This is a genomic window from Lapidilactobacillus wuchangensis (assembly GCF_003946645.1).
Lineage (GTDB): Bacteria > Bacillota > Bacilli > Lactobacillales > Lactobacillaceae > Lapidilactobacillus > Lapidilactobacillus wuchangensis.
This window is the reverse complement of the sequence record NZ_RHOU01000008.1, coordinates 57672-115342: the sequence shown is the minus strand read 5'-3', so window position 1 is coordinate 115342 and position 57671 is coordinate 57672. Positions and strand designations below refer to the sequence as shown.

The window sequence follows — 57671 nt, the reverse complement described above, 5'->3', positions numbered from 1 at the left end:
GTATCGCCGACTTGATAATATTTTTTAATATTTTTTAATTCGAGCACACTGAATCCTCCCCGATTTTGGTTACAAAGTGTTACTAATCATCCGATTAATTATATCACACACAACTTAATTGCCATCAGCCTTGGGTCCTAAATACAAGCAAAAGTTCGCAGCCGGCACTGATTTGAACCAAATTAAAGACCAAAGTTCAAAACCATTAAAATCTAATGATAGTTTTGAAACAGAATTGTGTCTGACTGCATTCCGGGCTTGCTGGTTGTGGAACGCTGCCGGCATCGATTGATGCCAATTTTTCAAATTGTCATCAATACGAGCCTTTGTCTAACCGCTAAAGCGGTAAGACAAATTTGGCGGCTGACAACCACGCCCTCCATTCCGTCTGGAGTTGAGTTACTTCACTTCATCTTTGTTAGTGTTTAAGGCAGTGATAGCAGGATTCAGTGACTCAATTTAATCAGTAATAATAGTTGAACAGCAACCAAAAAACGGTGTGACAACCTCCTTCTGATTAGAGATTGTCACACCGATTTGGCATCACCACAATCTGGTTTGGCTAAATAGTGATGATCAGTTTTGTTAGTTTAATCCAGGCAGGGGCCCAGCGATTGGCGTCAATGGTGAAATTATTCTTGCCGCTTTAGCGGCTAGAATAAGGCTTGTATTTGAGATTGTTGCGCTAGCAATAAGCTCAAATCAACGCCCACCATGTTCCACGCCCTCTTAATCGCTGGGCCCCTGCCGTTCTCGACTAGGGAGTGACCAATTGGCACATCAGCTAACCGCCAACCACAAACCCTGATTCAACCAACCTTAATTTTGTGGCTAGGTCCTGAATCAAGGGTTCCATTTGTTCGATGCGCGTCATTTCCGGATGGGCGGCTAAATACTGCTGGATTTTTTGGACATAGCCATTGGTGATGTAGCCAATTACTTCCAGAAAATCGGCCGCCGTTACGCCGGGCTTGAATTTCAAGCGGGCAACGACTGGGGCCATCAATTCGCTGGTCAAGTCATGATTGGCAACAAACATTTTCTGGACGTAGGCTTGGCTACTGGCCGGCAATTGTTGTTGATGGACAAAAGCGGTCATTAATAGCTTGAACTCCGCAGGAAATTGCAGCTGTAACTGAATTTTGTAACGAGTGGCATTGATGACCATCGCGCTTAAATCAGGACTGTCTTGCCAAACAGTCCGATCAATTACGGTCATGAATTGTTGATTAGCAGCAGTCAGTGCCGCCAAATAAAGTTGCTCTTTGTTCACAAAGTATTTAAAAACCAACCCCTTCGAAACAGCGGCTTGCTGGGCAATTTGATCAACATGGGTCACTTCATAACCTTGGGCCGCGAATAACTGGATTGCCGCCGCTAACATCCGAGCTTTTTTCTGGGGATCTTCTGGCAAACGTTTCGTCATGTGCTTAACTCATTTCTAATTAAAATTCTGGTCCCGCTGGCGGTAGCCCCAATAAGCTAGGCCTAAGCCAACAAGACTAATAACAATCATACTAAGGATTGTGGCACCACTGACAGTTTTTACTGGGACTTGGCGCACCCAACCATAAGGTACCAGCTCCATGACCCACGTTGGCAATTTCAGTAAACTGTGGAAATACATGATGCCGAAACCAATACCAGTATACACTAAACCTAGTTGCCGCCAGCGTGGCGCCCAAGTCAGCAATAGCGCTGAGAAAATCACCAGTACAGCTACCGGGCCAAAATAACCACTAAAAATTCGGATAAAGTATTTCAGCGCCAACGGTTGTTTCATGACGGCGGCGCTCCCCAAATACAATCCCAGAATTCCAGCGGCTAAAACTAACCAAGCATTCAGTATTGCCCAACCCAGATAACTACTAAAAACGCGCAGGCGGCTAACAGGTCGCGCAAAATAAAGTTCTAAATATCCCTGACGTGCATCAAGATATAAGTGATTGGCCAGCATTTGCCCTCGAATGGTGCCAAGCACAGCCATGACCACGCTTAATAACGTCATAAAATTTAAAATCAATTGGGTGACTGCCTGTTGTTGCCTGCCAGCACTAACAATTTGTTGCATCAATGGATTGGCCGCAATAATCGCCGAAATATGATTAAAAATCGAGCCATACATCATTCCGATGACCACGGCGCCAATTAACCAGGCCCAAAAACTGCGCTGATCAGTTTTGATAAGTGCCGTCAGTGGCCCACGTAAAAAGCGACTGGTCGTTTTGCCAGCACGAACAGCAATCAAGCCGCCATTTAAATCACGTTGCGCATTTAAAACCATTGCCGCGACTAGCACTACCACAATTGCCAGCAACTGCCAAACAACTGGCCACCAATTATTGTGATAATAAACGCCGGCCTGTTCTGGCCAACCTAAAAGCGACCACCAATTATACTGATGATTCCGAACGTCAATGACCATGCGCAACAAATAAGCCAAGCCCAAGGCAGCTAAACTATAACTAGTGGCCGTGCGCCCCTCGCGAGTTAATTGCGCTGCTAAAATGCCAATACTCCCGAAAACCAAACCGCTGCCAGCAATTAACGCCGCCAGCAACCAGTTACCAGCCGCATTAGCTCCAGTCATTGCCGCAAATTGCAAGCCCACACCAGTTGTCAAAAACAACAAGCCATTCAGCAGTAAATTTTCCAACCAAGCGGCAGCAATGAAGGCCTGTTGACCAACGGCTTTGGCCCGCAACAATTCGACCAAGCCTTCCTCTTCAGCACCGCGAGTCGCGCCAACACTGATTAATAAGCTGGCCAATCCTGCAAATAGACTCATAAAGACAACCATTTCACTACTATAAATAATCGCTTCAGTTATTGCCGGTTGATCAGGAATGTAGCCCATAATCGCAATCATGGCTGGCGTTCGTAACGTCGCTACAAGTGTCGCCATTGCCTTTTCTCCAGAAAACAAGGTGCCAATTTTATAAGCGTACCCAACTAACAGCCCGACGAGAATCAAGAACCAAGTCAACAGTTTGACCCAATCACGCCGTAAATTGATTTTAAGTAGCGCGCCCGTTTGCGCAAAATTCTCCTTAAGCATGGGTGGTCACCTCGGCTGATCTGCCTTGGTCATAATACCGTAAAAACAAATCTTCCAAAGTTGGTGGCGCAATTTGAATCGACGTTAATTTTTGCGCAGCCAATGTTTGTAACACCGTTTGTAGCGCATCTGAATCGACGGCAAAATTATATTGACCCGCCGGCTGGTGTTGCTGGAATTGATGCACCCCAGGTAACTTGCTCAAGGCCGTCAAATCTTGATCAGTAGTTACTGTCACATTAATTCGCGTCAAATGTTGCAGTTCAGTCAGTTGACCGGCCTCAATAATGCGACCTTCGCGAATAATCGCAATCGTATCACAAGTCTTTTCCACTTCTGACAAAATATGACTTGATAACAGAATCGCCTTTCCAGCCGCCTTAAGCCGAGAAATTTCCTGTTGAAACACAATTTCGTTTAAAGGATCCAATCCAGAAGTTGGCTCATCAAAAATATAAACCTCAACATCACTGGATAACGCCGCAATTAAGGCGATTTTTTGCCGATTACCTTTGGAATAAGTTTGATTCTTCTTACTGGGATCGAGCGCAAATTTCTGAATTAAGTCATCCGTTTTGGCGTTATGTTGCTGACCACTCATTTTCAGCAGCAAGTCGATTGTCTGACCACCAGTAAAATTCGGCCACAAATAAACATCCCCTGGCACATAAGCCAAGCGGCGATGAATGGTGACGGCATCACGCCAAGCGTCTTGACCGAAAACTTGCACCGTCCCCGCAGTCGGCCGCAACATACCTAGAATCGTACGAATCGTCGTTGACTTGCCAGCACCATTGGGGCCAATGAAGCCTAGGACCTCACCAGCATGCAACGTTAAATTGATTTCCCGCAAAGCGGTAAACTTACCAAATTTCTTTTGTAAATGGTTAACTGTTAACACTTCAGTTGCTGCCATAATTGCTTCCTCCACCATCAATTTCCTGACCAATAATTAAATACTCCGTCATTATAGATTTCATTGACTGGTGGGTCAATGAAAAGCAATCGATTTTTTAGCAATATGTTGTCTAGTCAAACTGAGCGTATTTGAGGAATGGAAGTTGGCTGATTAAAATCATTAGGACCTGTGAGGATGCTGAAACAGAATGGCGTCTGACTGCATTCCGGGCTGCTTGGCGTGGAACGCGGCCGGCGTTGATTTGAGCTTATTGCTGCGCAACAATCTCAAATACAAGCCTTGTTCTAAGTGGCTCAGCCACTAAGAACAATTTGGCGGCTGACGCCAAGATCCCTCCATTCCGTCTGGAGTTCAGTTAGTGCATTTCATCATTGTTAGTGTTTAATGCAGTGGAAGTGGGGATTCAGTAACTCATTTTAATCAATAGTAATAGTTGAACAGTGGCAAAAAAACGATGTGATAACTCTATTTTTCAGTAGAGATTGTCACACAGTTTGGTACTACCACAATCTGGTTTGGCTAAATAGTGGTGCTCAATTACGTAAGCTTCATCTAGGCAGGGACCCAGCGATTGGCGTCAGCTGTGAAATTTGTCTTGCTGCTTTAGCAGCTAGTCAAAGCCTCGTATTGGAGACAATTCGGTTTTTGAATTGGCTTCAATCAACGGCCACAGCGTTCCACGCCCACAAAATCGCTGGGCCCCTGCCGCGCTCAACTAAGGAGCGACCAAGACCAAGATCAATATCCATACTGTTTCATACCCACAAATTGCGCCACAACTGCCTTTGCCAATCAATTAACTCATATTCCAAAAATTCCGTCTCTAGCATGATTACAGCGAGATTATTTCTTGGTAAACTAATCTTAATTAAGCTGAGGAAAGTGGAGAAATATGATCCTATCAATTATTATCATTGCCTTATTACTAAACGCGATTTTCCGCGGTTACCGGCGAGGCCTCGTCAAAGAATTGCTCTTTAGCGTGGGCACTTTATTAGTCTTCCTAGTGGCACTATTTTATGATGCCCAATTTGGTGACTTTTTATTAAAAATAAGTAAACGCGGCGACCCAACTGATCCATTCGCCTCTTTTGTTGCCCAGTCGATTGCCTTCTGGCTGATCATGCTGATCGGCCACATTATCGTGCGCTGGCTGGCTCACCTCTCACAATCAGTGACTTGGATTCCCGTAATTAAGCAGGCTAATGGCCTCGGCGGCGCCATTATCTCAATTCTGATCATGTACCTAGGTATTTTCCTTGCACTATCCTTATTAAATATCATCACGCCCAACTGGTTCATCAATCAGTATACAAGCTCGCCAGTTGCTCAGTTTGTTGTTGAGCGGACGCCAATCGTTAGCCAGCAAGTCGTCGATTGGCTCTTCCACACTGATACCAAGAGTTTCACCGACAGTGCCCAGCAATTGATCCAGAGCGTGCTTTAAGACTAGGCAAAAATCTCGCGCCATGATTTAAATCTTGCTAAGATTAAATTATGAAGAATACTTGGTAGCTCACACCCAGGGGCTACCACCAACAAGTCCTACGCAATCAGGGCAATTGCCCGCAAGCATCGTAATCCGGCAATTGCTAAATGTCCCAACTCATTTTGTTAAGGCCAAACTCCGATGACTTACTGGTATTCTTCAAGATGATTCGTAGGCATTCAAAAAGAGCCCAACGCTCCTAGACGTTGGGCTCTTTTGATGCACTTGAAAAATGGATAAATTATTTTGAAGCTAATGTCCCAAACCACTAACACAAGGTAAAGGTGGTAAATCAGAGCTAGTTCTGACTGCATTCCGGGCTGCTTGGCGTGGAACGCGGCCGGCATTGATTTGAGCTTATTGCTTTGCAACAATCTCAAATACAAGCCTTGTTCTAAGTGGCCCAGCCACTAAGAACAATTTGGCGGCTGACGCCAAGATCCCTCCATTCCGTCTGGAGTTCAGTTAATGCACTTCATCATTGTTAGTGTTTAAGGCAGTGGTAGTAGGATTCAGTAACTCATTTCAATTAGTAATAACAGTTAAATAGCACAAAAAAAACGGTGTGACAACTCTGATTGTCATACCGTTTTTGGATCACCACAATCTGGTCCGGTCAAATAGTGGTGATTCTTTTTATCAGTTTAATTCAGGCAGGGGCCCAGCGATTGGCGTCAGCTGTGAAATTTGTCTTGCTGCTTTAGCAGCTAGTCAAAGCCTCGTATTGGAGACAATTCGGTTTTTGAATTGGCTTCAATCGACGGCCACAGCGTTCCACGCCCATAAAATCGCTGGGCCCCTGCCGCGCTCAACTCAGGAGCGACTAGCTTAAATCAATGCCCATGGCGTTCCACGCCCACAAAATTGCGCCGCCACCACCTCTCCCAATTGGGGGAGTCTTGGCACCTATCCTATTCCTTATCCCCAGCTTCAGAAGCGATAATTTGCATGTCGCCACTTAATTGCCATGACTTGATTTGGAATGGCAAGATAAAGTGGTCACCCTTCTTAATGTCGTAGGTAGCACCATCACAAGTAATTTTGCCGGCGCCATCAACAACAGAAACCAAAGTGTAAGGTGCAGCTTGCCGGGTTAAATCTAGTTCACCCTTTACCCGCCATTCGTAAACACTGAAGAATGGTGACAATGGTGCCTTAACAAAAGTCTTCACGTAAGAATCGCCGAATTTTTCTTCAGTGATGTCTAACTTAGGGTCTTGATGAGGTACGGTGGTCACGTCAATGGACTGCTTCAGATGAAGGTCACGTTTCTTGCCCGTCTTGGCATCAACCCGATCGTAATCATACAAGCGATAAGTCGTATCACTACTTTGTTGTGTTTCCAAAACAACAATACCCTTATTTAAGGCATGAATTGTGCCACTTGGGACGTAAACGAAATCACCTTTTTTAACAGGGTATTTCCGCAAGAGGTGTTCCCAGTCGCCATTGTCGATCATTTCTTTTAATTGCTCGCAGGTTTGAGCGTGGTGACCGTAAATCAAATAAGAATTTGGTTCAGCACTTAAGACGTACCAGCATTCGGTCTTGCCTAATTCATGCTCGTGTTCTTCAGCATAAGCGTCATCAGGGTGAACTTGCACTGACAAGCTAGCTTCGGCATCAAGAATTTTCGTCAATAATGGGAAAACTTCACCCTTGGCATTGCCGAATAATTCTCGGTGGTCAGCCCATAATTCAGCCACATTTTGTCCCTTGTAAGGACCGTTTTTAACAGTGGCAGGACCATGAGGATGGGCTGAAATTGCCCAACATTCGCCAATTTTGCCGTCAGGAATTTGGTAGCCCCAATCAGTAGCTAATTTGCGACCGCCCCAGATTTTTTCTTGAAAATAAGGATTTAGAAATAATGGTTCCATTATTGTAGCTTCCTCTCAATTAAAAATTAATATAAATCAGCACCATTAGCAGCAATGACTTTCTTCAGCCAGTGATAACTCTTCTTCGGAACTCGTTTCATATCACGCAAGTCGTGGTTGGTTCGGTTAACATAAACAACGCCATAACGCTTGCGCATGTCGGCCTGGGAGCTAAGAATATCGATCAAGCCCCAGCCCAGGTAACCTAAAACATCAGCGCCGTCAATTTCCATGGCATCTTTCATGGCTTGCAAGTGTTCGCGATGATAAACAATCCGATAATCGTCTTGAATTTCGTGCTGGCCATCCCATTCTTCAATCACGCCAATCCCATTTTCAATTGGGAAAATTGGTAGGCGATAACGATTCCACATTTTTACGATGATGTTGCGGAAACCAAGGGGATCAATTTGCCAGTTCCATTCGGTGGTCTTTAAATAAGGATTATCCTTGAAAGCCCCACCCTTAGTCAGCAGTTGGGTCAAATCAGTAATATTATCAGCGGACAACGTGGTGGACCGGTAGTAACTAAATGGTAAGAAGTCACTGCGTTGCTGCTTAATGATGTCCAAATCACCTGGTTTAATAATTTGGAAATGATTCTGCTCGATTAAGTTTAAGAATGCCGGCACATAGCCACGACCAGTGAAAGCATCTAACAAATTATAATTATAAAATTGGTTGATTTGTTCAGTGTAGAAATTGTCAGCTGGCTTCGCTGTTGCAGGATATAACTCAGTATAAGCAAGCATCCCACCAATTTGCGCCTGCGTCGTTTGGTGCAAATAATTCGAAACGCGCGCGTGAGCCAACATGACATGATGACTAATTGTCAGAATGTTTTCCAAAGTTTCCGGTGTCTCCAAGGCACCAGCAATCTTGGCACAGCCTTGCATTGAATAAAGATTCTGTTCGTTAAAAGTCAGCCAATATTTCACTTTGCTGCCGAATTCGTCGACCATTTTTTCACCATAACGGACGAAATCGTCAACGACTTCACGACTCATGAAACCCTGATACTTCTTAGCCAAATTCAATGGCATATCGAAGTGATATAAGCAGATCATTGGTTCAATGCCGCGAGCAATCAAAGCATCAATGAAATCATGGTAAAACTTGATGCCTTCAGGATTAAACTCGCCTTCACCATCAGGTTGCACCCGACTCCAAGAAATCTGGAATCGATAACAATTCATGCCCAAGTCCTTCATTAAATCGAAATCCTCGGGATAACGATGATAGTCATCAATGGCTACTTTCCAATCAGATCGATGTTCACCAGGTTCGACTAAATCATAAACTGATGGCCCTTTGCCACCTTCATTGTAGGCACCTTCAGTTTGCATACTTGAAACCGAGTTACCCCACAAGAAATCTTTTTTAAAAGCCGAATTTGTCATGTCGCCCTCCTAATTTAAGCGTTTGCTTCCACCAATAGTATACGTTATATTACGGTAATTTTTAAGCAAAAATATACTTTTTACAGTCAATATCTATAAAAAGTATAGTCTTTTGTTGGAATCACTTGCAAGTCCCACAAAATTCTTTTTTATTTTTAAAAAAACTAAAAATAATAGCCTAATTTGCTGGTACTCAAATTAGACTATTGCACTTAATTATTATTATTTAAAGTCACCGTCAGCAATTTTTGCCAGCAAATCACGAGACGGAATGAAAAAGGCTTGCCCCGTTAAAATCTCGGAGAAAGTTAAGAGGTAGTCAGATTGATCAAGCATGTTCTTCAGCATACCCTTCGTGACTGACCAGAAACGAGAATAGCCGATGAAATAAGTCCCAGTTTTTCCTGAGGCTGGTGCTGAAAATGGCACGTTCATCCGAACAATCTTCTGCTCAACGCCGTCAATATTAAACTTAGACGCAACATTGTGGGCATTCTTAAATTTATCCGCATCAGCAAGCTCGTAATCGCTAAATTTCTCACGACCAACGGCTTTTTCTTGGTCCTCAGTCTTGAGCTTGTTCCAAACTGGCATATTGTGCAGCCATTTTTGAGCAAAGGCATACGAACCATTTTCAAACTCAGGATCTTCGTCGCCTACTAAGGCATAATCAGCGGCATCTTCAATAGCTGGCGCTTCAGTGCCATCAATAAAGCCAATAATCGCGCGGCCTTCAAAGTAACGGAAGCCTTTGGTTTCATCTAAGACAGTCGTCACTTCGCCAAGCACCCGGCTAAATTGGGTCTGTGCTTCATAAACAATTGCTTCATCACTGGCACGAATATGGAAGAACAAATCACCATCCGTTGCAGGCATCGCGTACTTAGGACCAGTCATCGTCGTATAAGTCTCTAATTCTTGAGGCTTAGCGGCATTGGGGAATAAGTAGTCCCAACCAGCATTGCTGATCCCGATGGCAACTTTTAATTGCGAACCGGTTTCCGGCTTAGCATCCCGAATCCGCAATGAACGAATAATGGCTTGCGAACGATCTGCGAATTCTTGGAAAACCTCACGTTCATGCTCGGGATCCTGACGATTAAATTTTAAAACCGTGAACTGAACATGCTCGCCAACATCTTTCCAGACATCTTGAGCACGGCTTGGATTAATAGGCATAACTAAATCCTCCCTTGAAATTCTTAAACCACCATCAGCGTACAAAAACCTACCGCGATAGTCAACTGATTAGAATCAGTTTAAAGAAGAAAAAAGTTTTCCCAGATATTGATACTGGAAAAACTTTTCTATCTTCATGGTGTATTGTGTAGTGTCCAGGTAATTTCCCCACTGTATGACCCGGCTGTTGCGTTAGCATTGATTTTCAATTGCATCCCAGTATCTGCTTTCCAATCGGTTGAAACGCTGGTCACATTATTGACATAACTCTCAGTTGTTCCTTTAATTTCGACAGTATTTTTAGTAATATCTACACCATTATACTCAATATGGCCCTTAAGTTGTTTGCTGCTGTTATCTACATCAGTCATTGAACCCGCTTTAACTTGTAAGGTCCAGCCAGAATTTATATCCGTACGACCATCAATAACGCGAATATTCCAATTGGTGTCACTACTAGCGGTACGGCCAAGAGTTTGAGGCTGACCATTTACCTTGCCAGTTTCAAAGAAGTTACTTTGTGAAGCCTCAATTTGTAAGTCTCCAGAAACTCGGTAGATCTCGGCTGTAACTTTGTTAGATTGATTACCCTGCTCATCAGAAACATAGTAAGTTATCGTATTCTTTCCGTCATTTAATAACGATGGTGCATATTGTAGCTGATTAAGACTAAAAGTTCCAAATGCACTTGCATCACCAACTTTATAAGTTGGTTGATTAGCGCCGTTGATTGCCACATGCATCGTAAAATTCGCATTAGTAAAGCCAGATCCGGCGTTGATTAAACTACCATTCTTATCAAAATAAGTATAGTTGCCAGCAATATCTGGAGAAGTACCACCAACCGCAACAGCTAAGGGTTGCTGAGAAGCTTCATTTGGTGTCAGTGTAATAGAGTTGGCAGGTACAATTGTGAATGCAGAAGTATTTGTATGTGCCGTATATTGATCACCAACGAATTGCGCCGTCGTAGCTGGAACATTTAAATTAGCCATTACTGTATTTGCTTTTAGGTTTAATGTAATAGTCGCAGTTTTGTTTGATTTTGATAAGTTCTTTAGCTGATGATTAAGAACATTATTCGTAATTTCTCCGCTAGTCAGTGATTCATCACTTGTATCATCACTGTAGCTAACAAAACCACTACTAAATGATGTGCCTGCCGGTATTGGTAATTTAGCAATTAAATTAGTCCAATCTGTACTTGCATTGTCATTATCGTAACTAACTTTATACGTCACAGCTAAATCATTATTCGAGCCAACTTCCTTACTATCCTTTGGAATTGCTTGATTACGAGAACTATTATAAATTGTATTTGTCGCACTACCCTCCACTGAGGTTGGTGTCGCGTCAATCATAAATAAACTTTCTGCCCGGCTGCCATCACTATTTGATCCAGTAATTCCCCAACGAGCTTTTCCTGTCTTATTTGGATCAACAATTCTCGTATCAACCGGATAAGACCCCGTAAGTGATGGAAGAGCAGAGGTTCCATCGATATTCTTATCATCAAAGGTCATGTTCATGTTTCCAATTGAACCAATAGATGTAGCATTCCAAGTTAACGTGACATGATGCCAATTATTGTTATTTGGCGTTAAATTACCTGCATTTGTTAAATTAGCATTTTTGGCCACATCATGAATCAATTGATAGTAGTAGTTCCTTCCTACTGATTCTCTTGAGTACGAACTAACCTCCCCCGGATAACTTGCCGCAATATGTTCTCCCGTAATCGAACTCAAATTTAGGTCAAAAGAACCATCCATAATGCTGTTTGGGCCATAGTGATTGCCCGTTGGTTGGGGCGCATATGCTGGACTACCACTTAACGCATTCTTCCGAGTATCAAACTCTAGAGCCCAAGAATTTTGAATTGCCGATTTAGCAAGAGTATCCAAGTTACCATCGCTGGACATATTGGTACCGTACACTCCTAATGTTTGACCGCCAATCGGTCCATATAACTCGTAGGAACTTCCCATTGTGGAAAAATTAGCAGAAGTATTAATTCCTCGTTCATCATTTTGAAGCACAAAGGCCATACCATCACCAGGAACTTGTTTAACCCCATCTAACTGTGTGGTATCCGTAAAATAAAGCCAAAGTTTAAATACCTGTTTTTGTGTATAGTCAAAATCATTATCAGTAGACCAAGCAGTTCCGATTGTTCTAGTATAGTTATCCTTAAATTGTGTCATTTTGACTATATTTGTGGGGTTACTATCAAAAATAGCACGAAATTTAGTACTGTTATTTAATGCATACTCCATTGTCTCATCAGGATACTCCGGGTTTTTTAATCTTCCAAGCACCATATATTTTTGCGGATTAATACCATCGGGAATTTCTCTTGTTGCCATATCATAAGATTGATTATCAGATGCGTAAACCCGATTAGATGTTACATTCATTAGGACATTCAATAATAATGTTAAAAGCAGTATCCACTGCGTAATTTTTCTAATTTTCTTTGTCATTGTTCTTCCCCCACAATGGCTAGTCAAGTTGTGACTTAATAATTTCTATTTTTGCTCGGTTGTTTTATCGGCTTCTTTTTGATCATCGTCATCATCTTTTTTACGTTTCAATAAAATAATGATTAGGATAATCAATAACAGAATTACGATAATACCAATAATTAAGAGCCAAATCATATAATTATTCTTCTTTTCAGGTTGATCAACTGAAGTTGAATTCAACTTCTTAGCCTGATCTGAAGTAATTTCGAAATCTTTAGTAAACTTCCAATTGTACTTCTTGCTGTCAGCATTAGCTTTCAAAGTTAAGGTATATTTACCTGGCTCTAATTGATAGCCTTGATCCCCCAATGGTAAGGCAAAGTTGCTGTTAGGCGCCATGGACATGCTGTTTTTCTTGTAGCTAATCACTTTTTTAGTGCTGCCACGTTTCGTCACAACAGCGTTAACGTTGAAATCACGCATAATTGTCGGCTGATTATTCTGAAGAGTGACGGTAATATAGTTGCGATAGTTTAACTGCTTAGGTGTGACCTTCAATAAATGGAGATCTGGCTTAACTTTTGTATCATTTTCATGAAGTTGTAAGCCAATAACGTAAGCAAAGCGGTTGGTTAAAGTGACACCCTTCTTGGAAGAAGCCTTTGCCTGATCAACCTGCATTACGCGCACACCACCAAGCATGACACCATCAAAACCCTTAGCAGGTGTTTTCAAGTTAATCGTGACTAACTGACTTGTTTTAGCCGGCACGGTCACTGTTTGTGGTTTAGTCGTGTACTTTTCAATGTCATGTGCTAATGATTTATCAACTTTTTTACCATGATCACTGTAATCGATCACACCATTGCGGTTAGTGCTAGCACGATTAACTGCAACTTTATATTGATGTTCCTGTGAATCTTTATTATTGATGCGAACTTGTAAATTCTGTTCAGCATTGGGCTTAACTAATAAGTCGAAATATGTGACATCTTTGTTTGCCTGGTTATCTGGTAAAACCGCGCCAACATCAAAATTCAAACTTTCTGCGTGTACTTGTTGGACATTTCCACCAAGAAATCCAGCAATAACCAAACTTAATCCAAAAATAAAATGTTTAAGTTTCATAATTCAACTTAACTCCCATCATGTTCTACTTCTTCATTTTTACTTCATATTACGAAAAGCGCAAAGTACCTGCGACGGCCACTTTGCGCTGAAATTTAATTTGGCGCATCTGTTAACGACCAATTCAAAACACCGGAATAATGGTCAGCTGGCGCATCATTTAAATTATTTAAAACTAATTTAGTGGGATTCTGCTGACTTTGTGGAAAGCCTAGTACCCAAGTTCCTAACCCTTGGCCTTCACTGGCTCGGACAATATTATTATACTCGCCAATGCTCAATTTTTTAGTAACAATTTGCGGCCGATCACTAAAGTTATTGCTGGGCGCCTTCAAAGTCAACTCGCCAAGAATTACTTCGCCATATTTTAAGACAGCCTGTGTTGCCCGACCTACCAATGCATCAGGTTTCACCTGTAACACCCAGCCAGAACCAGTACTACGGCGATCACTGACTTGAACCATTGCCATTTGATTGATCAACGGCGCTGTGACACTAGTTTGTTTTGTTTCGGCTTGAAAATGGAAATTGCTCACATAATCCAGTGACAAACTAGCTACTGTGCCAGTCCCGTTATTGCCACCATCAGTACCGTCCCCAGGATACTCCTTATCAGGATCATTAGGATCCAGGGGATCAACTGGCGTGGTTGGTACTTCTGGCCGCAACTTGACAGTGGCATGACTCTCTAATTGATCAGCCCGAACCAACTGCTGTGGTGTTGAGAAAAGGATTAACATCATGCCTAAAATTAAGCTAAAGCTAATTTTCTTAAGCATTTAAATCCTCCTCGAGAAGAACTGATTAACTATTGTACTGTGTTTGCCAAAGTCCAAGTTAAATCAGCAGAATAGGTACCAGCAGTATTATTTGCAGGAACATCTAATGTGAAGTCGGTAGCTGCTAATGTTTTAGTATTCTCCCCAACACCTTGGTACTCTTCACCATCTTTTTCAGCCAAAAGAACTGTCTTAGCTGCAGTGTCAACTGTAAGTAGATTATCGGCAGCGTAATCCTTACCATCAGTTGCCTTTAAACCGTCACTATTAAGATCAATACTACCCTTACCAAATTTTAAAACCGCTCCTTTAAGAAGAACAGAATCAGGAGCAGCCGTTGTAAAATTGGTACGTTGAACTGTTAGGTTCCAGCCACTAGCAATCCCTTGATTTAAAACTTTGATTGGAACAAGCGATGTAGCAGTTTCATCTGCTTGCGTAAATTTGATTGCCTCACCAGTTAGTTGTTTGGAACCAAAATTAATGTCTGGCACATTCATTAATTTAATTACGCTGTCACCTGTTCCCGGATCTGTTGGATCAGTAGTAGTTAATTCAGCTTGTGCAGTTGTTTCACCTTTGTTATTACTTACCTCTGCTGCTTTAACACTTGAAGTGCCAGCTGCGACAGATAAACCAAGTGCCAATGTTGCTAATAAAGTAAAAGTTTTAGTCATTTTCATGAGTGTTTCCTCCTCGTTGTTTGAAACAGTATTATTGAAATAATTTTGAAGTATCTAAGCGTTCTTCAACTTATTCTGGCGTATTCCCCAATGTCCAAGTTAAAGTTGAAGTATAAGTTCCCTCAATGTTCGTTGATGGAATTGTTAAACTAACTTCTGACAATTTGTGATTATGCTTCCACGTACCATATCCTTGCTTTTCTTTAGCACTAGTAATTAAACCGGCTACTTCGTTCGGGGATATTTCGTAACCTGTTGGTGTCTCATCAGCATCAACCTGAGTCTTCGTATCAGGAACTACTTCACCCACCCCTAATTTTAGCTGGGCACCTCGTAATTCACGCTTAGTCGTATTCTCGACAAACTTGGATGCAGCCAATTTAACATTCCAACCACTGGTGGTACCCGGGTTGACAACAGTAATTTGGTCCTTGTCCGTACCTACTGATGCTGCTGTAAGTGTCATTGTTGTACCATCAATTGTTTTGGGTGCAAATACAATATCTGGTACGGCCGTTAACTTCAACGTGTATTGACCAGTAGTGTCATTTTCTAATGTAGCGGTAGCATATGATGTACCGCCATTGCCATCTGCATTAATTGATGCTGTTTGTCCATCTTTCGCAGCCCCAACGCTTTGACTTAAAACCGCTGTACTACTCATTAATGCCATCGTAACAATGCTAATAAAACTAATTAATTTTGTATGTTTCATGATTTTGTATGTTTCATGAATGAAACCTCCCCCAAAAGAATGTGTTTTGGAGATCGTTAACAATTCAAAGAACAACGTGACTATCTTTTTAGAATACGAAAATAAACCCTCTCAATGATTCATTCGATTAAGAAAGATTCTATACTTCACGTCTCTTATTTAATTGACGAATCAGTACTCCTAAAAGAACAAGAATTAGAAGTAACCCACCGATAATCAAATTTAAAGTTTGTTGATCACTTAATTGTGGTAACCGACCTTTCACCTGATTGACAATATTTGTCTTCGGTAAAGTAACTCCTTGATTCTTATTAGTAGTAGATGTTTGTCCGGAACCACTATTTTCCCCAGAAACAATAGTGATATCGTAATTGCTAGTATTAACATCTGCTTTAACAGTTGTTGCTGAATTGAAAACTATCCCCAGAAAGCTAACCAATAATATGAATGACACAAGTTTTCTTTTCCACACAAAACTCCCTCCTAAAAATTTGTATGGTTCTGATAATTGAATTATACATGAGGTTGTGAAATAAAGCTACTAAAAGCATAAGCCCTTTATTATTAAATATATTGTGTTATTTTTTTGTCAAAACTCACGCGATTTTTTACGCCATTATCCATAAATGTATATGTGTCAACGACTATTTGGCTAATCAAATTAGCTTTATTTGTTCACTAATAATATTTGGTTTCATATCAAATATACAAAAATGTTATATACTTTTTAAAATTGACAAAGTAAAAATATACAGTCATAAATTCAAGCTTGCAATTTAAATTAGCAATTTTATCAACAAAATCTGTAATTAACTTCATTTAAGTATAAGTAACCTGTGTACGGAAAATTTATGGCCAATTAATGCAATCGCTAGTTTTATTCCCTCTAACAATCAGGTAAAATAAAAAGCGATAGTACTACCACTTTCGGCTATTTTTGATGGCGACATTTTTATTGGCCGACCCACTTGATATCATAGGAGTTTTGAACTTGAAAAAATTGTACGTTTTGCGTGGCGTGCCGGGATCTGGCAAGTCGACGTTTATCCGGCAACATCATTTAGATCCATATACCATTTCCACTGATCAATTGCGCCTGTTGCTTAGTAATTTATGCACCGTGTATGATCAAACCAACCAGCGGATGCGGCAGGCGATTCCTCAAGAATACAATGCCCAAACTTTCGAGCTGCTGGACCAATTGATGCGTAATAAAATGGCCCGCGGCGAAACCATCATTGTCGACGGCACCCATTTATATCCCAACGCTTTTGACAATTACTTGAAGTATCAACAAGAATTTCATTACGAAGTGATCGTCGTTGATTTTACCAAAACGATTGGTCTTGGCGAGTTATTGCAACGCAATCAAAATCGAATCGACTATCGTTATATCGATCCCACCATTATTAAGAAAATTTATCAGTTCGCTCGCAGTCATCCCCGTTTGCCGCGCTGGTTAAAACAAATTACACCCGATCAATTTGAAAAAACTTTATACTTAGAAGAGACTGATCTTTCCAGCTATCGCAGCATCGCCATTATTGGGGCTAACGCGAAATTCAAGGGTGAGCTCAAACCTCATGAATTTTACTTTAGCTTCAATCATAACTTTGCGGTGAAGCATCAGGCCTCGCATCACGTGGCTTACATTAATCAGGATCTCTCAACGCTCCATGAGCAAAATGCTTATACCGTTTTTCCATTTAAGTTTAAAAATCAGCACTATTTGGTCAATAGTCATACTTTACGTGATGATTTTATTGGTGCGACGAAATTGATTTATGGTCGCCGGCTGTACAAGTTTGGCCTCCTGAATCCTCAAGACTTCATGCAAGTCTGTCCCGGTCCTCACGCCGATCAGCGCCAAATCACGTTGGACAATTTCGAACAGCACCTGATCAATCGTTTAGCCTAAAAGGAGGTTGCCCTGATGACAACAATTAAGATGGCTTATTTATACGAAGATTTAATGAATACTTATGGCGACAGTGGTGACGTCAAAATTCTCACTTATCTTTTAAAGCAAAAAGGTTATCAAGTTGAAGTCGACAATATTAGCCTTGGCGATCAGTTTGACGCCAATGACTACGATTTTCTTTTCTTCGGTGGTGGCCAAGATTTCGAGCAAACCATCGTCGCCAAAGATTTACAGCGCCATCACGATACCTTACAAGAATATATTGAAGCTGGTAAGCCAATGTTGGCAATTTGTGGCGGTTACCAATTACTGGGCGACTATTACGAGACTAGCGATGGCACCACCATCAAGGGGCTGAGCATTCTGCCACTGCACACGATTTTCAAGGCCGACAGTCGCATGATTGGCGATACTCATGTCAAAACAGCTTGGGGCGATCTCCGTGCTTTTGAGAACCACAGTGGCCGAACTTATTTCAATAAGGGTGCTGATTTGAAGCCATTGGGCAAAGTTCTCGAAGGTTATGGTAACAATCCTGAAGATAAAGCTGAAGGCGTTCATTACAAGAACACGATTGGCAGTTATTCCCACGGCCCGATTCTACGCAATCTCAATATTGCGACTAAAATCGCTGAACAAATTGTTGTGGCCCATGAACAACGCGTTGTGCCGCAAGCATGAGTTCATCAATCATTACCCTGCCCCAACTCTATCAATTACTTTATGATCATTTAGATACCAATGGCTGGTGGCCCGCCGTCACTGATTGGCAGATCATTTGGGGTGCCGTTCTAATTCAGAATACCAACTGGAAAAATGTCGATTATGCGCTGGCTGATTTACAACAGGCCACCGATTTTGAACCGGCGCGGATTCGCCAGCTCAGCACTTCTGAGTTAGAGCAAACCATTCGCAGTGCTGGTTTTTATGTGCGTAAAGCCCAAACCATTCAGAATTTGTGTCAGTTTTTTGAGCGTTATAACGACGATCTAGCTGCTGTTCGTTTGGTACCGAAAACCGAGCTACGCACACAACTACTGGCGCTTAAGGGCGTCGGTCACGAAACCGCCGATACAGTGATGCTTTATGTATTTAGTAAAGAAACTTTTATCGTCGATGTTTATGCTCGCCGGTTATTCAATCATTTACAATTGACACTACCTAAAACTTACGATGCCGCCCAAACACTAATTTGGCCTGAAGTGAGCAGCTTAACCTTGCGTGGTCTACAACAGTTTCACGCTGGCATTGTCACTTTCGGTCAACAAGTTAAGACTGAAGCGGCCTGGCAACAGAGTTTCTTAGCCGATTATCAATTGGCACCGCTGTCGGAAATGAAAGCTTAGCTAGTTACTAACACAATTCCCGCACAAATTGAAAGTGAACAGTTCGGCATTCAACTTATTTTTGATAAAATGACGACACCTAGCAAAAAATAACGCTCGATGTTATACTTATCTCGTAAGACAAACTCGAGCACTAGATTCACCAAAGCCCGCAACTATTCTGAGTAGTTGCGGGCTTTTTTACATTTATTTACTTAACAATAAACGGGTGAGCTAATGTTGCCTTAATTAGTTTTACTTCCGATGGTGATTATGCAGCCAATAATCAAATAAGATCAATAAAACACCGACCAGAAGTGGTGCCACTACGAACTCGAACACTGGATTCAGCAATTTTTCATCCATTTTGCGTATTTATTATTGGCAATTGGCAAATTTCCTTCAAACAAACCATTAACTAGATTTACAAAACTTGCTATTCAATTAAGTTCAATGGTATACTAGAAGTACAAAAACGATGTTAGCATTTAGAATCACCAAAGCCCGCAACTAGTTGGCATAGTTGCGGGCTTTTTTTACATTTATTTACTTAACAATAAATGGGTGAGCTGATGTTGCCTTTATTAGTTTTACTTCCGATAGTGATTATTCAGCCAGTAATCAAATAGTGTCAATAAGACCCCAACCAGAAGTGGCATCAAAAACGATGCTAACATTTAAATCACCTCCATTCCGTTGACAAATTTTGTCAGTAGGGATGGCAAGGCAACATCTTCATTATGTCATAATATTTACATTATTGTTGAATTATATTTTTGGATAAATTAAAATAAATTCATTCATTTTTCGTACTTATACTTGCCTATTGTAACCATTAGTAATGGCTTCCTGACCTTCACCTAAGCTATACTAAAAATGTTGATAAATTACTGCTGTTGCAAGGGAGTGTGCGTTAACGATGTTTGATCCTGTTAAATTAAAATTTGCCCAATATTCGCAACGAAGCTTTCACCAAGTGCCACCTGAATTACAGTCGGCATTACAATCATGGCAAACTGCAACTACCGAAACGCCAGATTTACAGGTGTTTTTCGTAATGAATCTTGCTGAAATGCAGGCGGCAATCAGCGAAATTGCTCAAAGTAAGCAGCTAACCGCAACGGGTTATTTGTATTTAATTTATCCTAAACTTAGTAGCAAAAAGTACACTGGCATTCACCGTGACAGTATTTTCCCTTATCTCAAGGTTAACGAAGCTACCGGCGAAGTTGCCGCTACTGGTTTGAAATTCTCACGGATGGTTAGTTTTGATGAGGACTTTACTGTTATGGGATTGAAATGGCTAACCGGCAATCAGCGAGCAACTAGCGCGGCAAGTCAACGTGGGCAAGATTACGTCAGCTTTCTACCAAAAATTAAGCAACGTTTGGCCACAGAAACACCAGCCAACGCTGAGTTTTTCCAGACATTGGCGCCTGGTTATCAGCGTGATTGGGCGCGTTATTTATATTCGCCCAAAACGTCAGCTACTCGTGAACGCCACTATCAAATTTTCTTGACTGCCTTGGCCGCGCACTATCCCAACTATACTCATTATCAAAAGCAGCAGCATTAAACTGTTGCGACCTTGTATCCGCCACTGAATTAGCGGTATAATAATCATCCCTTGGCAGGTATGCTTCTGTTGGTCAATTGACCAGCAAGAAGCAGGCGCAAAAAATCCGCAACCGAATTCAAATCGGTTACGGATTTTTTTAATAGAGTGTGACCAAAGGCGGTCAGCCGGTGAGCAAAGTTCCGCATTATTTTATCTAAAAGACTTATGGCACAGCCTCTTTTTTCATTTCATTAACGATGGTCGACTTTGCGCGCCCATAAATCGCCGAGAGCCTGAATAACGAAAACCAGGACCAGAATCAATAAAGTACAAACTAGCGTAATATCATTTTGATAACGCTGGTAGCCTTTGCTGATGGCGATATAGCCGAGGCCACCACCACCAACGGCACCAGCCATGGCTGTTAAGCCAATGATCGAAATAATTGTCAACACTGACGTCCGAATCAGGTCTGGTAGACCTTCACGCAAATAAACGCTGGTAATAATCGTCCAAGGGTTATAGCCTAGCGCCTCAGCAGACTCGATGACACCACTGTCAACTTGAACCAAGGTGTTTTGTACTTGACGGGCGTAGAATGGCGCTGTGCCCAAAATAAGTGGCACCAGCGCACCTTTAGGTCCAATCGTGGTCCCCACTAAAATTTGTGTCAATGGGAAGGCCACCGCCAATAAAATGACGAAGGGAATTGAGCGGAGAATATTAACAATTTTGTCCAAAATATTATAAACAACGCGATTCGCCAAAATCCCGTGCTGATCAGTCACCACTAAGGCAATACCCAGAATCAAGCCGAGCACGCCACCAATCAACGTTGTCCAGAAAGTCATGTACAACGTTTGCCAAATACCAAGGAGGATGCCATTATCTCCAGACCAGTTATCAATAACATTCGGCATAATTTTAGTTAAAAAATTAATCATGTGCGACCTCCTCAGTACCCTTTTCTAAGACTTTGACCGACACCCGTTGCTCTTTCATGAAGACCAAAGCTTGCTCAGTATGCTTCGGCGTCCCCGATAAAACAACCAGCAAATTACCAACTGGCGTATTCTGAAGAATCTCCAAATTACCATAGAGAATATTGGCACTGACTTCAAAACGCCGATACAATTCAGTGATCAGCGGCTGATCAGTGCTGGCGCCTTGATAACCTAATTGCACTAAGACTGAGCCCACTTTTAAATGAGCAATCGCTGGTTGTTGCTTAACTGCGGCCAACGCGGACTCCAAATGAGTCGTCGTATCAATAAAGTCCTTGGTCAATTGCGCCTCTGGTTGGCTGAAGATTTGCAGCAAGTCACCAGTTTCTACCAAGCGGCCAGCTTCCATAACGGCCACCCGATTACAAATCCGTTTCACTGCGTCCATTTCATGGGTGATCAATACCACCGTCAAACCTAATTTCTTATTTAAATCAGCTAATAAATCCAAAATGGCCACGGTAGTTTTCGGGTCCAAAGCACTAGTCGCTTCATCAGAAATCAAAATATCCGGCCGGTTGGCAATCGCTCGGGCAATGCCGACCCGTTGTTTCTGGCCGCCAGATAATTGACTAGGGAAATCATTGGCCTTGTCAGTTAAACCAACTAATTCAAGCAATTCTGCCACGCGTTTTTTCCGGTCAGCTTTACTGAGATTGGATTTCTTCAAAGCAAAATCCACATTATCAGCAATCGACAAAGCGTCCATCAAATTAAAATGTTGGAAAATCATGCCGATCTTCCGCCGTTCATCACGGAGCTGACTAGCCTTTAAATTCAGCAGATCAGTGCCGTTGACTTGAACTGCGGCATCAGCATTCGTCGGCCGCTGTAATAAATTAATCACGCGGATCAGCGTTGATTTACCAGCGCCGGAATAACCAACGACGCCGTAAATGTCGCCTCGATTAATTTGCAAATCAACATGGTCAACTGCATGAACATCGCGCTGATCTTCTTTGAAAGTGACGCAGATATTCTTTAAATCAATAATTGGTTCTGCCAAGATAATTCCTCCCTAATGTGTTGCCTGGCCTGACTGACTTTCTTAGGCGCCTTTTAACGTCCAAACGCCAAAGGCCGTCCCTTTATAAACTTTCTGGATGAGCTTAGCCGTGGCTTCGGTTTGATAAGCCTTAACGACTTTCTGGTAAACTTTGTTATTTTTATCGGCTCGATTGGCGGCAATGATATTAATACTCCGCTTCGAACGGGCGTCAATTTTCTCCTTAAAAATAACTTGTTTCGCAGTCAAACCAGCATCGGCGGCAATATCATTGCCCACCAACGCGGCGGTCACATTACCCAAAGCCCGCGCCGTTTGCGGTGCTTCCATTTCGATAATTTTGATCTTCTTCGGATTGGCGGTAATGTCGTTAACAGTCGGCAACTTGACGTCGGCTTTAATTTTGATCAAACCGGCTTGCTGCAAGACGTTCAACCCGTGACCTTCATTTGTGGGATCATTGGAAATCGCAATTTTATCGCCCGATTTGATTTGACTAACTGCTTTGATTTTCTGGGAATACATGAAGCCTCGAGGCATATAAGTCTCGCCAATCGCAACAATATTCGTGTGATGCGACTTATTCCAGCTATCCAGGAAATCATAATGCTGGAAGGAATTCAGATCCAACTGATGATCAGTCAAGGCTTTATTAGGTTGATTATAATCGGAAAACTCAACTAGTTTCAAATTAATATTTTGGTGCTGCAACTTCTGAGCAATCGGCTGCCAAATCCGCTCGTCAGAACTCATAATCCCAATTTTAACAGTCGTTGTTTTGGCGGCTTGAGCTGAATTCTTGCCACAGCCAAAGGCCAACAATAACGGTACTAATGCTAAAACGCCCAAACTAAATCGCTTGAAAACTCGTTTCATTTTATGTCACTCCCTAATGCTTTTTCCCAAGATACTGCTGAATATCTCGGGAATTTACCCAAATTTAAAAAGATTTATTTCAAGGTCCAAACTGGAATTGCGGTTCCTTTGTAAACTTTCTCAATATTCTTCGCCGTTGCTGCCGTCCGGTACGCTTTGACAATTTTCTTGTAAGTTTCATTGTCTTTATCTTTTTTATTAGCAGCAATCACGTTGATCCATTGCTTGGAACGTTTGTTAATTTTTTCTTGGAAAATCGCATCTTTCGTCGTCAAATCAGCATCAGCGGCAATATCATTGTTGACTACAACTGCAGTGACATCCGACAAAGCCCGGGCTGTTTGCGCCGCTTCAAGTTCGGTGATTTGTAACTTCTTCGGATTCGACGTGATATCTTTAACCGTTGGCAAAGCCACGTTCTTGATTTTGATCAAGCCGGCTTCTTCCAAGATATTTAAGGCCCGACCTTCATTGGTTGGATCGTTTGGCACGGCAATTTTATCATCTTTTTTAATGTCGCTGAGCTTTTTAATCTTGTGGGAATAAAGATTCAATGGCGCAATATAAGTCTCGCCAACGCTGACAATATCAGTCTTGTGGGTCTTATTCCAACTATCCAAGAAATTGTAATGTTGGAAAGCGTTCAAGTCGATTTGATGGTCAGTTAAAGCTTTGTTAGGTTGATTATAGTCGGAAAACTCAACTAGCTTTAAGTTGATGCCTTCTTTGCTTAAAGATTCCTTGATCGGATTCCAAATCCGTTCGTCAGAACTCATGATCCCAACTTTCACAGTTTTACTATCTGTTTTTTTACCACAGCCCGCGGCAATCAATAATGGTACTAAAACCAATAAGCTTAAACTTAATTTCTTTAATAATTTTTTCATTTTTCTTCCTCCACTGGAAACAATTCATTGTTTGAAAATCAATCAATTGGGTTGAAAATGGCTGAAACCGGTCGCCTAAATTCGCTGCAGTCAAATTTAAGTTTTGCTGGTTGAGGAAACTAAAAAGAGCCCGTTTCTATTTCTAGAAACGAGCTCTGTCGTGTTTACCATTCTAATTTGTGCTAGCCTTACGGACTACCACCTCACTAACGTACAGGCAAATAAGCCGATACGCGTGCACGATAATGAGTGCCAAGCCATCATCACTTAGCAATGCTTAGTGATGCCGATCGTGGGCCATTTTCAATTCGTCGTAACTACCTTACTCTCAGCAAATGTAAGTTTTCTGTACAGTCTTAACGGATTTACTTTCCCATTCCATTCGTTTTCATGAAACCTTAATTAACGATTGAGTCTACAATACACGATTCTCATAAAACTTGTCAACCCTTTAATGTAACTTTTTTAAATTAAGTTTTAAAACAAAGGTCAAAAGCATTAAAAACTGGTACAGAGATTGAAACAGAATTGCGTCTGACTGCATTCCGGGCTGCTTGGCGTGGAACGCGGCCGGCGTCGATTTGAACCAATTGAAAACCACAATTGTTTCAAATACGAGCCTATGTCTTGCCGCTTTAGCGGTTAGAATAAGGCTTGTATCTGAGATTGTTGCGTAGCAATAAGCTCAGATCAATGCCCATGGCGTTCCACGCCCCTCAAATTGCGCCGCCACCACCTTCTTCTATAGAGGAAGACATGGCACCAACCTTATTTCAACCATCCCGTCTAAACCCAATTTTAATTCAAAACCAAAAAGCCGAATAATCATCACGATTATTCGACTCTTTTAATCACACTTTAAAATTTATTTGGTCAACTGACCTTGTTCTTCAAGCACCTTGCGATAATGTTCTTCTTCAGGTGCATTGCAATAAATGAAGTGACCTGGCTTGATTTCCACAAATTTTGGCTTATCAACACTGTAATCGTGCATGTTGGTATCATAAACAATCAATTTCTTCTCACGAGCTAATTCCGGATCAGGAATTGGCACGGCAGAAAGTAACGATTGCGTGTACGGATGTAGTGGATTAGTAAATAATTCTTCGGTATCTGCTAATTCCAAAATTCGGCCGGCATGAATCACGGCGATCCGATCTGAAATAAACCGGACAACTGATAAATCATGGGCAATGAACAAGTAGGTTAAATTACTTTCCCGTTGGAATTTCTTCAACAAGTTCAAGACTTGTGCCCGAATTGAGACATCCAAGGCGGAAATTGGTTCATCAGCCACAACTAAATCAGGTTGCATGATCAAGGCCCGAGCAATCCCGATCCGTTGCCGCTGACCACCAGAGAATTCATGGGGATAACGGTATAAATGTTCTGGCAACAAGCCGACTTCTTCAATAATTTTCGTGACTTTTTGCAAGCGATCTTCTTCAGAATCAAACAAATGGAAATTGTATAATCCTTCCGAAATAATATAGTCGATTGTTGCCCGCTCATTCAAAGAAGCTGAAGGGTCCTGGAAAATCATTTGAATTTTCCGAGTGACTTCTTGTTCCTCTTGATGAGACAATTTCTTGTTAATTTGGTGACCATTAAAATCAATTTCACCTTTGCTAGTTGGATTGATGCCCAGAATCGCGCGACCAATCGTCGTCTTACCAGAGCCAGACTCACCAACTAACGAGAAGGTTTCGCCACGATAAATATCGAAGTTAACATCCTGAACTGCGACAAACTTTTGCTTACCTTCACCAAAGGAAATTTCCAAATCGTGGAGTGAAAGCAAGACATCCTTTTTATTGACCGTCATGTTCGCCCGCCTCCATTTCTTTGGTTTCGGCCTGTAAACGATTATCCCGTTCCAAGGTCTTCACAAAACGTTCATGCAAATTCTGAATCAAGGCTGGTTTTTCAACCTTAGGTGCCCGTGGGTCCAACAACCAAGTCTTCGCAAAATGCGTTGATGAGACTTGGAACATTGGTGGTTCTGCTTCGAAATCAACTTTCATCGCGAACGGATTCCGCGGTGCAAAGGCATCCCCTTTAATGTCCTTGTACAAAGATGGTGGCGTCCCAGGAATCGAGTACAGCTCGCCGCCCTTTTGTGCCAATTGTGGTAATGAAGATAGCAAGCTCCAAGTATAAGGATGTTTAGGATCATAGAAGATTTCCCGACAAGTGCCGACTTCAATGATTTCGCCAGAGTACATAACGGCGATCCGATCGGCGATTGAAGCGACGACACCCAAGTCATGAGTGATAAAAATCGTCGTAAAATGATATTCCTTCTGCAATTCTTTGATCAATTCCAAGATTTGGGCTTGAATCGTCACATCCAAGGCCGTGGTTGGTTCATCACAAATCAAAACTTTGGGGTGACAAGCCAAGGCAATGGCAATAACGATCCGTTGCCGCATCCCACCAGAATACTCAAAAGGATATTCGTTATAACGCGCAGCTGCATTAGGAATGCCCGTCCGATTCATTAAATCGATGGCAATATCTTTGGCTTCTTTTTTCGTCTTGCCTTGATGCTTGATGACAACTTCGGCGATTTGCGAACCAATGGTTTTAATTGGATCCAGTGAAGTCATTGGGTCCTGGAAAATTGTGGCGATTTCTTTACCACGAATACCTTCCCAGTCCTTATCCTTCTTTAAATCACTTAAACGTTTGCCATCATAATCGATCGTGCCATGGCTAATATAACCATTTTGTTCTAACATCCCGGTGAAAGTCTTCGTTAATACCGACTTACCAGAACCAGATTCACCAACGATTGCCAGCGTTTCCTGATCTTTAAGTTCCAGCGAAACGTTCCGAATAGCTTTTAACTCACGACCGCGAACGTGGAAACCGACCGATAAATCTTTTACTGTTAAAATATTTTTTTCAGTCATCTTACACGCTCCCTCTACATATGTGTCCGTGGATCTGATGCATCAGCTAAGTTCTGCCCAACAATGTACAACGAAACGGTAATTAAGGCAAGGACTAATACTGGCAACCAGAACAAGTACGGATAACTAGTCATATATGGCGAATATTGGGAAATCAAACGGCCTAATGATGGCACACTCTGACTTAACCCAACGCCTAAGAAGGATAAGAATACTTCGTAAGAGATGAATGATGGTAATAACTGGGAAACTTGCGTCACAATAACTGAAGTCAAGTATGGCAAGATGTTTCGGAAAATCATCCGCCGTGTTGGCGTACCTAAAGTCCGCGAAGCAATATTATATTCGCGATCACGCATGATCATAACCTGAACCCGAATAAAGTAAGCTGTCCCTAACCAAGAAGTACAGGTCATGGCGAAAATCAAGTTCCAGAAACCATTCCCGAAAGTATAAGACAAGACAATGATGATCAATAACATTGGCACGTTAGAAATAACGTTGTAGATTTCCAGCATCAGGCGATCAATTGACTTAGAAACGCCCCAAATCGCACCGACGATTACGCCAATAACGGTGGTAATCAAAGAAGCAATGAAACCAATCGAAACTGATGTTTTAGCACCAGCCCAAATCGCATCAAACAATGATTTACCATCAGCGTCAGTCCCGAACCAATACTTAGCGCTAGGCCAATTATAGCGAGCGCCAAAGTTATTGACCCCAGAAACATCCATTAAGTTATAACCACTAAATAAAGGTTGGATGAATGACATTAACAAAATTGCCACCATCAAAATCAACATAAAAATAGTTACTTTACTAGAGAAGAAAGTCTTGGCCACTGAACCCCAGTAAGAATACTTCGGCGTATCAATGACTTCGGCAGCTTTGGCGTCACGACTAACCAAAACGAAATCATTATCAATATTTTGTGGTTCATTTTTAATTTTTTCAGTCATTGTTAGTCATCTCCTGACGCAGAAAGTTTAATTCGAGGATCGACAATCGTCATTAAGATATCACCAAGTAAGACCGAGAAGACGGCAATGGTTGTGAAGATAAAGACTAAGCCGATCACAATTGGATTGTTATGAGAAATAATTGCATCAGGCAACATCTTCCCCATCCCAGGCATTGCGAAAATTGTTTCGGTAATCGTTGCCCCACCAATTAAACCAATGATGGAACCAGGAATACCCTGAACAATTGGAATCGAAGCATTTTTGAAAATATGCTTCCGATAAATTTCGCCGTCGTTCAATCCTTTTGCTTTCGCGAATTTAACATAATCAGAAGATTGTTGGTCGATCATATAACGCCGGAACCAAATAACCAATCCCGAAACGGACAACAACCCTAAAATAACGGTTGGTGATACCCAAGAAGCAAATGAAGATGCACCTTGCGTTGGGAATGAATCAGGCAAGCCGAAAAGCGAGCTACCTAAATAACGGAACGCATAGATGAAGGCCAAACTTGGAACGGCAATCAAAACAGTCACAATCGCCGTACCAGCCTTATCAAACCACTTGCCCTTATAACGAGCCATTAAGATCGCCATTGGAATTGAAATCACGTAAGAAATGATCAACGCCCAAATACCAGCTTTGAAGGAAGTCCCGATCATTGAAGGATCTTGATAATTCTGAGTGGTATTCGTGTAATCATCGCCATAACGTTCCCGCACTGACGAATCTTGTTGTGCTTTAGGTTGATATTGCCGTGAGTAAATATTATCAGCACTATTAAATGTTTTACCATTAGGATAAACATTTTGAACAACTTCAGTCTTACCTTGACGAGCACCAATAACAGTTGTTACTGGAATCCCGGCAAATGTAGGATATGAAGAGCCTAAATTAAACTTCAAGAAGTTTTGATGAATGTATGGGAATGAACTGTTGAAGTAAATTTGATAACGATATTTCGTTCCTGAACCAACTAAAGCAAAGCCTGCCAATTTGTCATTTTCAAATTTCAAATAACGTGGCATATTTGGATTCTTGGCATCGTGAACAGCCCAAGGGTTATCCCACTGAATTAAATTACCATAGAACCGACCTAACCGTTCCAATAATGATAATTCACGAGTCGCATAGAAGCCTTTACCAATCTTAAATTGATGAATGGTAAAACCGTTCTTGTTGCCCCATTTTTCCAACAACTGCTTGTTGGCAGCGGTTGGTTTAGCAGTCACTTCAGGACTATCCTTTTCGGCTTTAGCCAGAAGTGCTTTCGTATCGTAATACTCAATATAGTTCATTTTACTGAACGCAGTATTCTCATAATCAGTTAATTTATCTGGATCAGCCTTTAACTTGCTGACCATCGTATCATTCTTAAAAACATCGCTACGTGGTACTAATGAGTAAATGATGATATACGTTAGCGTTGTAACTAAGAAAATACTGACAAGCGAACGGATTATTCGAAAGAAGACATACTTCTTCATCAAATGGTTCCTCCTTAATGCTGATTTTCATGCTATTGCTGGATGGCACTGGAGAAAAGCAGAAAAAAGGCTAGTGTTGTGCTAGCCTTTTTCGCCTTACTCTAAGAGTTGATTAATCTTTTGCTTCTTCTTTGGCAATTTCAGCACGCTTCTTATCCCAAGCCTTTTTAGCCTTGGCTTTTTGAGCAATTGTGACTGGAGTTGATTGAACCTTCATATACTTGTAACGTAGATTGCCTAAACCGGACCATGCGAATGGTGCAGAATAAGGAACTACTTTGGTAACAGAAGGAGAACCACCCAATGAGTTAACAGGGATTGTAATACCGCTATTTAGCAAGTAAGCTTCAGCTTTAGCAAAGGCTGCATAACGAGCATTATTGTCGTTAGTAATTGCTTCGGCAGCTTCAACTAATTTCTCATACTCGTCCAAACCTACGGCCTTAATGGCTGCCTTGTTGGAAGCTGATTGGTTACCAGCAGATGCAGGATTCAAACCAAGTGTTAATAACATCGAACCAGAAGTTGGTGTGTAAATATCCAAATAGCTTGAAGGATCATCAAAGTCAGGAGACCAGCCAGAAGCATTACTAATATCAAAGTCACTAGCAGCACCAGTCGTTGCTTGATATGTTGCTGCCAAGTACTTGTCTTCATTTAATAATTGAATATCGATAACGACATTATCTTTACCTAAACTCTTCTCAACAGAACTCTTAAATGACTTCGATTGATTTAAAGTTAATTGGGCTTTTTGATCAGCAGGTAAGTCTAAGTGAATTGGGAAGGCCACACCTTCTGCAGCTAATTCTTTCTTAGCCTTGTCCATGTATTCTTTAGCTTTCTTAACATTGTAATAACCATCCTGAGCATCAGCTAAATTAACATCACTGAAGGCTGCACTATCTAAGCTATCCAAGTCAGATTTAACGGAATCACCATATTCTTTACCATCAATTGAAACAAACGCAGGTGGTGTAATTTCGTTACGTAATGACTTCGTAGCACCTTGAGCACCATTGGCCTGAGCATTATATTGTGATTTATTGAAGGCAAATTGAATAGCTAACCGGAAGTTACGGTTCATAATTGCTTTCTTAGTGTCAGATTTAGCTTGATCAGTCTTCTTAGAAGTAGCGCCATAAGTTTGACGATCTAAGTTGAAGGTAAAGTTGTAGACAGAAGCATCTTGTTGTGACCAAACAATGTTATTCTTGTTGTTCTTAACAACATCGCTATAACCAGCTGAGTTAGGATAAACCCGAGAAGCAGTGAAGTCGCCCTTCTTAAATGACTTGTACAAACCATCTGGGTTACTACCATCATTATAAGTTAACTTAACATCGTCAACATGAACGTTCTTCTTATCCCAATAGTTTTCATTCTTCTTATATTCAAGAACGGATTTAGAAGTGAAGTTAGCTAAAACATACGGGCCATTATAGAGGATGCCATCAGCTTGAGGCTTCCCGAAATTACTACCCTTTGATTTTAAGAATTTGGCATTAACTGGGAACATAACCCCATAAGTCAATTTAGAATTCCAATAACTTTCAGGTTGATTCAAGGTATATTGAACTGTGTAATCATCCAATGCCTTAACACCAACAGTTGAAAAGTCTTTTGTCTTACCATTAGCATAATCATTCAAGCCTTGAATACTGTCCTGAACAACATATAATGATTCGGATTTAGCAGCTACGGCATGCTTCAGACCAGTAACAAAATCCTGAGCCTTAACAGTGGCGTATTCGTTACCATCGCTATCAACCCATTTAACGCCCTTACGTAACTTGTAAGTATAAGTCTTACCATCGGCGCTAACTTTCCAAGATTTCGCTAAGGCAGGCTTTAATTGACCATATTGGTCATTTTCCAACAAGCCATCTTCGAAGTTAGCAAAAACCGCACTATTTGTCGACCGCATTGACACAGTATAGTCAAAATTATCTGGATCAGTCGCATATACATAGTTATAACTTGAAGTTGAACTATTACTATTAGATGAAGCAGCTTTTTTATTACCACAAGCACCTAATAGCGCCACACTCACTAAAGCGAGTGCTAATAACCCTTTCTTACCATTCTTCATATTAAAACCCTCCAAATTGGAATTCTTCTCATCAAAACGGGCACCAAATAAATTAATCGTTTTATGAAATTGATAAAATAGTACAATTATTAAACTTTAATGTCAATAGAAATGCTAATATTAATTTTTATTTCAGAAAATAAACCGCCTACCGAATTAGGCCTTTATTACCTACATTTCAACAATGCAATCGATTACAATATTTGATGAGAAAAAATAAATATTTTATCATCTTCTCTCAGTAACAGTTTGGAAATCTGGGCAGATAATGAGAAGATGTGTTCGTATAATATTCCAAATGAATTAAAAGTTATTTTTTCCGTTGTTGCCAAAACCCAAAAGCAGTTAACACTATACCCACAATCAAAACTAGTGCCATGGGACCATTTAATAAATGTGTTTTAAGATAATCGCTAATTAATAAATATGCACCCGCAATCCAAATCAAGCTAGCAATTAATAATGTCAGAGTGTGATCATGGTCAGAATTTCGATTAAACATACCTTTGCTCCTAATTTACTCATTTAAATCACTTATACGTTCATAATACCAGATTACCTCAGCAAAGGCCCAGATTCGTACCACTTCAGATCACGGCTTAATAGCTTGCCGTCAAGTAGTTTGGCTTTGTTGTTATTTCCAAGCTTGCTATACTGATGATAAATACTTTTTTCCATGAGTACGCCGGAAATTAATGATAAACATCAATATATAGAGGAGACCTGATCAGATGATGGCTAATAACAGTACTAAAATGACTCAATATGGTTTCAACGAAGGATTTAGTTTGGCTGATGGTGCTTTTTCGCAGCGAGCACTGGCGTTACCACAGCCGGAAGCTAATGATCTTTTAGTTAAAATTCAGGCATTTTCAATCAATCCAGTTGACACGAAACTTCGGCAAAGTTTAACTGGACCACAATTTCACGTTTTAGGCTATGACGCCATTGGCACCGTCAGTGCTATCGGTAAAAATGTCACTGACTTTAACCTTGGCGATAAAGTGTATTACGCTGGAACGATGAAACGCGATGGCAGTTATGCAACTTATCAGTTAGTCGACCATCGTTTAGTTAGTCGGGCCCCACAAAAATTAACAGCTGCAGAAAGTGCAGCAGTGCCACTGACCGGTATAACGGCATGGGAATTATTGTTTGAACAAATGGGTTTTGGTAAAAGTTTAAACGATCCGCAAATTCAAGCGAAAATCGAGCAAGGTGCGAATACGGCGACTGACTTAAGTTTTCCTGACAACCAAGGTAAGCAACTGTTGATTATTAACGGTGCTGGTGGTGTGGGTACCATGTTAAGTCAATTAGCACATTGGGCTGGCTTTAAGGTGGCGGCTACTGCCAGTCCTAAACACTTTGATTGGTTACGTCAAAATCAAGTCGATCTCTGTTTGGATTATCATCAAGATCTTGCCGAGCAAATCAAGGCTGCCCACTGGGGAAAATTCGATGGCATTGCGGTTCTAATCACCCCAGATGACTATTTCGATTTAATTGCTGAACAGATTGTGCCATTCGGTCAAGTGGGCTGTATCGTCGAAACAGATACACCATTACCAATTGGTAAACTTAAAAATCTAAACGTTAGCTGGGATTGGGAATTTATGTTTGCCAAGAGCAACTTCAATTACCAAGTCGCAACACAAGGTCAAATTTTAAAGCAGTTGGCTCATTTACTGGATCAAGGTAAAATCCATTCGACTTTGACCAAAACAATTTCCGGATTGAATCCGACAAATTTAGCTGCCGCACATCAGCTGATTGAATCTGGTCACACCGAAGGAAAAGTTGTTTTAACTGTATAACGGCGTATCGGTTTTAAATTTTGATATCAGCAAATTATTTCCTGGGAAATAATGCATATAAAAAGCGACCAACACTATTTTAGCGTTGGTCGCTTTTTTATTATCGATTGTTATTTACTTAACAAGTTCTTGCAAGTACCGGTTTCTAAAACTGTATTGAAGTTATCGAAACTGATCCGAATCATATCAGTCAAGGCTTCTTCAGTATATGAACCAATATGTGGTGTCAAGATTACCTTAGGGTATAAATCAATTAATGCCTGCAGATGTTCATCGGAAATCGTTTGGCCTTCTAGGTTCTTACCAATGAATTGACCTTCGTTTTCAATGACATCGGCGGCAAAACCGCCCAGCTTGCCAGCTTGTAAAGCAGCGATGATGTCAGCAACATTCGTTACTTCAGCACGAGCAGTATTAACTAAGACAGCCGTTGGTTTAACTAGCTTCAATAAATCAGCATTAATAAACTTGTCATTTTCACCCTTAATATAAGGAACATGGAGTGAAATAATGTCCGACTTTGCCAATAGCTCTTCTTGACTAACGAACTCAACAACTTCTTTAGCTGTATCTGATTGATAAATATCATAGCCAAGCACCTTAGCACCCAAAGCCTTGTACGATTGTGCTTCAGCCACACCAATATGACCAGTGCCAATAATGCCGACGGTCAAATTACGAATTTCATGACTGAACTCTTCAGGAATAACTTGGAAGTTTTGCAAATGGGCGCGATAAGTTGCGAACGCAACGTGGCGCTGTAACGTCAAACCTAGGGTTAACGCCAGATCAGCAACAGCATTAGGTGAATATGAAGGTACTCGCGCTACTAATTGGTCATTTGCCTTTGCAGCCGCTAAATCGATGTGATTAAAGCCAATTGTTCGCGTAAAGACGTACTTGATGCCCCATTCTTTCATCTTAGCTAAGTTAGTCGCATCACCGACACAGTTTGCCCGTAATAAAACGGCGTCCATTCCCTTAGCAGTCTCAATATTGTCATGAGTTAATAATTCTGGTAATAATTTCAACTCATAATCATATTTATTTAACTTCTTGAAAAATGGTACTTCATTTTCACGAACACCATAAGCAGCAATTTTAAACATTAGTAAGTCCTACCTTTCAGAATATCACCAAAAACCTTTGATTTTAATCTTAATTGACCCGATTTACCTCTAGAAAATACCTGTTGCACCTAAAATCGAAACAACCACAATCCAAATTGGCATCATCACTACGGCACCAATTGTTGATAACAGCGAAGCATTGGAAGCCAGAACGGCCTCGCGATCAAAGCCAATGGCATATGATGATGCAACGGCAGCTGTTGGTGTTGCCATCATGATAATGATTGTTGCCAAGGCAACTTTATCAACTGGTAAAATATGGCTAACTGTTAATAATACTAACAGAATGACGTTGATAGCAGGTACTGCGATGACTTTCATTGCTGTGTAGTACCATGAAGTTTTGTCTGAAGCAGCACTCTTTAAGGTGATTTCGCCTAAAGTTGACCCAATTGCCAACCAAGCTAATGGTGATGCTAAGCCAGCTAAGTAGCTTAATGGCTTGAATAACCATAACGCTGTTAAATCAATCCGGTAAAAGGCCACTTGAACGGTTTGATTAGTTGCCGCATCAAGGACGTGAACTTGTGGCATGTAGGGTTGGATGATCCAAAGAATCAAGCCTAAGAAAGTTGCAATAACAATTGGATTTAAGAACATTTGCTTGATGTTCTTTTTATCCATTTCCAAACCACTCATTTTAATATAAGCATATGAATACAAGAAGATTCGATAACCAATGTTAAAGATTGATGCATACATGGCACCTTTAGCACCATAAATTGCGGCAACAATTGGAATACCGAAAAAAGTGGTTGAACCAAATGTTGTCAATACGCTTAAAACATCGCCACGATCTTTAGGATATTTCAAATACATCAATTTTGTCACAAAAATCAAAATGATATAAACGACGATCCCGAAAATCAATACGTTGATTCCTTGACGCAAAGTCTTCTGATCGATTGGCGCCATGAAGGAATTAAATGCTAATGCTGGTAATGATACTGATAAAACAACCTTAGTCAGAACTTTACCGAAGTTCTTAGTAAAGACGTTCTTCTTCCGTAATACAAAACCTAATAAAATAATGAAAATTGTCGAGGTAATCGCACTAACAATATTCATATTCGTAAAAGTTTCTGCCAAAACTTTTCCAAAATCCATAGATAGTCCCTCCAAAAAATAATCAATAATAGCTAACAACAGCCATTATTCCATAACTATTTCAATCACGCAAACATTCACAACCCGCTTTATTTATCAGCGTTGTGAAATATAATTGTAGTTAATTTGGATAAATTAAATGAAATTCTGAAATAAGATTTTATTGATGATCAAGATAACCGCTTGCATAACCCGCAATATCAGTATCTAATTTTCAAGTCAATTGTTAATTATCACTTTTTTTGTAAAATCTATGCCATTATTCGTGAATATCACTTACCACTATCCTTCACATAACTACTTAAAAATTTTTTTACTTGTGAAAAATATTCGGCGGTATTCTGCTGATAGGCTTGGGTATGGCCAGCATTGGCCACCAAATATTCCCGTTTGGGCGCGTGACAAGCTGCGTATAGAATTCGTTCTGATTTTAAGGGCACATAATTATCTTCAGTCCCATGAATGAATAAAGTTGGCGTCTTGCTTTTAGCAACTTGGCCGGTAATATTCCCGTCTTGAAGCCGATAATGAGCGAAATGCTTGGTCAATAAACTGGCCAGCCAAACAGTTGGTTCCGGAATTAAGTGATATTTCGTCAAAACTCGATGACGTACTTGAGTATAAACCTGATCAAAGCCACAGTCAGCAATAACGGCCTGAACCTGCGCTGGCAGATCCTGTTCGCCACTAGTGGCCAAAACAGTGGCCGCCCCCATACTGACGCCAAATAAAACAATTGGCACTTCTTGACCGCAATGCTGTTGCACTTGCTGAATCCAGCCAAGATAATCACGACGGTCTTGCCAACCAAAGCCAATATGAAAGCCGCCACTAGTACCTTGGCCCCGACTATCTGGCAGTAAGACTTGATACCCTAATTGTTGAAACATCTTGGCATACTTAGCCATTTGTTGGTGGGTATGATGATATCCATGAGCGACAATAACGACTGGTTGTTGAGGTTCTTTACCAGCCAAGAAGTAGCCCTTTAAGGTTAGCTGATCTTCACTTTGCTGTTGCCAGACCTGCCAGGATTGCTGATCATACCACTGCAGAATCGTCGCATCATTTTCGTCACGCGAACGCTGGCGATACTTTTCTTTAGACGCCGGTGTTGTCCGAATCGCAATGTCATAAGTTTTCCAAGCAGCAATCGCAAAGAAAATAATTAAAATTAGGACAATAATCGTGCCAACTAACCACATATAGAAGTACCTCCAGCATCATTTGATAATTTATCTTTATTATCTAGTTTTAAAAACTAGATGTCAAATAATACTGCTGAATTTTTTATAAATTGCTTTAATAAAAGGACCCATTTCAATTAGCACGCGTTGTCTAGGTCCAAGGTCTGATTTTACTTTCCTTAAGGCTTCCGTCAAACTTTCTTCACATTTATCCGTTATATTATAACCATAGCTTCGAGGGATTACCCCTCCTTTGGAGCTAACCCATAGTAATGACCCAACTTTTTCATTTCATTCTTACTCCTCCAAAGACAAGAATGATTGTAGAGACCTCCTCTACAAACCCCGTATACCCATATATACGTAAACACACCAGTTGCCCGCTGGTGTGTTTTTTCTTGTTTTCAGATCGATTTCCAACCAAAGTTCCAAGCCACTAAAACCTGGTGGAGGTGTTCAAACAGAATTGGTTCTGTCTGCATTGCGGGCTGCTTGGCGTGGAACGCTGCCGACGCTGATTGAAGCCTTTTTTCAAAAGTCTCCAATACAGGTCTTATTGTAAGTGCTAAAGCACCAAACGTGTTCAGGGCGACAAATGGCTATGTCTAACTTAATTATTTGCTCGATCGGCACTTGCCGCTCAATCAAATAATTGAAGTTACACTACGCCAAAAGTGCGCCGTCCCTCACACTCTAACAATAATTTTGCGGCTGACGACAAGATCCCTCCATTCCGTCTGGAGCTGAAGTGGTGCACGTCATCTTTGTTAGTGCTTAAGGCAAGTGTAGTGAAATTAATCAACTTGATTTGAATTGCAATGATAACTGAATAGCAAATCAAAAAGCTCGTTTGACATTCCTCCGGTTTTATCCAGAAAAGTTGTCAAACGAGCTCATTAGTTTATTGCAATTTGTTTTTCAATTAGTGGTGATCAATTCTGTTAGTTTCCACGGGTGGTTGCTGGGCGATGGATATCCAATTTCACTAGTATTGCCTTGATATCAATCAAATCTACAGTGGTTTTAATTAGCTCAAAACGTAGTGGAGGCCGCCGGGTTGTCAGTCGCCAAATTCTTCTTGCCGCTTCAGCGGTTAGAAGAAGGCTTGTATTTGAGATTGTTGCGCAGCAATAAGCTCAAATCAACGCCGGCAGCGTTCCACAACCCACCGGACGCAACGGAGTTGTCATCCCCTCTGCTCAAAACCAGTTCAGCTTCAAATAGACGGCCACAGCGTTCAACGCCCTTAAAATCGCCCAGCAATCACCTTTCCAAATTGGAGAGGTCTCGGCACAATCCTTATGCCACCAATTCGGTTACAAAACCAGTCAATTAATTTTCGTAAATATAAACTTTGGCTTCGTATGGGCGCAGAGTTGTACCTTGATCATCAACATAGTTCTTAATCAACGGTTCGCGTTCGCTATCCTTTAACTCAGGCAGATCACAAGTGACTGTATTTTGGCTGAAGTTGCAGACAACTAAAATCGTTTGCTTGTCATCATAACGATGATAAGCCCAAATTCGCTCATCATTGGCCAGCAACAATTCATAATTCCCATAAACAATTACTGGGAACTGATGGCGTAGGCCGTTGATTCGTTGATAATAATAATAAATCGAATTAGGGTCACGAAGAGCTGCTTGAACATTAATCGTTTCACAGTTGGAATTTACAGCAATCCAAGGATCAACGCCTTCTTCAGAGAAGCCAGCATTAATACTAGCATCCCATTACATTGGTGTCCGGGCATTGTCGCGGGACATCCGGTGAGCCGCCTCAATGAATGCATGGTTATCTAGCGCATGCTTTTCTTCAACTAAATCGCGATAAGCATTGACCGTTTCAATATCCCGATAATCAGAAATTGAATTGAAATCATAGTTGTTGGTCATCCCGATTTCTTCGCCTTGGTAAATATACGGTGTCCCTTGCAAGAAGTGCAGCGCTGTCGCTAACATTTTAGCTGAAAGCACCCGATATTCTGGCGTCGTGTCATTACCAAAACGTGAAACAACGCGTGGTTGATCATGATTGTTCCAGTATAGAGAATTCCACGCCTTGCCATTCAATTCCATCTGCCACTTACTCATAATTTGCTTTAACTCAGTTAACTTGTAAGCTTTTGGCCGCCACTTACCTAATTCAGGATCTTGGTCAATCCCCATATGCTCGAATTGGAAAATCATTTCCAACTCATGGCGATCAAAACCAGCGTAATTAATGGCATCATATGGCTTAACATCAGGTGTTTCACCAACAGTAATAACGTCAAACTTCGACAAAACCTTTTTGTTCATTTCCAGTAAGTAATCATGAACGTGGGGTCCATTGGCGATTGGCGCAATATAGCCGTCTTTGTCTGGCAAAATATTTTCCGGCTTGGAAATCAAGTTAATGACATCCATTCGAAAACCGTCAACGCCCTTATTCAGCCACCAAGCCATCATCGTAAAGATCGATTGGCGCAAATCAGGATTGGTCCAGTTCAAATCAGGTTGTTTCTTCGAGAAAAGATGCAAATAATACTGACCAGTTTTCTCATCAAATTGCCAAGCTGAGCCACTAAAGGATGACTGCCAATCATTTGGCTCGTGGCCATCGACAGGATCATGCCAAATATAATAATCGCGATATTTATTTTCCTTGCTAGAACGACTTTCCGCGAACCAATGATGCTCATCAGATGTATGATTTACAACTAAATCCATCATAATCTTCAAGCCGCGATGATGGGCCTTCTTCAATAGTTCCTCGAAGTCCTGCATCGTGCCGAAATCCTTCATAATTGCTTGATAGTCAGCAATATCATAGCCATTATCATCATTAGGTGATTTATAAATGGGATTCAACCAAATCACATCAGCACCTAAAGTCTTGATATAATCCAAATGTTGAATAATGCCTTGTAAATCACCAATACCGTCACGATTGGTATCTTGAAAACTACGTGGGTAAACTTGATAAACAACAGCCTCTTGCCACCAATGTTTTTGCATCAATCATACCTCCGTTTATCTGTTATTAAGTTAAGATTAGTTTAATTAACTAGGCTTTGCAAGAGCAATACCCTTGTTTTCGGTAACAAGCGTCGATTAAAATTTATTTTTCACGAATGTTTTGAAAAAATAAGTCAGGTTAGTCCCGTTAAGTTCTGAAAACTGCTACACTTAAAGTAAGCTTATTATAAACAGATAAAGGAGTTAAACTCATGGAAACCCTCACTTTTAATCAAACTGCTAATGGCCTCCAAAATACGCAAACGGAGACTTGGACCTTCAAGCGTGGCGTTGGCTACGCACCCGTTCAAGCACTAGTCTCAGCCACCGCCGTCTGTGAAAGTTACGTCTATCAGGAAATCCTGACCAATTCCAAAATCAATTATACTTTTGAAAAAACTGTTGTCTCTTACGAGCGCGAAGAAACTGGCCATGTTAATCCCATAAAATCAATGAGTGTCACCTTCTATTTAAAGGGCGTGCCCGCGGAAAAACAAGGCTTAGCAACGCGAGCATTGCGGTTAGTTCAGGCCAACTGCCCCGTTTCTCAATCATTAAATCCGAATATCCAAATTTCCGAGACAATTATTTTTGATGATTAATTAAGTACTACATTGAAGTAGAGTCAATAATTGTAATTAAAACCCCGTTGGCATTTTGAATGCTAACGGGATTTTTCGATCTGTTTCTGCTAATTGAACTGTCCCAACTGATGTTACACGAATAGTGTCTGACTGTATTGCAAGCTGCTTGGCGTGGAACGTGGTTGGGATTGATTTGAGATGATCACAGACCTAAGCTCAAAACCTTTAAAACCTGATGATTGTATTGAGACAGAATTGAGTTTGACTCCATTTCGGGCTTGCTGGTTGTGGAACGCTGCCGACACTGATTGAAGCCTTTGCTTTGCAAAGTCTCCAATACAGGTCTTATCGTAAGTGCTAAAGCACTAAACGTGTTCAAAGCAGCAAACGGCTATGATTAACTGAAATAATTGCTCGATCTGGTTGCACCAGCTCAATCAATTATTTACAGTTACTCTACGCCGAAAGCCCGCTGCTCATCACACTCTAACAATAATTTCGCGGCTGACAACCACGCCCTCCATTCCGTCTGGAGTTGAATTAGCTCACTTCACATTTGTCAGTGTTTAAGGCAATGATAGCGAGATTCAGAAACTCATTTCAATCAGTAATCATAGTTAAGTCGCACAAAAAAGCGGTGTGGCAATTCCTATTCTTCATAGAAATTGTCACACCGCTTTTGTATCATCACAATCTGGTTCAGCCAAATAGTGGTGATCAGTTTTGTTAGTTTACTCAGGTGGTGACGGCGCAATTGGCGTCAGCTATGAAATTATTCTTGCCGCTTTAGCGGTTAGAACAAGGCTTGTATTTAAGATTTTGTGTAACAAAAGCTTAAATCAATGCCCATGGCGTTCCACGCCCCTCAAATTGCGCCGTCACCACCTCTTTTATTGGGGAAAACTTACCACCAATTTATTCTCCTGAACTAATTGATTCAAATCGCTGGTTCCCTGCCGCTCTCAATTACAAATCGACTTAATCACTAGTTTAAACATACAAATAAACAGATAAAAACATCAAAAACGATCCTAACATAACAAACACGTGCCAAATAACATGAATGTATTTAATACCGCGCATACTGTAGAGCAAGGCGCCGAAAGTATAGGCAATGCCACCAGCGATCAACAACCACAATCCTGTTTGACCAATGCTTGCCGCCAACGGCCGTGACGCTAGCACGACGATCCAACCCATTAAAATATAAAGTAAGGTCTCAAAAATCGGATGTTTGCCAACAACAAAAACCTTGTAGAGAATGCCCAATAAAGCCAATCCCCAAATAATGCCAAACATCGTCCAACCTTGCCAGCCGCCTAAAGCTACTAAGGTGTATGGTGTGTAGGTCCCCGCAATCAAAATAAAAATTGAACTGTGATCAAAAATTTGAAAAACGTGCCGCGCCTTAGTAAAAATCAAGCTATGGTACAGTGTCGAAAATAAGTAAAGTAAAATCAAACAACTACCGTAGATTGTAAACGTCACGATTCTGACGGGACTATGCAAAGATACGGCGCGAATAATTAATAAGATTAAACCAGCGACTGACAAACCGAAGCCAACGCCGTGCGTAATTGCTGAAAAAACTTCATTGCGGACTTCATAACTGTGGGTATCGTGTTCTGGTTTATTGAAAAGTGCCTTAACTGTCATTATCATCATCTCCAAAAGTTCTTACGGAGATAATTATAACACATCATCTAGTTTTTAAAACTAGATGATAAATTTTTCTTGTTTTTTAAGTACTACTGTCTTATAGATAGCGGCCACTTCACTCACCACCGCTAGCAATCACCGAAATTAATAAAAAAGCCATTATGGTGATTTTATACTCGTAAGCGTAAAGCACCATAATGGCTTTTATGTTTAAAGCAACTCGTTATTTAATATAGGCATATTTATAGTTCCACTGTGTACCAGCGGTGTTATGAATAATCCCCTTAACTTTCTTATTTTGCATGTATGAGTATACGCTCTGATATAACGGCGTTACGCCCTGATCTTTGGAGAGCAACTGGCTAGCAGCAACCAAATCTTGCCAACGTTGCTTTTCATTGTTGGCGTCTGCTGTAGAAGCTTTCTCAACTAACGTATCATATTCTTTATTGCTGTATTGACCATAGTTATATGAAGTGCCAGTTTCAGGAATTTGTAAGAAGGAAATCGGATCATTAAAGTCAGCACCCCAACCAGCTAAGGCAATGTCGAAATTACCATCACGGCGTTCTGTTGAAGCGACCGTTGTTGGCACAGTTCTGATTTTAACTGTCAAACCAGTTAATTCCTTCTCCAACTGGCCCTTCAAATATTGCACCACAATATTAGTTGATGGATCATCACCGTTATCATTTCCAGCCAATAAAGTTAGAGCTACTTTCTTCACGCCAGTTTCACTTTGAGCTGCTGCCCACTTCGACTTGGCTAATTTCAAATTATAGTCCATTGTATTAGCGGTTTTCTGAGCCTTTGAGAAATCCTCGCCAGTCGTAGGATTCTTCGCCAAATCAGTTGATACGAAACCAGTTGGCACTAGTGAGCCACTACCTAAAACCTTCTTGGTCAATTGCGCCCGATCCAAGGCCAAGGAGATTGCTAATCGAACATTTTGGTTAGTTAAAATCTTTTTCTTCGTCTCATCTTTCGAAGCGAAGTTATAACTCAAATAGCTAACATAGGAATATGGATATTGAGTGTACTCTTTGTCATCTTGATAAGTTGGCACTTGTTCCTGGGATAGCTGACTTAAATCTAATTTACCATTCTGATAAAGATCTAAACTAGTTTGGGCGTTACTAACGACGGTATAACTAATTTTATCCAACTTAACCTTATCGGCGTCCCAATACTGGTCATTCTTAACAAATTGCCAGGTATTGTTGGTGCCTTTCCAGCCGGTAATCTTGAAGGGACCACTGTACACCATATATTTGGAATTAGTGGCATATTTCTTCCCATATTTTTCAATGACTTTCTGATTCTGTGGTCCGAATAATGGATAGGCCATTAACACTTTGAAATAAGGAATCGGCTTTTCCAAAGTAATCACAACAGTTTTCGCATCAGGCGCCGCAATCCCAATTTGATCAGGGTTCATTTTACCTTGATTAATTGCATCGGCATTTTTAATGCCATCGAATAAATACGCATATTCAGACTTGGTACTTGGGGTGATGGTCCGCCGCCAGGAATAAACGAAATCTTGAGCGGTAATGGCATCACCGTTGCTCCATTTAGCGTCGCGTAACGTAAAAGTATACGTCAGTCCATCGGCACTAGTTTTAACAGCCTTGGCTAATCCTGGGGTCACTTTGCCATTCTCGCCTAAGCGATAGAAGCTTTCAAAGACATTACCGGTCTGGCCATAACCAGTCGAGGTTGCAATATCGATTGTATTCAGCTGCGCCGCTGCCGGCAAATTCAAAACTTGCGCTGATTTGCCCGTACTTGAGGCCGCCTTTTTATTACCGCAAGCGGCTAACCCAATTGCCAACGCCGCTACTAATAACCCACTAATAATTAAACGTTTGTTTCTCATCTTAATTAATCCTCCCATAATCTAAAAAAAGCTAGTCGCGAATATAAAGCATCCGTGGCTAGCCGCAATTACTACAATACTGATCAACTTTATTCAATACTAATCTTCACTAGTACTAACATCGTAAATCGACAATAGAGGTAGGCTTTGAGGCACACGGAACTAGACTGTTATCCATTAGACAACAGTGGCAACACACATTCAATTTTTCTGCTGTTTGTGTGGACATGGCCGATCAACCTCCTAGAAGAATTGTGAAACGATTTCATATTTTTATGATACTTTTTAAAAGTAAGTCTGTCAACACAAAACCATCGCCCCTTTTTTGAAAATAATTGTAAATAAAAGTAACAAAAAATTGTTGCCAACTCAGCTTTTAAATCATTAAAAATAAATTATCTTGATTTACAATACACAATATTTCAAAAACCCACCATTTCATTCTTAAAACCTGTTATGATTGAGTTATCAAGATTAGATGAATTTTTAGTAAGCGAATTCATTTTCTGGGTTGTGAATTTATCGGGCAAGCACTGTCTACCCAAAGGTTAATCTGAGCTCATTATTAATTGTTTTACTTATAATGATGATTTACCGCGATTTTTAAATAGACTAGGGCATTTATCAAATCAAAGACGCCATTGTTTTCTTTTTGATTCCCCCTTCCTACCATCTATTCAATAAAATCTACCTCTAGCAGGCAACCGTGCGGTAATTCAGTCTTTCGTCACTCCACCCCCTCATGGAGTGACTTTTTTATAGCACCGTTATAACGGTGAATGATGGTGACTTAAAGCGCTTTCTAGTTGGGAACGGCAGGGGCCCAGCGATTTAGAGGGCGTGGAACATGGTGGGCGTTGATCTGAGCTTATTGCTACGCAACAATCTCAGATACAAGCCTTATTCTAACCGCTAAAGACGGTAAGAATAATTTCACCATTGACGCCAATCGCTGGGCCCCTGCCTGAGTTAAACTTGCAGAATTAAGCGGCGCTACTTGGCCAAATCAGATTGTGGTAATACAAAAACGGTGTGACAATCTCTATTTGATTAATAGAGGAGTCACACCTGTTCTTTTGCTGTTCAACTATTATTACTGATTGAATTGAGTTAATGAATTCCAATAGCATTGTCTTAAGCGTTAATAACTGTGAAGTGAACCAACTCAACTCCAGACGGAATGGAGGGCGTGGTTGTCAGCCGCCAAATTATCGTTAGTGCTTTAGCACTTACGATAAGACCTGTATTGGAGACTTTGCAAGGCAAAGGCTTCAATCAGTGTCGGCAGCGTTCCACAACCAGCAAGCCCGGAATGGAGTCAGACGCTATTTTGTTTCGGCATCTCCATTAGCACTCTTCAAACTTACGTACACTTCTTATTGAACTGAAACAAACCTACTTAGCAACCTTAATCAACTTAACTGCATAAGGGTCTAGATCCAATGTACCTGCAGCAACGGCTTGCTTGCTTAACAGATCTTGACCAGCTTTTGACCAGCTAACTTGTTCAGATTTGCCACCATTATTAATGATGAAGTAGTAGCTGGCATCTGCTTGATCACGACGCGTAATTTCTACAGCCTCGCTAGTTGCATAGTGTTCCCAGCCGAATTGATCAATCAATTGACCAACTAAGTAATCCAAGCCCTTCGCAGCTAATTGAGTGCCAACATAGAAGGCTTGCCCCTGGCCAAATTCGTTCTCTGTGACTGCAGGTGTGTCTTGATAGAATTCACCCTTACTATAATTAGCCAAAGCTTTAGCGCCTTCAAGATGCATGATATCGCAAAGCATATCGCACGAGAAGTCTGCTTGATCATTGAATGTGACTTGATAGTGCTTTTCTGGTGGTAAAGCATCAAATTCTTCGACCCAGATACCAAGTAATTCACGTAATGGACCAGGGTAGCCGCCAATAAAGACGTTATCGTTACGGTCAACCAAACCACTCATGAACGTCGTTAAGAAATGACCACCATTTTTAACATAGCTCTTTAAGTTGTCAGCCACACCATCTTTAACCATGTATAACACTGGGGCCACAACCAAATCATATTTAGCTAACTCTTTAGCTGATAAATCAGTTGGGATCAGGTCAACGGCCACATTTTGCCGATAAAAAGCAGCATAGTACTGATGAATTTGATCGACATATTTTAATTGAACATTAGGACCACTGGCATATTCTAAAGCCCAGTAGTTATCCCAATCAAACATGATTGCAACTTTAGCTGGTGTCCGCGCACCAAGAATTTCAGTGCCTAAACCATTTAATTCATGACCTAAAGCAGCTGTTTCTTTGAAGACACGGGTATTATCGGTGTCAGCGTGGCTAATGACAGCACCATGGAATTTCTCAGTGGCACCACGAGATTGCCGCAACTGGAAGAATTGAATCGTGTCAGCACCATGAGCCATTGCTTGATAGCTCATTGAGCGCATTTGACCAGGGCGTTTCAAAGAATTATATGGTTGCCAATTTTGTTGTGATGGTGTTTGTTCCATTAACATAAATGGCGCGCCACCTTTAACCCCACGCATTAAATCATGAGACATCGCGGTAAAACTATAAGGTGTATTGTATGAAGGATAGTTATCCCAAGAAACCAAATCCATTTCCTTAGCCCACTTGAAATAGTCTAAGTCCTTGAAAGTTCCCATCAAATTAGTCGTAATTGGTGTATCAGTGTCAAATTTACGAATGGCATCACGTTCGTCAGTGAAGTTCCGCAAAATACTATCAGACATGAAGCGTCGATAATCAATGGATAAACCAGCAATTGTTGAATTATCTTCACCAATGGCATCGCCTAAATCATTAGGTGGGAAAATTTCTTCCCATTCATAGAAAGTATGACCCCAGAAGTGAGTATTCCAAGCCTGATTAACAGCATCGAGATTTTCGTAATGTTGTTTTAACCAAACCCGGAAAGCTGCAGCACAGTTGTCACAGTAGCATTGGCCGCCATATTCGTTGGAAATATGCCAACAAACCACATTATCCAAGTGACCATAATGTTTCGCCAATTCACCAGCTAATTTCTGGCTGAAGAAGCGGAAAGTTGGGCTATTTGGGCAAGCATTATGCCGACCACCAAAACGGTGATGACGGCCTGCAAAATCAGTCCGCGTTACATCAGGATAACGATTAGCCATCCAAGCTGGCAAAGCAGCAGTTGAAGTAGCTAAGACAATTTGAAAATGATTCTCTGTTAATAGGTTGATAATATCGTCAAGCATTGAGAAATCATAACGTTCTTCTGAAGGCTGAATTTGTGCCCATGAAAAAACGTTGATCGTTGCTTCGTTAATGTCGGCTTTCGTCAACAGTTGCATATCCTTATACCAAACTTCTTTAGGCCATTGTTCAGGATTATAATCGCCACCGAACAAAATGCGCTTAAATTGTTTCGTTGTCATTATTTAACCTCCATAATTAAGTGATAACGTTTTAATAATTTCAGTTTAACTGACAAAAGCGCTTTTTTGTCGTATGATTTGAAGAGAAAGTATCACTATTTGAACTTTTTCATTGAGGTGTTGATTTTGCGAGTCGTTTTTACTCAGATTAATAACCATTTGCCTTTATTCCTGGAGAGTATCGGCGCCGATTGGCAGCAAGAGGATGTGCAACGACCAACAGGTTATCGCTACTACCATTGGCTGCAAACAACTTCTGGTCAAGGCGTAGTCACGATCAATGATCAGTCGATTATTCTAAACCGTGGCGCTGGTATCTTAATCAGTCCCCATGTTCCCCATCAATACCGAAGTGTGAAACCCAATCAGTGGCGCACCGAATACCTCACTTTTGGTGGTCGTAATGCCAGCGATTTGTTAGATAGTCAGCAATTAAACTATCAATTATTTAACAAGTACAATTTAGCCTTGCAACAATTTATCGAAAAAAATGGATCAGCCGTCACTTTGACGTCTGATCCCAATGAACTCTCTGTTTTTATTTATCGCTTTATTCTGTTGTTAAATCAAGCCCGGCAAGAAAATGGCTTACTCAATTCGCGCCAACATAATTTACCGATTCTAGCTAAAGTAAAACAGTTTCTCGATGCTAGCTACCAACAACCGGTCACCAATCAGCAACTAGCAACTCAGTCTGGATTTACAACGCAACATTTGAACCGTCAGTTTAAACAACGTTATCACGCGACACCACTACAATATTTAACTGACTTACGGCTACGTAAGGCCCAAGTACTCCTCATTAGCCAGCCAGAACTAAGTATTGAACAAGTGGCGATTCAAACCGGTTTTAGTAGCAGTAGCTATTTTATTGCGCAATTCCATCGACAAACTCAATTAACCCCACGGCAATTCCGCCAGTTACATTAACCACGACTAGTAAAATCAGTTACGTGTGGGCCAGCCACTTGAATGCCCGCCTCTAAAATTCGTAGATCGGTCAGCAATTCGTCATCGCTAACTAATTTAGGCTGGTTAGCCGTTAAGGTCGCCACCATCGCATCATAAACACGGCCATAATCACCTTGAGGAGTGGGCAGGTCCTTATCGATCCAATCCCCATTACTATTTTGGTAATGCAGATGGCCGTAAGCACTTGGCGCATCCTGACCAAAATTAGCAGCCCCAGGCATAATTTGAGCCTTGAGATCATTCTCCTGCTGGTCAATACCGTATTTGATAAAACTACCCATGGTGCCATGTAAAATAAACTTCGGATAAGGCGTAGCTACTAAATTACTCGACTTCACCTTGGCCTTAAAGCCCTCATAGAACAGGTCGACCTCATAATAATCATCTAAGTTACCTTGATTCTGTTGCGGGCGAATATCGTAATAAACTTGTTTTGGCTGACCAAATAAAGCAACCATTTGATCAATCGTGTGAATACCTAAGCCATAAAATTGACCATTAATCGGATCACCATCTTGGTTCGTTGTTTGCCGGCGATAATGATCTAAATGAGATTCAATTTCTAGTGGTTGGCCTAAATAACCGACTTGTAACACGTGTGCTAAAGCCAAATAGTCACTATCAAAGCGACGATTTTGGAATGGCATGGCAATTAAATGCTTTTCTTTAGCTAAAGTTAATAATTCTTCCGCCTCGGCAGTCGTTTCGCAAAATGGCTTCTCAACTAAAACATTCTTACCATTAAGTAGTAATTGTTTAGCCAAATCATAATGCGTTGCTGCTGGTGTAGTGATCGTCACTAATTCAATTTCTGGGTCCGCCAATAACTCAGCAAAATCCGTTGTTAAATGAACACCCGCTTGCTGATATGCTGCTTGTTCGGCCGGATAATGGCGAAATCCGTGATCATAAATCGTTTTTACTTTTAAATTAGTCCGTTGTTTCAAGTATGGTAGATGATAACGGTTGGCGCTCTTTCCAAACCCAACAATAGCCATTGTAACTGTCATCGTTCACTCACCTCATCAAAAGATTTATTACTTTAATTGTACTTGCTTTAACTAAAAATAACAGCCATTAGCCTAATTATGTCAGGCTATTCTAAAAAAGATTGCTTGCAATTTTTTTTAGCTGCTCTAAACTTAAATTAATAATCAACATTCCTCGGGGGGAAAGTTAATGACCTTTTCAGCAAAAACTCGTCAAGACAACCTAGTTCGCTTGGCCAACGAAGATTTTGACATTTTAATTATTGGTGGTGGGATTACTGGCGCCGGTGTAGCGATTCAAGCTGCGGCTTCTGGTTTTAAAACCGCGCTAATTGACATGCAAGATTTCGCTGAAGGGACTTCTTCACGCTCAACTAAAATGGTTCACGGTGGTATTCGTTACTTGAAAAACTTTGACGTTGGTGTCGTTGCCGATACTGTTCGTGAGCGTCAAAATGTCCAACGCATTGCCCCCCATATTCCCCAACCGATTCGGATGTTACTACCGATTTATCGCGAACCCGATGCCACTTATGATATGTTCTCAGTGAAGGTGGCCATGGGATTGTACGATCGTTTAGCCGGCATTAGTAATCCGAACTTGACCAGTTTCACTTTGACCAAAGATGAAGTTTTAGCGCAAGTACCCGAGATCAATCCGGATAATCTTTTAGGTGGCGGTTCTTATTTGGACTTCACCAATAACGATGCTCGTTTAGTCATCGAAAACATTAAAAAATCGGCAGCCTTTGGTGCTGTAATTGCCAGTCATGTGAAAGCAACGGCCTTTACGCACGACCAAAATGGGACAATTAACGGTGCTGATGTACAAGATACTTTAGCCGACAATCACTTCCATATTAAAGCAAAGTTTGTGCTTAATGCGGCTGGTCCCTGGGTCGATCAAATTGATTTGATTGATGATAAACTCCCCTTCTTAAAGCAAATGCGGCCAACTAAGGGGATTCATTTGGTCGTTGATTGGCATAAATTACCGGTACCCCAACCTTTATACGTCGATAGCCTGCATCATGATGAACGAATGATTTTCATTATTCCCCGATTTGATAAAACATACTTTGGGACCACTGATACTGATTATCACGGTGACCTTGTGCACCCACAAATTGAACAGCAAGATGTGGACTATTTATTGTCAACGATCAATCAGCGTTTCCCCGACGCCAACATTAAATTAAGTGATATTGAAGCCAGTTGGGTTGGGATTCGGCCCTTGATCGCGTCCAACTCCAGCTCTGATTACAACGGTGGTGGTGGTTCTCATATTACTGACCAAAGTATCGACCGCGTTATTGGTATCGTCAATAACTACAGCCAAGGCCGTGCTTCACGAAATGAAATTGCTGAAGCCATTCTGGCCAGCGAACAGGACTTATCCGAAAAGATTCTCAAACCATCACAAGTTTCCCGTGGTAGTTCTTTAAACGTTAAGGAAGACGGTTTGATTGTTTTATCCGGTGGTAAAATTACTGATTATCGGCGTATGGCTGCTGGTGCCATTCAACTACTAACGAAGTTAATGAAGGAAAAATATCAGCTGATTTATTTACCTGTTGATTCCAAGCATTTACAAGTTTCCGGTGGTGACATTAATCCTGACACAGTTCCCCAGGAGCTACAAATGATCAGTAGTCAAGGTGAGGCACTAGGCTTGTCACAAATGGAAGCCCAGAAAATCGCTAATCTCTTCGGTTCTAACGCCCTACAAATCTTTACCGGTATTCGAACGACTAAGCCAGCAGCAGGTCTATCGTTAAGTGAAACCTTAATTCTCAACTACTGTTTAAAAGAAGAGATGGTTCTCACCCCAGTTGATTACTTGCTCCGTCGCACCAACCACCTACTTTTTGAAGCGGAAAGTTTTACCAAAGTAGCGCAACCCGTTATTGAGGCAATGGCCGCTCACTTTAATTGGTCTCCTGATGAAATCAAACAGCAAAGCAGCCATTTAAAACAGGTATTTCAACAAAGTCAGCTTGATTATTTAAAGGCGGGCCAAAGTCACAGCGTTAATTTGCAAAGTCTTCACTAACCGATTAGTTTTTTGTGTCGAAATTTTGATAAAATGAACATACATTAAAGTTTGTTATTAATCGAGAAGACTGGCTATATCCAGTTAATTCACTCCTAAAAGCTCGCAAAAGAATTTTGTTGAGCTTTTTTTATTAGCACAAAATTAAATTTAGGACCTATTTCTCATTTAAATTTGTTCAATAACAACGGCATTACTGATTTGATAGTCATTATTCGATTTTCAAAAAAGCGGCAACAATCTCAGATAACTCTCATGATTAACTGAAAAAATTGGTTTATAGTGGTTTTTGTATACTTTTGCTATCTAATTTAAGGGGGTCAATCATGACTGATGAAAAAAAACCAAAGCAGCTATTTTGGTATAACATTGCCTTGCTTGCTTTCGTTAGTGTTTGGGGTTTAGGAAACGTTGTTAACAACTTTGCCCAAGAAGGTTTAGTCGTTGTCGTTTCTTGGATCTTAATCATGATTTTATATTTTGTCCCATACACGTTAATGGTCGGACAAATGGGTGCCACGTTCAAAGATGCCGAAGGTGGTGTCTCCAGCTGGATCAAGGAAGTGTCAACTCGGCGTTTAGCTTACTTTGCCGCTTGGACTTACTGGGTAGTCCACATTCCTTATTTGGCTCAGAAGCCACAATCAATTCTAATTGCTGGTAGTTGGTTGTTCCGTTCAAATGGGAACTTTGTTAAAAACACGCCATCAATTATTGTTCAGTCACTTTGCTTGGTTATTTTCTTAATCTTCCTATATATGGCTTCACGAGGAATTGCAACATTGAATCGGGTCGGTACGATTGCCGGTATGTCAATGTTTATCATGTCAATTCTCTTTATCGTCTTAGGTTTGTCAGCACCAGCAATGACTGGGTCGACAATTGCCACTGCTAACATGACTCACGTTGGTAACTATATTCCTAAATTCGATTTCAAATATTTTACTACTATTTCGATGTTAGTCTTTGCCGTCGGTGGTGCTGAAAAGATTTCGCCTTACGTTAACAAGACTAAGAATCCAGCTAAGAACTTCCCTAAAGGTATGATTGCTCTAGCCATCATGGTAGCGGTTTCAGCAATTCTTGGTTCTTTCGCCATGGGGATGATCTTCGATGCCAACAATATTCCCGATGACTTAATGGCCAACGGTGCTTATATCGCTTTCCAACGGTTAGGTAATTTCTATCATGTTGGTAACTTGTTACTCTGGATTTACGCCATTGCCAATGCTTTAGCATCAATTGCTGCTTTGGCAGTTTCAATTGACGCCCCATTGCGGATTTTGCTTGACGATGCTGATCCTAAATTTGTACCAAGGGCCCTTCGTCAAAAAACAAATGGCGGTGTGCCAATTAACGGTTACAAATTAACTGGTATCTTGGTTAGTATCATCATTATTATTCCGGCATTAGGTATTAGCGGAACTAATAATTTGTACAACTGGTTATTAAATCTTAACTCAGTCGTGATGCCCCTTCGTTACCTGTGGGTATTCTGGGCCTTCATGATGTTGAATAAACAGCTTGATAAATTCCATTCAGACTATATGTTTGTTAAGAATCCAAAAGTTGGTTTTGGTTTTGGTGCTTGGTGTTTCATCTTTACCGCCTTTGCTTGTATCCTCGGCATGGTTCCTAAGATTACTTACGCCAGCAACCCAAGTGCTTGGTGGTTCCAATTAGCACTTAATGTTTTGACACCAATCGTCTTGATTGGGATTGGCTTCATCTTACCAGCTATTGCTCGTCGTCATAATGGCGAAGAATTAAACTAGCCTTATCTTTTAAATAATAAGTCATCAAAAAGGTCCTCAGCTGTTTACTAGCTGAGGACCTTTTTTTAATGAGTAATTTGATTTAGTTAAAATTTAGCAATTACATCAGCGTTTAATTGCCGAATAATTAACTTAGCTAAATTCAAAGCATTTTCATAGTCAGAGTAAGCGATAAAACAATATGGTGTATGCGCGTATCGTACGGGCACACTGATCACAATCGTTGGTGCACCATTATAACGATTAATAATGGCACCGTCTTGGCCACCACCCGTTCGAACTGACCGTTGCACTGGAATATCATTTTCTGCAGCAATATCCAACGCAAATTGTTGGAAGTGTGGATTGGTGACAATTGTTGAGTCAAAGTGGCGCAACATTGGGCCTTTACGCAAGCCAGCTTGAATCAAATAATCTGGCATCACTGTATCATCTGCTGGTGCACCTTCAAAAACAATTGCCAAGTCCGGTTTGATTTTACGAACGACTACTTCGGCACCACGATCTCCTACTTCTTCCTGAGAAGATAAGCCAGCAACTAAATCAACATCTAACTGATCATTGCCTAAATCTTTCATGGTTGAAGCCAACAAGGCAGTCCCGATCCGGTTATCAAAGGCTTTACCCAAGAATAACTCAGTATCCTCATTATATTCGCAAGTAATATCTGGTACGACTGGCGCCCCAATTTCAATTTGATAAACGTCGGCAATTTCTTGGGCACTTGAAGCACCAACATCAATGCTGAGCTCGTCCATCTTTGGCAAACGAGTTCGTTCTTCTGGTGTCATAAAATGTGGTGGTGTGCTGCTAACAATTCCAGAGATCCACTTTCCGTGACGATTTTGAACTTTTACTTTTTGTGCCGGAATTGTAACGATGGCCCAACCACCGACTTGGACAAACATCATTTGACCATTTGACTTAATCGCACGAATCATAAAACCAACTTCGTCTGAATGTGCGTCTAATTCAACCACTGGTTTAGTACCAGTATTGTTGTTTTGTTGGACGAAGACATTACGCATATGATCTTCAGTTATTTTCCCAGTTCCAGCTACCTCTTCTTTAAATAGTTCGGTAACTTTATCTTCAAATGCCGAAATACCATAAACATTTGACAACCGTTGGATCAAATCAATTGCTGCTGACTTTTCCATTTTTCCATCTCCTATTCGATTGTTTCATGTGGAACAATTCTGGTAATGCCTTAATTATAAGCTATTAGCGCCGTTTTGTCTTAAATAAGTCGATTGATTTTGATTCAATTAATATTGCAACTGTCATTTTGCTAACAGCCAGATGTTCCACGTGGAACAATTTACTGGCTCACATATTTTGAAAGCTTACTTTTCTTTTCTCGAAAACATGATATAATACTTTTGGGTGCCAAACCCTGAGAACAAAGTCTGCTGGCGCGTCAGCGTTTAGAAAACAGGCTTGTGTTCTCTTTTTTATTTCTCGAAGAAAAGTGCTAAAATCATTTTGGGAGATGAGTTAAATGGGTAATCCAAAATGGTTAAATATCTTGCTAGTCATTATTTACGCTTTAGTGGTCATTCTTTTATTAGTGCATCAAAGCATGGCCTCAATGTACTTAATGGGTCTTGGTATGTTAGCGGAAGCAGTTTACGGGTTAGTTTCATCAACAAAAAAGCATTAACGATTTCGATTCAGCTTAATGATTCGTCTTACATAAAAAAGCTGCCATCAAATTAAGATGGCAGCTTTTTTATGTGGTGCGCTAATGTTAATTAAAATCAATTATTTTGCCCAAACATCGTGTAAAATAACGGTTTGATGACGATCAGGGCCAACTGCAAAAGTAGCCAATGGCACACCGGTCAGTTCAGCAACTCGTTGTAAATAATGTTGTGCATTTTCAGGTAAGTCAGTTAAAGCCTTAGCTCCAGTAATATCTTCTGTCCAACCTGGTAATTCTTCATAAACGGGTTGGCATTTAGCCAATTCGTTTAAACTAGCTGGATAACGATCAATTGTTTCACCATTTAACTGATAACCAACGCAAATTTTAACAGTTGGCAAGCCAGTTAAGACATCAATCGAATTTAAGCATAAATCTGTCAACCCAGCAACACGACGAGCATGACGAATAACTACCGCGTCAAACCAGCCAATTCTACGAGGACGTTTCGTAACCACCCCATATTCATGACCAGCTTCACGAATAAAATCACCGGTTTCGTTCAACTGCTCAGTTGGGAAAGGGCCATCACCAACGCGAGAAGTATATGCTTTGGCAACACCAACAACATGATCAATTGTCGAAGGGCCAACCCCGGCACCAACTGAAACACCACCGGCTGGGTTAGATGAAGTGACATAAGGATAAGTTCCTTGATCTAGGTCAAGCATCACGCCTTGAGCACCTTCAAAGAGGATATTACCACCCTGTTGAGCAGTCTGATCAATTAAGACTGATGTATCCTGAACAAAAGGTGCTAATTGTTGTCCATATTGATAAAACTTTTCAAAAATATCGTCGAAAGATAATGGATCTTGATGATACACTTTTGTTAATAACTCATTCTTAAATTTAAGATTTTCGGCTAATTTTTCGGCGAAAACATCGCGTTCCAACAAATCAGCCATGCGAATACCGCAACGACTTGCTTTATCCATGTATGCTGGGCCGATACCACGATTGGTCGTACCAATCTTATTAGCACCGCGATAAATTTCTTGTGCCTTATCTAAGGCAATATGATATGGCAGAATTAAATGAGCCCGATTAGAAATGACAAATTTATCAGTACTTAATGACTCTTCATGGATATGAGCAATTTCGCCAACTAATGATTCCGGATTAACAACTACCCCATTACCAAGAATACTAAATTTATCTGAATACAATATTCCAGATGGAATTAATCGCAGTTTGTAAACATGTCCCGCATTCTTAATGGTATGCCCGGCATTGTCGCCACCTTGATAGCGCACAATTGCATTTGCTTTCTGACTAAGAAAATCGGTAATCTTACCTTTTCCTTCATCGCCCCATTGAGTACCAATTACTACCACACCAGTCATTTCGACAGCTCCCTTTTCTTGATTAAATCAGACGCCAAAGCATATCTTATCATTAATGCTAATATTAATCAATTTTTAGTTGCTAATGTTCGCATTTTAAACGCTTTCATAACTATTTCTGATAATTTTATCTTATAATAGCAAAATAGGATTATTTCCCGGGAAATAATCCTACTATTTTTATTAGCTATTGTTCTCGTGTTGAAACTGACGAGAATTTATTAAATGATTTTACAAACAACAGATTAACGGTTCCTCGCGCACCGGAACGGTTCTTTTCAATGATCACTTCTACGGGACCAACATTTTGATCATCGTCATCATTAACAGCTGGTGAACCTGAAATATCGCCATCACCATCTTCGCCTTCATCACGATAGTAATCATCACGATATAAGAAAGCGACAATATCCGCATCCTGTTCAATTGAACCTGACTCACGAATATCAGATAAAACTGGTCGTTTATCCTGACGTTGTTCAACGCCACGAGAAAGTTGTGATAAAGCAATAACTGGTACATGTAATTCTTTGGCTAATTTCTTTAATTGCCGCGAGATTGCTGAAACTTCTTGTTGTCGGTTTTCTTGACCGCTACCTTCAATCAGCTGTAGATAATCGATTACGATCAATCCTAAGTTTTTCTGTTCTTGTTGCAGGCGTCGACACTTGGCTCGAATTTCAGCCATCTTAACACCTGGCGTATCATCAATATAAATTTTGGCTTTGGCCAGGCTGGCCATGGCGACAACTAATTGTTGCCATTCAGCATCATTTAACTGGCCTGTTCGCAAATGGCCCGCATCAATACTGCCTTCCGCACAAACCATCCGGTTGACTAACTGTTCAGCACCCATTTCCAGGCTAAAGATAGCAATTGAAGTATCTTCATTACGCGTTCCGATATTTTGGGCAATATTTAATGCAAAGGCTGTCTTACCAACACCAGGCCGCGCTGCTAAGATCAATAACTCATCCGGATGTAAGCCAGCTGTGATTTTATCCAAGTCTGCATAACCCGTTGAAAGACCCGTTACCGTGCTATCATTTTGCGTTAAGGCATCAATATTGGCCAACGACTCCGTTAACACATCACTAATTTGCTTAAAGCCGTTACGATTACGATTTTGGCCGACATCCATGATTTCACGCTCAGCACCATCAAGAATCGTTGCCGCGTCATCATCTTGCTGATAACTATCTTTGATAATATGGTTGGCTGCACCAATCAAGTTACGCAACATGGATTTTTCTTCAACAATTTTAGCGTAATAGCTAATATTACGTGCGGTTGGTGTGGCCATGGCCAAGTCAC

The 57671-nt window shown here is 40.9% G+C and carries 47 protein-coding genes and 1 pseudogene (2 of these 48 cut by a window edge); 12 read left to right on the top strand and 36 right to left on the bottom strand.

Annotation, left to right across the window (positions count from 1 at the left end; genetic code table 11):
* The 4 genes from EKM82_RS07885 to EKM82_RS07870 form a co-directional block, all read right to left on the bottom strand.
* Positions 1-47, bottom strand: partial view of an ABC transporter ATP-binding protein/permease gene (locus EKM82_RS07885; protein WP_125767792.1) — the beginning only. 2296 nt of this gene lie to the left of the window's left edge; only the first 47 of its 2343 coding nucleotides appear in the window; its start codon is at positions 45-47; its stop codon lies beyond the left edge, outside the window.
* Positions 48-784: 737 nt separating this feature from the next.
* Positions 785-1426 (bottom strand): TetR/AcrR family transcriptional regulator, encoded by a 642-nt coding sequence (locus EKM82_RS07880; protein WP_125767790.1) that lies wholly within the window; start codon positions 1424-1426, stop codon positions 785-787.
* Between the two features lie 15 nt (positions 1427-1441).
* The gene (locus EKM82_RS07875) at positions 1442-3058 is read right to left on the bottom strand and encodes an ABC transporter permease (protein WP_125767788.1); all 1617 of its coding nucleotides are present in this window, start codon (positions 3056-3058) and stop codon (positions 1442-1444) included.
* Positions 3051-3974 (bottom strand): ABC transporter ATP-binding protein, encoded by a 924-nt coding sequence (locus tag EKM82_RS07870; protein ID WP_125767786.1) that lies wholly within the window; start codon positions 3972-3974, stop codon positions 3051-3053. The genes EKM82_RS07875 and EKM82_RS07870 overlap by 8 nt, the downstream gene beginning before the upstream one ends.
* An 895-nt stretch (positions 3975-4869) precedes the next feature.
* On the opposite strand from EKM82_RS07870, the gene EKM82_RS07865 reads away from it, so the two are divergent.
* Positions 4870-5424, top strand: a complete 555-nt coding sequence (locus EKM82_RS07865) for a CvpA family protein (protein WP_125767784.1) — start codon at positions 4870-4872, stop codon at positions 5422-5424.
* Between the two features lie 953 nt (positions 5425-6377).
* On the opposite strand, the gene manA is transcribed toward EKM82_RS07865, so the two are convergent.
* The 9 genes from manA to EKM82_RS07820 form a co-directional block, all read right to left on the bottom strand.
* Positions 6378-7349: a mannose-6-phosphate isomerase, class I gene (manA, locus tag EKM82_RS07860; protein ID WP_125767782.1), complete on the bottom strand. Its 972-nt coding sequence runs from the start codon at positions 7347-7349 to the stop codon at positions 6378-6380.
* Positions 7350-7372: 23 nt separating this feature from the next.
* Positions 7373-8746, bottom strand: a complete 1374-nt coding sequence (locus EKM82_RS07855) for a glycoside hydrolase family 1 protein (protein WP_125767780.1) — start codon at positions 8744-8746, stop codon at positions 7373-7375.
* 222 nt (positions 8747-8968) lie between these two features.
* Complete coding sequence (locus EKM82_RS07850) at positions 8969-9925, bottom strand: Dyp-type peroxidase (RefSeq protein WP_125767778.1); 957 nt, start codon at positions 9923-9925, stop codon at positions 8969-8971.
* 134 nt (positions 9926-10059) lie between these two features.
* The gene (locus EKM82_RS07845; protein WP_125767776.1) at positions 10060-12408 is read right to left on the bottom strand and encodes a hypothetical protein; all 2349 of its coding nucleotides are present in this window, start codon (positions 12406-12408) and stop codon (positions 10060-10062) included.
* Positions 12409-12453: 45 nt separating this feature from the next.
* Positions 12454-13518: a DUF916 and DUF3324 domain-containing protein gene (locus EKM82_RS07840; protein WP_125767774.1), complete on the bottom strand. Its 1065-nt coding sequence runs from the start codon at positions 13516-13518 to the stop codon at positions 12454-12456.
* Positions 13519-13613: 95 nt separating this feature from the next.
* On the bottom strand, positions 13614-14297 hold the full coding sequence (locus EKM82_RS07835; RefSeq protein ID WP_125767772.1) for a WxL domain-containing protein: 684 nt from the start codon (positions 14295-14297) through the stop codon (positions 13614-13616).
* A 29-nt stretch (positions 14298-14326) separates the two neighbouring features.
* On the bottom strand, positions 14327-14980 hold the full coding sequence (locus tag EKM82_RS07830; RefSeq protein ID WP_125767770.1) for a WxL domain-containing protein: 654 nt from the start codon (positions 14978-14980) through the stop codon (positions 14327-14329).
* A gap of 70 nt (positions 14981-15050) precedes the next feature.
* On the bottom strand, positions 15051-15695 hold the full coding sequence (locus EKM82_RS07825; protein WP_125767768.1) for a WxL domain-containing protein: 645 nt from the start codon (positions 15693-15695) through the stop codon (positions 15051-15053).
* A gap of 139 nt (positions 15696-15834) precedes the next feature.
* The gene (locus EKM82_RS07820; RefSeq protein ID WP_125767766.1) at positions 15835-16167 is read right to left on the bottom strand and encodes a hypothetical protein; all 333 of its coding nucleotides are present in this window, start codon (positions 16165-16167) and stop codon (positions 15835-15837) included.
* A gap of 519 nt (positions 16168-16686) precedes the next feature.
* On the opposite strand from EKM82_RS07820, the gene EKM82_RS07815 reads away from it, so the two are divergent.
* Genes EKM82_RS07815 through EKM82_RS07805 form a run of 3 tightly spaced genes read left to right on the top strand, consistent with a single transcriptional unit; the run spans position 16687 to position 18962 of the window.
* Positions 16687-17613 carry an AAA family ATPase gene (locus tag EKM82_RS07815; RefSeq protein ID WP_164508175.1) on the top strand — a complete coding sequence of 309 codons (927 nt, stop codon included), beginning with the start codon at positions 16687-16689 and terminating at the stop codon, positions 17611-17613.
* Between the two features lie 15 nt (positions 17614-17628).
* Entirely contained in the window at positions 17629-18297 is a 669-nt protein-coding gene (locus tag EKM82_RS07810; protein WP_404802896.1) for a type 1 glutamine amidotransferase, read from the top strand.
* Positions 18294-18962: an endonuclease III domain-containing protein gene (locus tag EKM82_RS07805; protein WP_125767760.1), complete on the top strand. Its 669-nt coding sequence runs from the start codon at positions 18294-18296 to the stop codon at positions 18960-18962. The genes EKM82_RS07810 and EKM82_RS07805 overlap by 4 nt, the downstream gene beginning before the upstream one ends.
* A gap of 234 nt (positions 18963-19196) precedes the next feature.
* Here EKM82_RS07805 and EKM82_RS07800 read toward each other — a convergent pair whose 3' ends face one another.
* Both EKM82_RS07800 and EKM82_RS07795 read right to left on the bottom strand, forming a co-directional pair.
* Positions 19197-19307, bottom strand: coding sequence for a type I toxin-antitoxin system Fst family toxin (locus EKM82_RS07800; protein ID WP_225419691.1), 111 nt, complete (start codon positions 19305-19307; stop codon positions 19197-19199).
* A gap of 224 nt (positions 19308-19531) precedes the next feature.
* Entirely contained in the window at positions 19532-19600 is a 69-nt protein-coding gene (locus EKM82_RS07795) for a type I toxin-antitoxin system Fst family toxin (RefSeq protein ID WP_225419692.1), read from the bottom strand.
* A 260-nt stretch (positions 19601-19860) separates the two neighbouring features.
* On the opposite strand from EKM82_RS07795, the gene EKM82_RS07790 reads away from it, so the two are divergent.
* Positions 19861-20517: a YdeI/OmpD-associated family protein gene (locus tag EKM82_RS07790; RefSeq protein ID WP_125767758.1), complete on the top strand. Its 657-nt coding sequence runs from the start codon at positions 19861-19863 to the stop codon at positions 20515-20517.
* A gap of 233 nt (positions 20518-20750) precedes the next feature.
* On the opposite strand, the gene EKM82_RS07785 is transcribed toward EKM82_RS07790, so the two are convergent.
* From EKM82_RS07785 to EKM82_RS07740, 10 genes are all read right to left on the bottom strand, one after another.
* Positions 20751-21443: a methionine ABC transporter permease gene (locus EKM82_RS07785; RefSeq protein ID WP_125767756.1), complete on the bottom strand. Its 693-nt coding sequence runs from the start codon at positions 21441-21443 to the stop codon at positions 20751-20753.
* On the bottom strand, positions 21436-22512 hold the full coding sequence (locus EKM82_RS07780) for a methionine ABC transporter ATP-binding protein (protein ID WP_125767754.1): 1077 nt from the start codon (positions 22510-22512) through the stop codon (positions 21436-21438). Before EKM82_RS07780 ends, EKM82_RS07785 begins: the two co-directional genes overlap by 8 nt.
* 39 nt (positions 22513-22551) lie before the next feature.
* On the bottom strand, positions 22552-23385 hold the full coding sequence (locus EKM82_RS07775) for a MetQ/NlpA family ABC transporter substrate-binding protein (protein ID WP_125767752.1): 834 nt from the start codon (positions 23383-23385) through the stop codon (positions 22552-22554).
* 74 nt (positions 23386-23459) lie between these two features.
* Positions 23460-24272, bottom strand: coding sequence for a MetQ/NlpA family ABC transporter substrate-binding protein (locus EKM82_RS07770; protein ID WP_125767750.1), 813 nt, complete (start codon positions 24270-24272; stop codon positions 23460-23462).
* Between the two features lie 865 nt (positions 24273-25137).
* Positions 25138-26097, bottom strand: a complete 960-nt coding sequence (locus tag EKM82_RS07765) for an ATP-binding cassette domain-containing protein (RefSeq protein ID WP_125767747.1) — start codon at positions 26095-26097, stop codon at positions 25138-25140.
* Complete coding sequence (locus tag EKM82_RS07760) at positions 26084-27187, bottom strand: ABC transporter ATP-binding protein (RefSeq protein WP_125767745.1); 1104 nt, start codon at positions 27185-27187, stop codon at positions 26084-26086. The genes EKM82_RS07765 and EKM82_RS07760 overlap by 14 nt, the downstream gene beginning before the upstream one ends.
* A gap of 14 nt (positions 27188-27201) precedes the next feature.
* Entirely contained in the window at positions 27202-28149 is a 948-nt protein-coding gene (oppC, locus tag EKM82_RS07755; RefSeq protein WP_125767743.1) for an oligopeptide ABC transporter permease OppC, read from the bottom strand.
* Positions 28150-28151: 2 nt separating this feature from the next.
* Positions 28152-29642, bottom strand: coding sequence for an ABC transporter permease (locus EKM82_RS07750; protein WP_125767742.1), 1491 nt, complete (start codon positions 29640-29642; stop codon positions 28152-28154).
* A gap of 112 nt (positions 29643-29754) precedes the next feature.
* Entirely contained in the window at positions 29755-31734 is a 1980-nt protein-coding gene (locus tag EKM82_RS07745) for a peptide ABC transporter substrate-binding protein (protein WP_125767740.1), read from the bottom strand.
* A gap of 310 nt (positions 31735-32044) precedes the next feature.
* Positions 32045-32236, bottom strand: coding sequence for a hypothetical protein (locus EKM82_RS07740; RefSeq protein WP_125767738.1), 192 nt, complete (start codon positions 32234-32236; stop codon positions 32045-32047).
* A 229-nt stretch (positions 32237-32465) separates the two neighbouring features.
* On the opposite strand from EKM82_RS07740, the gene EKM82_RS07735 reads away from it, so the two are divergent.
* The gene (locus tag EKM82_RS07735; protein ID WP_225419690.1) at positions 32466-33551 is read left to right on the top strand and encodes a zinc-binding alcohol dehydrogenase family protein; all 1086 of its coding nucleotides are present in this window, start codon (positions 32466-32468) and stop codon (positions 33549-33551) included.
* Positions 33552-33661: 110 nt separating this feature from the next.
* On the opposite strand, the gene EKM82_RS07730 is transcribed toward EKM82_RS07735, so the two are convergent.
* From EKM82_RS07730 to EKM82_RS07715, 4 genes and pseudogenes are all read right to left on the bottom strand, one after another.
* A complete protein-coding gene (locus EKM82_RS07730; protein ID WP_125767735.1) occupies positions 33662-34660 on the bottom strand; it encodes an NAD(P)-dependent oxidoreductase in 999 nt (332 codons plus the stop codon).
* A gap of 69 nt (positions 34661-34729) precedes the next feature.
* Positions 34730-35788 (bottom strand): AEC family transporter, encoded by a 1059-nt coding sequence (locus tag EKM82_RS07725; protein WP_125767733.1) that lies wholly within the window; start codon positions 35786-35788, stop codon positions 34730-34732.
* 272 nt (positions 35789-36060) lie between these two features.
* Complete coding sequence (locus EKM82_RS07720; protein WP_125767731.1) at positions 36061-36993, bottom strand: alpha/beta hydrolase; 933 nt, start codon at positions 36991-36993, stop codon at positions 36061-36063.
* Between the two features lie 1314 nt (positions 36994-38307).
* Positions 38308-39975: pseudogene (locus EKM82_RS07715) on the bottom strand (glycoside hydrolase family 13 protein).
* A gap of 212 nt (positions 39976-40187) precedes the next feature.
* Between EKM82_RS07715 and EKM82_RS07710 the strand changes: the two are divergent.
* A complete protein-coding gene (locus tag EKM82_RS07710) occupies positions 40188-40577 on the top strand; it encodes an OsmC family protein (RefSeq protein WP_125767729.1) in 390 nt (129 codons plus the stop codon).
* A 972-nt stretch (positions 40578-41549) separates the two neighbouring features.
* Here the strand turns inward: EKM82_RS07710 and trhA are convergent.
* The gene (gene trhA, locus EKM82_RS07705) at positions 41550-42215 is read right to left on the bottom strand and encodes a PAQR family membrane homeostasis protein TrhA (protein ID WP_125767727.1); all 666 of its coding nucleotides are present in this window, start codon (positions 42213-42215) and stop codon (positions 41550-41552) included.
* Positions 42216-42441: 226 nt separating this feature from the next.
* The gene (locus tag EKM82_RS07700; RefSeq protein ID WP_125767725.1) at positions 42442-44097 is read right to left on the bottom strand and encodes a peptide ABC transporter substrate-binding protein; all 1656 of its coding nucleotides are present in this window, start codon (positions 44095-44097) and stop codon (positions 42442-42444) included.
* Positions 44098-45277: 1180 nt separating this feature from the next.
* Here EKM82_RS07700 and EKM82_RS11485 point away from each other — a divergent pair.
* A complete protein-coding gene (locus EKM82_RS11485) occupies positions 45278-45448 on the top strand; it encodes a hypothetical protein (protein WP_164508174.1) in 171 nt (56 codons plus the stop codon).
* A 44-nt stretch (positions 45449-45492) separates the two neighbouring features.
* Here EKM82_RS11485 and EKM82_RS07695 read toward each other — a convergent pair whose 3' ends face one another.
* Complete coding sequence (locus EKM82_RS07695; protein ID WP_125767723.1) at positions 45493-47517, bottom strand: beta-galactosidase; 2025 nt, start codon at positions 47515-47517, stop codon at positions 45493-45495.
* A gap of 126 nt (positions 47518-47643) precedes the next feature.
* Between EKM82_RS07695 and EKM82_RS07690 the strand changes: the two genes are divergently transcribed.
* Positions 47644-48447 carry an AraC family transcriptional regulator gene (locus EKM82_RS07690; protein WP_164508173.1) on the top strand — a complete coding sequence of 268 codons (804 nt, stop codon included), beginning with the start codon at positions 47644-47646 and terminating at the stop codon, positions 48445-48447.
* Here EKM82_RS07690 and EKM82_RS07685 read toward each other — a convergent pair.
* Positions 48444-49499: an oxidoreductase gene (locus tag EKM82_RS07685; RefSeq protein ID WP_125767719.1), complete on the bottom strand. Its 1056-nt coding sequence runs from the start codon at positions 49497-49499 to the stop codon at positions 48444-48446. The genes EKM82_RS07690 and EKM82_RS07685 overlap by 4 nt on opposite strands.
* 169 nt (positions 49500-49668) lie before the next feature.
* Between EKM82_RS07685 and glpO the strand changes: the two genes are divergently transcribed.
* Together glpO and EKM82_RS07675 are read left to right on the top strand one after the other, a co-directional pair.
* Positions 49669-51531 carry a type 1 glycerol-3-phosphate oxidase gene (gene glpO / locus EKM82_RS07680; RefSeq protein WP_125767717.1) on the top strand — a complete coding sequence of 621 codons (1863 nt, stop codon included), beginning with the start codon at positions 49669-49671 and terminating at the stop codon, positions 51529-51531.
* A 326-nt stretch (positions 51532-51857) separates the two neighbouring features.
* Positions 51858-53306 (top strand): APC family permease, encoded by a 1449-nt coding sequence (locus EKM82_RS07675; RefSeq protein ID WP_125767715.1) that lies wholly within the window; start codon positions 51858-51860, stop codon positions 53304-53306.
* Between the two features lie 86 nt (positions 53307-53392).
* Here EKM82_RS07675 and EKM82_RS07670 read toward each other — a convergent pair whose 3' ends face one another.
* Complete coding sequence (locus EKM82_RS07670; RefSeq protein ID WP_125767713.1) at positions 53393-54466, bottom strand: M42 family metallopeptidase; 1074 nt, start codon at positions 54464-54466, stop codon at positions 53393-53395.
* A 341-nt stretch (positions 54467-54807) separates the two neighbouring features.
* Here EKM82_RS07670 and EKM82_RS11480 point away from each other — a divergent pair, with 341 nt between their 5' ends.
* Positions 54808-54969, top strand: coding sequence for a hypothetical protein (locus EKM82_RS11480; protein WP_164508172.1), 162 nt, complete (start codon positions 54808-54810; stop codon positions 54967-54969).
* A gap of 101 nt (positions 54970-55070) precedes the next feature.
* Here EKM82_RS11480 and EKM82_RS07665 read toward each other — a convergent pair whose 3' ends face one another.
* Both EKM82_RS07665 and dnaB read right to left on the bottom strand, forming a co-directional pair.
* Positions 55071-56357, bottom strand: a complete 1287-nt coding sequence (locus EKM82_RS07665; RefSeq protein ID WP_125767711.1) for an adenylosuccinate synthase — start codon at positions 56355-56357, stop codon at positions 55071-55073.
* Positions 56358-56544: 187 nt separating this feature from the next.
* Positions 56545-57671, bottom strand: the 3' portion of a protein-coding gene (gene dnaB, locus EKM82_RS07660; RefSeq protein ID WP_125767709.1) for a replicative DNA helicase. 265 nt of this gene lie beyond the right edge of the window; only the last 1127 of its 1392 coding nucleotides appear in the window; its start codon lies beyond the right edge, outside the window — the gene reads right to left on this strand; its stop codon occupies positions 56545-56547.

Bases quoted from the DNA above. Each gene is read 5' to 3' on its own strand.
- EKM82_RS07720 (WP_125767731.1), bottom strand. From the start codon at position 36,993: ATGTGGTTAGTTGGCACGATTATTGTCCTAATTTTAATTATTTTCTTT.
- EKM82_RS07850 (WP_125767778.1), bottom strand. From the start codon at position 9,925: ATGCCTATTAATCCAAGCCGTGCTCAAGATGTCTGGAAAGATGTTGGC.
- EKM82_RS07735 (WP_225419690.1), top strand. From the start codon at position 32,466: ATGATGGCTAATAACAGTACTAAAATGACTCAATATGGTTTCAACGAA.
- EKM82_RS07765 (WP_125767747.1), bottom strand. From the start codon at position 26,097: ATGACGGTCAATAAAAAGGATGTCTTGCTTTCACTCCACGATTTGGAA.
- EKM82_RS07785 (WP_125767756.1), bottom strand. From the start codon at position 21,443: ATGATTAATTTTTTAACTAAAATTATGCCGAATGTTATTGATAACTGG.
- EKM82_RS07745 (WP_125767740.1), bottom strand. From the start codon at position 31,734: ATGAAGAATGGTAAGAAAGGGTTATTAGCACTCGCTTTAGTGAGTGTG.
- EKM82_RS07855 (WP_125767780.1), bottom strand. From the start codon at position 8,746: ATGACAAATTCGGCTTTTAAAAAAGATTTCTTGTGGGGTAACTCGGTT.
- EKM82_RS07700 (WP_125767725.1), bottom strand. From the start codon at position 44,097: ATGAGAAACAAACGTTTAATTATTAGTGGGTTATTAGTAGCGGCGTTG.
- EKM82_RS07710 (WP_125767729.1), top strand. From the start codon at position 40,188: ATGGAAACCCTCACTTTTAATCAAACTGCTAATGGCCTCCAAAATACG.
- EKM82_RS07845 (WP_125767776.1), bottom strand. From the start codon at position 12,408: ATGACAAAGAAAATTAGAAAAATTACGCAGTGGATACTGCTTTTAACA.
- EKM82_RS07810 (WP_404802896.1), top strand. From the start codon at position 17,629: ATGACAACAATTAAGATGGCTTATTTATACGAAGATTTAATGAATACT.
- EKM82_RS07875 (WP_125767788.1), bottom strand. From the start codon at position 3,058: ATGCTTAAGGAGAATTTTGCGCAAACGGGCGCGCTACTTAAAATCAAT.
- EKM82_RS07675 (WP_125767715.1), top strand. From the start codon at position 51,858: ATGACTGATGAAAAAAAACCAAAGCAGCTATTTTGGTATAACATTGCC.
- EKM82_RS07760 (WP_125767745.1), bottom strand. From the start codon at position 27,187: ATGACTGAAAAAAATATTTTAACAGTAAAAGATTTATCGGTCGGTTTC.
- EKM82_RS07730 (WP_125767735.1), bottom strand. From the start codon at position 34,660: ATGTTTAAAATTGCTGCTTATGGTGTTCGTGAAAATGAAGTACCATTT.
- EKM82_RS07880 (WP_125767790.1), bottom strand. From the start codon at position 1,426: ATGACGAAACGTTTGCCAGAAGATCCCCAGAAAAAAGCTCGGATGTTA.
- EKM82_RS07870 (WP_125767786.1), bottom strand. From the start codon at position 3,974: ATGGCAGCAACTGAAGTGTTAACAGTTAACCATTTACAAAAGAAATTT.
- EKM82_RS11485 (WP_164508174.1), top strand. From the start codon at position 45,278: ATGGAGGGCGTGGTTGTCAGCCGCCAAATTATCGTTAGTGCTTTAGCA.
- EKM82_RS07805 (WP_125767760.1), top strand. From the start codon at position 18,294: ATGAGTTCATCAATCATTACCCTGCCCCAACTCTATCAATTACTTTAT.
- glpO (WP_125767717.1), top strand. From the start codon at position 49,669: ATGACCTTTTCAGCAAAAACTCGTCAAGACAACCTAGTTCGCTTGGCC.
- EKM82_RS07665 (WP_125767711.1), bottom strand. From the start codon at position 56,357: ATGACTGGTGTGGTAGTAATTGGTACTCAATGGGGCGATGAAGGAAAA.
- EKM82_RS07740 (WP_125767738.1), bottom strand. From the start codon at position 32,236: ATGTTTAATCGAAATTCTGACCATGATCACACTCTGACATTATTAATT.
- EKM82_RS07840 (WP_125767774.1), bottom strand. From the start codon at position 13,518: ATGAAACTTAAACATTTTATTTTTGGATTAAGTTTGGTTATTGCTGGA.
- EKM82_RS07800 (WP_225419691.1), bottom strand. From the start codon at position 19,307: ATGGATGAAAAATTGCTGAATCCAGTGTTCGAGTTCGTAGTGGCACCA.
- EKM82_RS07830 (WP_125767770.1), bottom strand. From the start codon at position 14,980: ATGAAAATGACTAAAACTTTTACTTTATTAGCAACATTGGCACTTGGT.
- EKM82_RS07865 (WP_125767784.1), top strand. From the start codon at position 4,870: ATGATCCTATCAATTATTATCATTGCCTTATTACTAAACGCGATTTTC.
- EKM82_RS07670 (WP_125767713.1), bottom strand. From the start codon at position 54,466: ATGGAAAAGTCAGCAGCAATTGATTTGATCCAACGGTTGTCAAATGTT.
- EKM82_RS07695 (WP_125767723.1), bottom strand. From the start codon at position 47,517: ATGACAACGAAACAATTTAAGCGCATTTTGTTCGGTGGCGATTATAAT.
- EKM82_RS07770 (WP_125767750.1), bottom strand. From the start codon at position 24,272: ATGAAAAAATTATTAAAGAAATTAAGTTTAAGCTTATTGGTTTTAGTA.
- EKM82_RS07825 (WP_125767768.1), bottom strand. From the start codon at position 15,695: ATGAAACATACAAAATTAATTAGTTTTATTAGCATTGTTACGATGGCA.
- EKM82_RS07790 (WP_125767758.1), top strand. From the start codon at position 19,861: ATGTTTGATCCTGTTAAATTAAAATTTGCCCAATATTCGCAACGAAGC.
- EKM82_RS11480 (WP_164508172.1), top strand. From the start codon at position 54,808: ATGGGTAATCCAAAATGGTTAAATATCTTGCTAGTCATTATTTACGCT.
- EKM82_RS07835 (WP_125767772.1), bottom strand. From the start codon at position 14,297: ATGCTTAAGAAAATTAGCTTTAGCTTAATTTTAGGCATGATGTTAATC.
- oppC (WP_125767743.1), bottom strand. From the start codon at position 28,149: ATGACTGAAAAAATTAAAAATGAACCACAAAATATTGATAATGATTTC.
- EKM82_RS07750 (WP_125767742.1), bottom strand. From the start codon at position 29,642: ATGAAGAAGTATGTCTTCTTTCGAATAATCCGTTCGCTTGTCAGTATT.
- EKM82_RS07685 (WP_125767719.1), bottom strand. From the start codon at position 49,499: ATGACAGTTACAATGGCTATTGTTGGGTTTGGAAAGAGCGCCAACCGT.
- trhA (WP_125767727.1), bottom strand. From the start codon at position 42,215: ATGACAGTTAAGGCACTTTTCAATAAACCAGAACACGATACCCACAGT.
- EKM82_RS07725 (WP_125767733.1), bottom strand. From the start codon at position 35,788: ATGGATTTTGGAAAAGTTTTGGCAGAAACTTTTACGAATATGAATATT.
- EKM82_RS07775 (WP_125767752.1), bottom strand. From the start codon at position 23,385: ATGAAACGAGTTTTCAAGCGATTTAGTTTGGGCGTTTTAGCATTAGTA.